This window comes from Faecalibacter macacae, from assembly GCF_003687725.1.
Classification (GTDB): domain Bacteria; phylum Bacteroidota; class Bacteroidia; order Flavobacteriales; family Weeksellaceae; genus Empedobacter; species Empedobacter macacae.
On sequence record NZ_RDOJ01000021.1, the window covers coordinates 1 to 46,446 of the forward strand.

Genomic DNA, 46,446 nt, shown 5'->3' on the forward strand with positions numbered 1-46,446 from the left:
GGAGAAGCCACGGTGTGGCTTAGGTATTCTAAATTTCTTTATCACTTTTTTCTTGATAAAAAAATATTCAAAAAATCAAGGCTACGATTTTCGACGGTCAATTTACATCTCATTTCGGAAATGAATTAAATGTTTCCTTTCAGTCACTAATCATTTTTACCCTTCATTCTATTTAATTTTTTAACGTCATAGATTTAAATGTCGGTTTATTATATATAAGATGCTTCGACAAGTTCAACATGAGAAATTTTTAGATCCCTGAATACTGGAAGGACAGATTATGGATAAAAATAATGATGAGATCCTGAAACAAGTTCAGCAGGACGTGACTTAATATACTCAATACTTTTTTCTTGATAAAAAAGTATTCAAAAAATCAAGGCTACGATTTTCGACGGTCAATTTACATCTCATTTCATGGAAATGATTAAATGATTCGTTTCACTCACTAATCATTTCGAACATTACATTTCGATGAATTGACTCTCGTCTGCTAATCGGAAGGCCAGTTTATTTAAAAAAATACTTCGAAAGACTTTTGAAATTCCTCGATACCTCGGAATGACAGATTACTGATAAAAATAATGATGAGATCCTGAAACAAGTTCAGGAGGACAGTTGAATAAAATACTTCGGAATGACGAACCGGAAAATATTTTATAAAGAAAAAATGGAAGTGACAGCCGAGATTGATTATTTTGTAATAACTGCTTATTAAAAAGCAGGTGTTACGAAATACTTTGGTGAAAGGACTCGGGAAATAGCTTGCGTAAGCAAGATTGGTTTTAAAATTAAAACTTATTCAATCTGATGTTATATATAAATAAAAAAGCACTTACAAAAAATGCAAGTGCTTATATTATTTATAATAGGTAATGAATTAGCTCGCTAAAACAATTACTTTATTATTGTTCATTTCTAAAGTTCCTCCTTTGATATCAAATAATAAAGTTTTTGATTGAGAAGGAGATGTGTAAACTTTCCCAGAGGTGTTGTCGAAATCTTTGAAAGTTGATTCGTGAACAGCAATTTTAATTGTTCCTTCACCTAAAGTTGCAACGATAGGCGCGTGGTTATTTAAGATTTGGAATTCACCATCTTTACCAGGTAAAGTGATTGCATCAATCTCACCGTCAAAAATTACGTGTTCTGGAGTGATAATTTGTAATTGCATATCCGTTTTATTTAAAAAAAAGAGTACTTAGTTGTCTTCAAAAGAAAAGAAACGTAAGCACTCTTTGATATTATAGTTAACTTAATTATTTAACGTCTGCTAACATTTTCTCACCTGCTTCAATCGCTTCTTCGATTGTACCACGTAAGTTGAATGCTGCTTCTGGGTATTGGTCAACTTCACCATCTAAGATCATGTTAAATCCTTTGATTGTGTCTTTGATATCAACTAATACACCTGGGATACCTGTAAACTGCTCTGCAACGTGGAATGGTTGAGATAAGAAACGTTGGATACGACGTGCACGGTGTACAACTAATTTATCCTCTTCTGATAACTCTTCCATACCTAAAATCGCGATGATATCTTGTAACGCGTTGTAACGTTGTAAGATTTCTTTTACGCGTTGTGCTGTTTCGTAATGCTCTTTACCAACGATCTCTGGAGTTAAGATACGAGATGTAGAGTTTAATGGATCTACCGCTGGGTAAATACCTAACGAAGCAATTTTACGATCTAATACTGTCGTAGCATCTAAGTGCGCGAACGTTGTTGCTGGCGCCGGGTCAGTTAAGTCATCCGCAGGAACGTAAACCGCCTGTACAGATGTAATAGATCCGTTTTTAGTAGATGTAATACGCTCTTGCATTGCACCCATCTCTGTTGCTAATGTAGGTTGGTAACCTACCGCAGATGGCATACGTCCTAATAAGGCAGAAACCTCAGAACCTGCTTGTGTAAAACGGAAGATATTATCTACGAAGAATAATACGTCACGTCCTTGACCTTGTCCATCTCCATCACGGAAATACTCAGCTAATGTTAAACCTGTTAAAGCAACACGAGCACGTGCACCAGGAGGTTCATTCATTTGTCCGAATACGAAAGCAGCCTTAGACTCTTTCATTAATTCCATGTTAATTTTAGATAAATCCCATCCACCTTTTTCTGTAGATTCTACGAATTCATCACCGTATTTGATAATACCTGATTCGATCATCTCACGAATTAAGTCATTACCTTCACGAGTACGCTCACCAACACCAGCGAATACAGATAAACCTCCGTGTCCTTTAGCGATGTTGTTAATTAACTCCTGAATTAATACTGTTTTACCTACTCCGGCACCACCGAATAAACCAATTTTACCTCCTTTTGCGTAAGGCTCGATTAAGTCGATTACTTTAATACCAGTAAATAAAACTTCTGTTGCTGTTGATAAATCTTCGAATTTTGGAGCAGAACGGTGAATTGGTAATCCGTTAGCTTTATCTAAATTCCCTAAACCATCAATAGCATCTCCAACTACATTGAATACACGTCCTTTGATTTCTTCACCGATTGGAACCATGATTGGTTTACCAACAGCGATTACTTCTTGTCCTCTTTGTAAACCATCAGAACTATCCATTGCAATACAACGTACAGTATCTTCTCCGATGTGTTGTTCAACCTCAAGGATTAAAGTTTCTTTACCTGCACGTGGAACTTCTAATGCATCATAAATATTTGGAAGGCCTTCAGCGTTATCAAAAATAACATCAATTACAGGTCCGATAACCTGAGCAATTCTACCTTTCTTTTGATTTGCCATTATATGAAATGATTTAGTTTATTTTATTTGGGTGCAAAGGTAAGTGAAAACTATCTTATTATTTGTATACTTTATAAGATTTTTGTCATAATATTTTGATTATTAATCAGAATTTTACAATAATTATGATTTTTTTTATTTTTAGTCTTTATCAATTCCTCCTCCATACATTTCTTGTACATTTTTTTGATAAGCTTTATAAATTTCGCTAAACTCTTGTTGAGTAATCGTTTCATTAGAGATTTTAGAGAAATAAGGTTTTAATTTTGCATCATCTTTTAATATTTCGATATTCTTCAATCTATAAATTGCAGTAATACTATCTTCCGATTTAGGTTTAATAATTACTTCTACGACTAACCCAGGAAAACCTAATATTTTTGATGGACCACATTTTGTTTTGATATCCTTAGCATACCAAACTTCTGTAAAATCATTGATTGATTCTAAGGTTAATTTAGTTGCTAAAATCCCATTAATTGTTTTTGTTTCACGATGATTTTGCCATCTATCACTTAATTTTAATGGTGACTTAACTTTGTAATTTCTGTTTTCAATATTTACATCTTGATAAATATATTTTTCTGTTGGATTAGTTACGATAAAATTTGTAGTATAATTTCCTATAGATTCTATACTACTTGTTTGACCTAATTTTTCTTGTTTTTTATATAAACACAAATCCACTTCATTAATTAATAATTCGTGTGTCTTTGGTTGCTCATAATTTTCAATAATAACTTCTGGAAGATTTTTTTTTGATTTATCTGGCAATAAATAAACTTCATCATATTCCACTTTATAACTTTGTCCTAAAGCAATTGAACCTATTAATAATATAAATAAAATTTTCATGATTAATTATTTTTTTAGTTCTAAATATTCTTGATAAGTAATTGCATTTGAAAAATCGTATTCACTAATATAAGATTGAATTAATTCGCTGGTATTTTCAAATTTTTCAAATTCAAAAAAGACTGTTCTATCTTCATTATACAATTCTAATATAATACCTTTCAATCCATTAATTGCAATTGGTCCATATGGTAATGGTAATTGTTCTGTAAACCATGCAAAATATTTTTTTCCATTAATAATCTTATACGCCTTAAAACATTTGAAATCTTCTATTTGTTTAGTTTCATCTGTCAACATCCATTCGTCATTATTATGAGTTATGGACATTAATATTTCTTGGTTTTTATTGATATTATTTAAGTAAAACTTATTTTTTTTTCTATCATAATAATTAAACAATCTTTTATTAGCAATAGAATCAATTGTATTACTAGGCTGAACAAGTGTTCCATATTCATCTCTGAAAGGCTTTGTTATAGCTTTATCTAATATGGTATAAAAAAATGATTCATCCTCGTCATAAATTAAAATTGAGGTATCTATTTTTCCATCTACATTTATTTTTTTATAAAATATCTTTCCTTGTTTTTGTGAATATGTATAATTAGATATCAAAAAAAATATCAATATTAAAAAACTTAATTTATTCATCTTTTTGATTGTATTATTTCTTGTTAAAATGGCAGACTTTTTGTCTGCCATTAAATATTAATAAATACCTAGTGCAAATTCTTCTTCTGTATTAGGACAAAGTACTTGTACCCATGGAGAACATGTATTTTCTGTGTAAGTATTTCCATCAGGACCTACAGTACTTGTAATTGTACATTCTCTCACAAAACATGCGTCAGGTTTCGATTTAGATTCTACAAATTTCTCTTTGTTAATTTTAACTAAAGATTTGTAGAATTATTAAACTCTGCAATAGAAAAAGAGCTTACCAATAAGGCTCCTAGTAAAATGATTTTCTTCATAATAAATATTTTATATGTTAATAATATTATGAATTTAGTAAATTCAAATTTATTTTAATCTTTATGTTTAAAATCAATCAATTACATTTCACCTTAATAAAAAAGATAACTGAAGTTCGATTTGAATGCCTTAATTTTATGCAAAATTATATGAAGTGGAAGTACATCGATTAATAGAAAATATCAAAACCATCAAAAATCCAGTTTTAACATTGGGAATGTATGATGGTATTCATATTGGTCATCAAACTATTATAAATCAACTAAATCAGATTGCAGAAGAAGTTGATGGAGAAAGTGTTTTATTGACATTTGATCCGCATCCACGTATGGTTTTACAACCAAATTGTGATTTAAAATTTATCTATACGCTTGAAGAAAAAGAACAAGCTTTAGAAAAATTAGGTTTAAATCATTTAATTATTCATCCATTTACAAAGGAATTTTCACAATTAACTTCATTAGAATTTGTTCGAGATTTATTAGTAAACCAAATTAATATTCATACGTTAGTTATCGGTTACGATCATCATTTCGGGAAAAATAGAGAAGGAAACTACGAACAGTTAGAAATATTATCAAAAGAATACGGCTTTAATTTAGTACAAATTGAAGCGATCGATTGTAATGATGTTGCTGTAAGTTCAACCAAAGTTAGAAATGCTTTAGCAGAAGGTAACATAGCGTATGCAAACAAAGCTTTAGGATGTAATTATCCAATGAGTGGAGAAGTGGTACATGGCGATAAAATTGGAAGAACGTTAGGTTTCCCTACAGCCAACTTAAAAGTAGATGATTTAAAAATTATTCCTGCGCACGGCGTTTATAGTGTTAACGTTTTTGTTGATGATCAAAAATATTTAGGACTATTAAGCATTGGTGTTAGAGCTACTGTTACAAATTCTCGCGAACATAGAGTAGAAGTTAATATTTTAGATTTTACTGATGATATCTATGGTAAAACAATTCAGTTAGAATTTTTGGATAAAATTAGAGACGAGAAAAAATTTAATGGTTTAGATGAATTAATCGAAGCCATGAATAAAGATAAAGCACACGCCATTGCAAAATATGGTCAATAAAAAAATCGCCTCATTCGAGGCGATTTTTTTTTATTATTTTATGTCCCGTCCTGAAATAGCGATACAAAAAAGAAATCGTTATTATGGAAGAAAGAAACAATTATGTCAAACGCACTCAGCGAGATTACAGTATGTCTTTTAAGTTGAGTGTTGTAAAAGAAATCGAGTGTGGGGAGTTATCTACTGTGGGTGCTTGCCGTAAGTATGGCATCCAATCTCGAAGCACAGTTGTGAGTTGGCTCAGAAAATTTGGTACCTTTGATTGGGAGAACCAAACACCTTCGAATATGCCAAAGTCACCAGAACAAAAGATCATGGAGCTTGAAGCCCAAGTAAAGCTTTTGCAAAAGCAGAAGGCTTTCCTTGAGAAACAGGCTTATGTGGCTGATAAAAAAGCCATTATTTTCGATATGATGATTAACCTTGCCGAAGAGGAATATCAAATTGATATACGAAAAAACTCACCACCCGAACTATCGAATCTTTCCGAAGGGAACAAAAAGAAACCATAAGTTTCTCCTGTGAATTGTTCGGGGTTGACCGACAGGTTTATTATCGTCATTTGAAACGAAGAGCAAAGCGGCAACAAAATGCACAGCAGGTTGTGGATTGGGTAGCAGAGCTGCGAATGATTCATCCAAAAATGGGTGGAAAGAAACTGTATTTTCTTTTGAAAGAGAAACTTGAAAATTTAAGAATTGGCAGAGACAAATTCTTTGACTTCTTAAGGGCTAACCATTTGTTAATCATTCCCAAAAGAAGTTATCACAAAACTACCAATTCGTATCATCGTTTTAAAAAACATAAAAATTTAATTAAAGATTATCAATGCAGAAAACCAAATAATGTATGGGTGTCGGATATCACCTACTTGGGAAACAGAGAAAATCCTGCCTATCTAAGTTTAATAACCGACGCTTATTCCAAAAAAAATCGTAGGCTTTGATGTGTCGGATTCTTTGGCTACAGCATCTTGTTTAAATGCTCTAAAAATGGCATTGAAAAAAGAAAACCCGAAGAGTCTTATTCATCACTCAGACAGAGGTTTACAATATTGTTCCGATGATTATCAAAAGCTATTGAAAAAGCATAAAATCCGGTGTAGTATGACACAAGAATCAGATCCTTATGAGAATGCCATAGCCGAAAGAATCAATGGAATTTTAAAACAGGAATATGATATTGATAAATTTAATGTAGATTTGAATACAAGAAAGATTTTGGTCAAACAAACCGTAGAGATTTATAATGAGTTCAGACCGCATTTGTCAAACTATTATTTAACACCGATGCAAATGCACCAGCAACAAGATTTAATACCAAAATCGTACAAAAAGAAAAACAGTACAAATACGAATATATGTACTGTTTAAAATAAAATTTTATTGGTCTAATCTTGTATCATTTTTTCAGGACGTTACATTATTTAATAATTAGTTTAGTAGTAGCTTGACTTTCGTCTCCGAAAGTAATCTGAATCAAATAAACTCCTTTTGCAATTCCTTGTACATTCATTTGCTTTTGATTCGATGTTGATTTTAATTTCATACCTGTAACAGATAATAAATCTATTTGTTTAATTTCCTTTTTCGATTCTATTTTAAAAGCTGTAGAAGTAGGATTTGGAAAAATTCTATAATCAGAAAATAAAACCTCGTTTGTTTTTAAAGTTTCTAACAATGAACCAAAATTTGGAACACCATACCCCAATTGAGTATCATAAGTAGGATATAAATGAGAAGACTCTTCTATCGCTTGTTTTAATTGACTAATTGATGTGTTTGGAAAAGCAGATAATAAAGAAGCTACTGCACCTGCTAATACTGGCGATGATAATGAAGTGCCGTGTGAAGCAACTAATTGACCATTTTGACTATAAGTTGGTGTATAAACTCCTAAAGCAGATACATTTGGTTTATTTACATTTAATGCATTAGGACCATGAGAAGAAAATGAAGCTGCATTATAATATTCGTCGATAGCTCCTATCGAAAAAATCTCTTGCGTATCTGCTGGAGCAGAAACATAGAACCAATCATTGTTTCCATCATTTCCCATCGCGTTAACTAGAAAAATTCCGCGAGAAGCTGCAATTTTTGCTCCACGAGAAATAACTGTAGTATTTCCATCCATATCATTATATGTAAAATCGTAACGTGGATCATCAAAAGTTGTATAACCTAAAGAAGTATTTATTACATCTACACCAACACTATCTGCACGTTCGGCTGCCTGAATCCAATGCATCAATTCTTTTGGTGTTTCTACGGCAGCGTCTTCCGATACATATAACGCATATGTAGCATCTGGAGCAGACCCAACATATTCGCTATTTACTTTTGCAGCCATCGTAGCCAAAACCACAGTTCCGTGCGAGTGCATGTCGTAAATTGAATTTGAATTGACAAAATTTTTAGAATCTACAATTCTATTTTCATTACGTAACGCTGCAAATGCATTAATTGTATTTACACCAGGAAAACCAGAATCAATAACTCCAATAAAAATATTTTGGGCTGAGAATCCAGCTTCATGAACAGGTCTTAAATTTAATTGATTAATAAAAGTATCACTATAACCATAATCAAAGTTTAAGTTTCTACTTTGAGATTCTTTAAATTTATTTTGATTGTTAGCTACACGTGGATTGTTTGAACGAACTAAAGATTCTACATTCTGTACAAAAGGTAAACTTTGTAATTCTGTCAAAATAATATCATCATAAACTTCAACCATAACAGCATTTAACCATTTTGATGCACCAACGTACATCAAATCTAAATTTTTAATTTGCTGAAGATTATTTTGATTAAGAGGAACATCTTTATCATCAAGCGCAATATTTCTGTTCGCGCGCCTGTCTTGTGCTCTTTGCGAAAGCATTAATGACGGATTTGAAAGATATGTTTGTGTATTAGATTTAGGTTGTAGATAAACCATGTAATATTCCTGCCCCCATAAAAGAGTAGAAATAATAAAAAAACATAGCGATAAAATGTATTTCATATTCTGTTAATTACAGAATCTAAAATACTACATTAAATTGAATTTTTATCTATTTTTTGACGAATCAAAATTGATGTAATAATTGTAAATCAATTCTTTATTTGATTGTATTTGTGATAAAATTTCAGGTTTAATATTATTCGTGTTTGTCAATATTTTAACTTGTCCTTGATCTCTGACTAAAGTTAATTTGATACCTTCTTTTTGGAATATTAATCGATTATTGTTTTTTCGAATGAATTCGAAACTAACTCGTGTAACTTTATCTTGAATAATGAATCGATTTCTTTGAAATGATAAAGGAGAATTTTCTTGTGGTGCAGATTTAGCGCGTAAAGCTATTGACTCTTTTGCTGCTGCATTATTATTAGCAGCAAGTAAAATTGTATCAATAGGTGCAGAAGCCATAGTTGATGACATTTTTGGCGAATCAGCTTTAACTAATAAAATCGTGTCAATTTTTGCCTCTATAGCTATAGGTTTATTTGAATTATCAGGAGCTAAATCGTTATTTTGAGTTTCTATATTTGTATCAATCTGTTTATTTCTGACAATCAGATTCTCTTCCTTTTTATCTTTTAAAACTACTTTATTCTCGTTTTTAACAATTATTGGTGCTTCAAAAACAATAGTCTCTAATTCTACTTCCGCTTCTTTATTCTCTATTTCTGGTGATAATATTTTCTCCACAGATTGTTTTACAATCTCTATATTTCCTTTTCGGTTATTCATATTTTCTAAAAAGAAATAAAAATATGGTACCGCAATTAAAGCAAATACTGCAGCAGAAAACCATACACTTTGAATAAAGTTTTTAATGGGAGCCTGAGTTTTCGTCTGAAGATTACTTTCAATTTTTTGCCAAACTACTTCGCGAGGTTTATCCTGAAACAAAGTTTCTTCTGCTTCTCTTCGAAATAATTCTTCTATTGGATCTTTTTCGTTCACAACAAATTCGCTTTTAAGTTTGGATATTTTTCTAATAAATCTTTCAATTTTGATTTTGCTAAATTTAATTGAGATTTCGAAGTTCCTTCTGAAATACCTAATTGTTCAGCAATCTCTTTATGTTTAAAACCTTCTATTACATAAAGGATAAAAACAACCTTACAACCTTCTGGCAACAAATCGAGTAGTTTAAGTGCACTTCCGTCTGATTGATTCGGATTAATATCTGATGCTACATCTTTAGGATGATCATCAATATTTAAAAAAATAGCCTTTTTTTTACGGAGTTCCATCAAACATTCATTCACAATAATTCTGTGCATCCAACTTTCAAAGTTTCCTTCATTTGTGTAAGAATTAATATTCTGAAATATTTTCAAAAACCCTTTTACCAAAGCATCTTCAGCTTCATGTATATTCACAAAATATCGTTTACAAACCGCAAAAAAGCGCGAGTCGTATTTTTCGTAAAGCAAACGCTGTGCTTTCGAATCGTTTTTCTTACATGCCTGAATAATCTGGTTTAAGTCCAAGGTCTATTCTTTATACTCTATAATATGCTAATTTAACTGAAAAGGTTGGGTGTGAAGGTCATAAATTTCGTTAAAATTTAAAAATTTGTATAAAAAAAAGCCATCAAACTTAATTGATGGCTTAAAATATTATTTAAAATTGGAAAATTATTTCTTGATGAATTTCTTTACAACTCTTTTATTATCTTGTTTTAATTCGATTAAATAAACACCTTTATTTAAATGACTAACATTTAGTTTTTGATCTTTATTAATTCCTGATTCAACATTTTGTCCTAAAATAGTAGAAATTGTATAAGTAATTTCTGATTTAGATGCTGAAGCAATATTTAAAACATCAGAAGTTGGGTTAGGATAAACTAAGAAATCTACTTTGTTTACGTCTCCAATTGATAAATCTCGTTGGAAAACAGCAATAACATTTGTATTCTCTTCAGGATTAATTGTAATTTCTGATTCTGTAGAGTCTACATCACCAGTCCAATGTGAAAAAGTATAACCAGGTAAGGCAATTGCTTGTAATTTTACAGGAACTCCTTTAAAATAATCTCCTGACCAAGTTGAATAATCACCATCAATACCAACTGTAGAGTTATTGATTTCAATTGTATTAACCTTTACAAATCCTTCTTCTACGTTAGCTACATTTGTAGTTAACTCATATGTACCTTCTAAATTAAAGAATTCTGTAATATGAATACGTTGAAAATAAGGTCTTTCATTAGCAAATTCTCTTATTCTTTCAACATTATCTTCCCATTTTTCTAATGAAGGGATTAAATTCCATCGCTCAATGTGTTGTGGCATTTCCTCACTAATCTTACCTTGTGTAGAGTTAATTAAACTAACAACTCTCTCTGGTTTATAAGTCGTATTAATTAAATCCGCAAAACGATTAATAAAATTCTGTTTAAAAATTTCGTTTTGTAATATACTTGAGAAGAATACATTATTAAACTCATTTCCAAAAATACTATTATACATTGCATGTTCTAATGCATTAAATGATGATGAATAAGGTAAAAAACTCAAATCTAAATCTTTAAATAAAAATCTGAATCTTCCATCGTGTCCATAAGGAGCTTCGGGAGTATAATTTACTCGTTTTCTAAAGTAATTATAGTTATTTTGAGGCCAATCTATATTTGCTGCATAAATTTCCGCAATAGAATAATCTATGAAATTAACTTCATCAAAATAAGTTATTGCTTGTTGATAATTATCATCAATAGATAAGTCATTTAATGAAAAATATGTCATCATCTCATTATAAAAATTAGCATCTCCTAAATCTACAATTCCATCATTTTCTAAATAATCAATTTCTTCTTCATTTAAATTATAAATTGTTTCAAAATATTTTTCATCAAATCTTTCACGAAGATTAAAAATCCCATAATACTCTCCATTAATGAATGTAGATACTGGTTGATAATTTTGTGTGTCGAAATTTAAATGTTCATTTAATTTATGAACAAAAGCATCTTTAAATAAAGTAGATTCAGTATCTTGACCTGAATTTCTTAAAATTAACCTTTTAAAAATATCATTTTCATAATTCTCAAAAAAGTTATGTGAAAAAGTATTTTTACCATAATCATTTTTTGCATAAATACGAAAAGGTCTATTACTTAAATATCTTGTACCATTTCCATTATTTCTTAATCCTGCATCTTGATTAATTTTAACCTCATTATTTTCAATATATATAAAATTAATTCGAATCTCTGAATCTGATCCACTCGCCCAATAATTTGCAGAACTATAAGAATTTGGTATTTCATTTGGGTATAAAACTCTCCAATTATCAAAATCTTTACCTGCTGTAAATAATCCTTTTTCATAACCAAATAATTTCTCATCATCTGTCGATAAATTTATAATAGGTAATGTTGAAGTTTGACTATTTACAAAATATACATGTGTAGTTGTCGTTGAACTTTCATTTTCAAGATATGCTTTTGCACGAACAACAAAAGATTTATCAATCGGTTCTGAAGGAAAATACTGTTCATATTGAAAAGAAGTTGAAATATTCGCAATTTTATTCGGTTCAGAACTTCTATTGTAAACTAATATTGGAGATGCGAAATTGTACGAGATTAAAGAATTTTCATAAAATTCAAAAGGTACCTGACCTGGTAATTCAGGATATTGTTTTTTATACTGATAAGTTCGTCCTTCTAAATTATTGATATCTGGCTCCGATCCATCTAACGTGTAAATAATAGTAGCATTTGGATCATCATGAGTAAGTGTTAGGTTAAATTCATCTTCATAAAATCCACTTTCGTGAGAAAAATTTGGAGTTTGAAGAGATTGACCAAACAATGGAGTTATAAAAATTAAAGGTAAAAAATAGAGTTGTTTCATGTAAAATAGTTTAATATTTTGACTAAAATAACTCCAAAAATAAAAAAAATAGCTAACAATGAGATATGTCAGCTATTTTAACATTTTTATATTATTGTATTTATACTATCCTACCAATTTATTTGCTACTAAATATTCAGCAATTTGTACGGCATTAGTAGCAGCACCTTTACGTAAGTTATCAGCAACAATCCAACAATTTAAGGCGTTTGGTTGAGATAAATCACGACGAATACGACCTACAAAGACATCATCTTTACCTTCTGAATAAAATGCCATAGGATACGTATTAGTATCTGGATTATCTTGTAATGTAACACCTTCTTGCTCTGCTAAAAGTTTACGAACATCAGCTAATTCAAAATCATTATCAAATTCAATATTTACTGACTCAGAATGTCCACCTTGTACAGGAACACGAACTGCAGTAGCTGTAATATTCATTTCATCTACTCGCATAATTTTGCGTGGTTCTTTTGTCAATTTTAATTCTTCTTTTGTATATCCAGTTTCTTCATCAAAAACATCACAATGTGGTAATGCATTTTTAAAGATTTGATAAGGATAAACTTTAGCAACATCACGACCTTCAATTTCTCCGTTTAATTGCTCAACAGCATCTTTCCCAGTTCCTGTAACCGATTGATAAGTAGAAACAACCACACGTTTTACACCATATTTTTTATGTAATGGATTTAATACCATTACTAATTGGATTGTTGAACAGTTAGGATTTGCAATAATTTTATCTTCTGTTGTTAAAATATCAGCATTAATTTCTGGAACAACCAAAGGAATATTTGGCTCCATTCTCCATGCTGACGAATTATCAATAACAGTAGTTCCTACTTCCGCAAACTTCGGCGCCCACTGTTTGGAAGTTTCTCCACCTGCTGAAAAAATTGCGATATCTGCACGCATGTTCACAGCATCTTGCATTGATACAATCTTGTATTCTTCACCTTTATAAACAATAGTTTTACCTATTGATCTTTCTGATGCTACTGGGATAATTTCAGTGATTGGAAAATTTCTTTCTTCCAAAACTTGGAGCATAACTCTGCCGACCATTCCGGTAGCGCCTACGACTGCTATTCTCATTCGTTTATTAATTATGAATTATTAAAATTTGAACTGCAAAATTAAACAATTATTGAAGATAAATCCTTTTATAATACCGATTTATATGGTATTGATAAAATGTTTGATGTTAATTCACTGAATCTATAAAAAGTTTGAATTATTATTCTAAAAAGTAGTTTTTATTAGAATTTTATAATTTGATAAAAATAAAAAAGTGGAGCATTTTGCTCCACTTTTAATATAATAAATCTTAAATTTTTCTTAGAATGTATTATTTTTTGATGAATTTTTGGATACGAGTAACTCCTTTATCATCTTTAACTCTTAAGAAGTAAACTCCTTGAGCTAATTTAGAAACGTTAACTTTTCCTGATCTTAAAGATTGAGAAGAAACTACACGTCCTGTAACATCAGTAATTTCTACCCCAACAACATTAGCACCATCAACAGAAACGTTTAATTCTGATGTTGCAGGATTTGGATAAGCTTTTAAAGCTGCTCCTCCTAACTCTACAGTTCCTAAATTTTCAACAGTCCCTGTAACCTTCATTTGGAATGTTCCTACATTACTAAACAAAGGTTTTGGATTTATCCAATTTCCTGAATCATCGATAGAACATGTAGCATATGGTCCACCAAAATATGCTGGATGAGTTTCTGTAGCTTCTACATTTTGCCATGGAATAAATGAATTAGCCCAGTTATTATCAGAACCAGAAATAATCATTACTAATGATGTAGCAAATTTAGTCCCTGCTGGAATTTCAACAGTATCATACATTTCTACTTGAACCCATTGCGCTGCTTGATTAGTTGATGAAGTATAACTACCGTAAGCTGGTAATTCTTCAAAATCAGCACCTGCTAAAGTATCTCCTCCAAAGTTAGAACCTGTATACTTGTATAAATAACCTTCAACTGAAGCACCCGCTTGAGGTCTACCTGAAACATCAATATGTGTTGGAGTAAATGCTTCATTTAATCCAAATTCAGCTTGTAAATCATAAACACGACTTAATTGAACTGGTAAAGTTAAAGAAGAACAAGATAATACACCTGTACTTGCTGCTAAATCATCAGTAGATATTTGGCTGTAAGTAACCGTTTCTGCTGTTGCTCCATTAGAATTAATTGGTTGTATAACTTCAGAAACCAAAGTTTCATTTGTATTGATTAATTGTGTTTGTGCAAAAGTTGCTGAAAAAGCCGCAACTGATAATAAAGTAAAAATTTTCTTCATAAATAATGTTTTTAGTGTTTATCCATTTAATGTTAACACTAAGTTACAATTATTTTTTTAATAACAAAATATTATAAAAATTTAACATAAATCAATTGAAAACTTTATTTGTTAAGTTATTAGCATAAATTTATTAATATATTAAAAACAGCCAAAAACACATTTCGAAAATTAGCTTGAATAAAAAAGCGATTCCTTTCAGAATCGCTCTATAATTATATTTTCTTAAAAATTAAGCAAACTCGTTGTATGCTTGTTTTAAGTTTTCAGCAATCATTGCTGCAGAGTGACCTTCGATGTGGTGACGCTCTAACATATGAACTAATTCTCCGTCTTTAAATAAAGCTACTGCTGGAGAACTTGGTGGGAATGGTGCAAAAAACTCACGTGCTTTTGCTACTGCATCTTTATCAAAGCCTGCGAAAACTGTAGTCAAGTTTGTTGGTACTTTATCATTATCTAAAGATAATACTACACCTGGTCTTGCAGCTCCTGCAGCACAACCACAAACACTGTTTACAACTACTAAAGTTGTTCCTGATTTTGCAATTGCAGCTTCAACTTGTTCTGGAGTTGTTAAATCTTCGAAACCGTTAGAAGTTAATTGCTCCTTCATCGGCATAACTATTTCTGCTGGATACATATTTGTAAATTTTTATATTTAATTTTATTAAAAGTCAAAGTTACATATAATCTAAAACTTTTAGAATACTTACCTTTGAATTCTCAAATTTACGAAGAAGTTTATACACATGAAATTGACATTTGGTAAGAACGAAAAATTAAAAAGTAAGAAAGCAATAGAAAATTTGTTTTCGGAAGGTCAGTCTTATGTGTCACATCCAATCCGAATTGTTTACACAACTAAAGAAAAAAAGGATTACGATGTTAGAGTTGGTGTTAGTGTTGCCAAAAAACGTTTTAAACATGCTGTAGATCGAAATTTATTAAAACGTAGAATTCGTGAAGCATATCGTTTAAACAAATCTTTAATTGAAACACCAGACAACTCTATTGATGCTTTATTTATCTATACATCATCTAAGATTAAAGATTTTGATGCAATCAATAAATCGATGCAAGAAGTATTACAGAAATTAAATTCTAAAATCAATAAAAAAGAGCAACAATAATTTGTTGCTCTTTTTTTATGTCGATTGATTAAATCTTACGCTACTTTATTTACGTTTTTCTGTAGTTTAAAGAAACTGAAGAAAACGAAAGCTAAAATTAAACCACAAACAGAAGCACCTAAACCAACAATCATTGGAAAATTTTCTTCTGCTAAAAATCCTGCTTGGTAATCCATCATGTATAGGTTATAACCCAAAGCTCCAACTAAAACAGCAGTGATAATATAAATATATGTTTTCATTTTAAATGACTTTTACAAATTAATTTCTTGCATAAACAAGGCTCCGATATTCGAAGTAAAAAGCTTGATTGCAATTGATAACAAAATTACACCAAAAACTTTCTTTAAAACTGATAAAACACCAGGTCCCATCCATTTTTCTAACTTTCCTGCAAATTTTAACACTAAATAAACAATTAACATATTTAAGATAATTGCTACTACGATATTAATATCAGCATATTGCGATCGTAAAGATAGTACTGTTGTTAACGATCCAGCTCCGGCTACTAAAGGAAAGGCAATAGGTACAATAGATGCAGAATTAGCTTCGACACCTTTTTGAATCTCGATTCCTAAAATCATTTCTAAAGCGATGATAAAGATAACAAATGCTCCGGCTACTGCGAAAGATTGTACATCTACACCGACAAGATTTAAGATTTTAGTTCCGAAAAATAGAAACGAAATCATTAAAATTCCGGCTGCTAAAGATGCTTTTTCTGACTGAATATGACCTACTTTACTTCTGATTCCCACAATGATAGGAATACTTCCAAGGATATCAATTACGGCAAAAAGAACCGCAAAAGTTGTCCCAATTTCATTAATGTTTAATTTAGAGAAAAAATCCATTGATTGGTTGATATATAAATTTTAACGTTGCAAAGTTAGAGCAAATCAGCAGAGTATACAATTTTATTTAACAACCAACTAATTAAGAATCAAAACCTAAGTTTTATTTCTAATCTTCTAACCAATTCCGAAAATCATTCACTTTTTCGCGACTAACAACGCATTCTTCTTCGGAAAATTTATTTAAAATGATTTTTAAGCGAGAGTTAGAATACACAGAAATATCTTTTATCGCATTAATTTGGATGATTTGTCCACGATTTATTCTAAAAAAATATTTTGGATTAATTGATTCTTCTATTTTATCTAAGGTATAATCCAATAAATAATTTTTTCCTTCCTTCGTAAACGCATACGTTGCTTTGTTTTCACTGTAAAAACATTCGACTTCATCTGTAGAAAACATTTTAATTGAAGTTCCTATTTTCGTTGTAAATCGTTCTTTGTAGGTTTTATTCAGATCAAAAAGATTTCTGATCTGAGAAAAATTCATTTTTACCTCGCTCTGTTTCTCAAATTTTTCTATCGCAAAAGCTAATTCTTCTTCATCCACAGGTTTCAATAAATAATCGATTGAATTTAATTTGAACGCTTTCAACGCATATTCATCATAAGCTGTCGTAAAAATAATGGAAGAAGAAACTTCAACTTCATCAAATATTTGGAATGATAAACCATCCGACAATTGAATATCTAAAAAAATTAAGTCAGGATGCGGATGATTTATCAACCAATGGATACTATCTTCTACAGAATGCAACATAACATCTACGTTATATCCTAATTTTTCTATACGACGTTGGAGTAGGCGTGCAGCAGGTTTTTCGTCTTCTATGATTATAATTTTCATCGCTATTTCCACTTTTTAAGCTGATTCTTTTTCATTAAAATTTCTTGGGTTTTTCGATTTTCCCATTTTTCAACTAAACCATTTACTTTAATATATTGATAAATTACATTACCTATCAAATAGGCTGAAATGATAAGAACATACCTCAAATCATCTATGAAATAAAATGTAAGAATTATGAAAATAATACTATATAATAAATTTTTATAAAATTTCTTTAAAGCTTCAACTTTTAGTTTCGCCTTTTTAGAATCAAGTCTATCTTCATTATCAAGAATCATCAATTTATTTGTTAGAATAGGTAATTCTACTTTGAACACATTATTTTCATTTGAAATTTTTAATTCTTGATCAGAAATCAATTCGTATCGTTTTTTAATATTATTTAAACCAACGCCTGTCGAATCTTTAATGGAATCTTTCGGTTGAAAAGTATTCTCTACTACCAAGAAATTATTTTCTTTATAAATTCTAATTTTTATAGGTTTAGATTCGGATGTAATATTATGTTTGATTGTATTTTCTAATAAAATCTGCAACGAAAGCGGTACAATAAATTCATCTTCATTAAAATCCATCAAATTCATGTGGAAATGAATACTATTTTCAAATCTCAGCTTTAATAAATTGATATACGTTTTAGCAAATTTTATTTCTTCCTCTAACGGAACAACTTCTTTGTCTTTTTGCTCCAATAAATAGCGATAAATTTTAGAAAGTGACGTTGTAAAATCAACCGCTTTTACTGGATTCTCTTCAATCAAACCTGTTAAAACATTTAAACTATTAAATAAAAAATGTGGATCTAATTGGTTTTTTAACGTTTCGAAATTTGCCGTTGCAGTTTCTGCTTTGGTTGTTTCTTTTTTAATTTCTTTCTCGAAACTATTTCTTCGTTTTTCAAGAAAATAAAATATCGAAAGAAAAATTAAAGTGATAATTCCGACTAAAACATAATTCGCAAAATTGTTGTAAAAAATATCTATTGGAAATAATCGATTCACAAAAACTGTAAACACATAATATAGAAATTGAATTACGAATATTGATTGAATAAAATATCGCCAAATAACATACGAATGAAAGCCATTTTTTTCGATTTCTTTTTTGTACTCATAAAATATACTTGATCCTATAAATGAGGCGCATAAACTGAAAAGAAAATATCCGATAAAATAATTGAAAGCTGTACTGTTAAAGAAATATGCGAGTTGTGTATTGGGGTTTGTAAAAAACATGATAGAATAAATCATAAGATTTATAAAACACATAATCAATATATTTCTACCTAAAGTCGTTTTATCAACTACAACAACTCCTTTTAGTGTTTGATAGGTCAATAAACCTAATAAAACATAAGCGATAACAATTTTAAAAACATCACTTGCATCATAAATTTCAAACGCAAAACCTTTCTCAAAAAGCATCGTCAATAGCATAATTACAACAACCAAAACGATTGAAAGTACATATAAAATAGAATCTTTAAAATTGTTCATTAAGCAATCAATTCAATAATTAAACGGATAAATTTTTCAAGCCAAACAAGAAGCAGTAAAATCATTTTATTGATTTTTACAGTCGTTATTTAGCAAATTCTCTGCTCGATCTTTTCCCCAACTTGGTTCAAATTTCGCAGGCTTATCAGTTTCAAATAAAGCTAAAGCTTTTTTAACAGCTTTACAATCATTCGTAATATCACCGCCAACAAATTTTGAAGCATTGATATTGAATTCTGCTTTTCCTAAAATAGAACGCGGATTTGTCGGATTTAAAAGTAGTGCTTTAGAATAAATAGAATTAATATCTTCCATCAAAACCATTCCGTTTGCCATCGGATTTAGCGCTATTTCTGAAGTTAAATTCAATGCTTTTAAATTTAAAATTTCTGGATTATTCGGTTTTGATTTTTCTAATTGATTAATTAAAACTTGAGCTTCGTCGATTAAAGTTTGTCTTGAATTAAAATCTGATCCTTCAAAAGATTGTAAAGTTTGCGTAAAAGCAACATAATATTTCGGAATCCAATTGTCTTGATTATTTTTTAAAACTTTTTGAAAAGATTCTGCTGCTGCTTGATTTCCTATTTGCCAAGCTAAAAAAGCTTGATTCATTTCTTGATCAAAATTAGTTTGAGCAAATGTTACACTTGAAATGATTGTAGCGATTGTGATATATAATGATTTCATTTGAATTGGTTTTTAATTTGTTGATGTAAAATTGATTCAAAATAAAATCGAAAGAAAAAGAAACTAGACGAACTGTAGATTTAAGTAGATGAATTGCATAAAACAAATTTTTAAGTTAAAATGATTTATTATATTTAATTTTTTAAAAACAGTGATTAAAATCTAAAGAATGAATCCTAAAATAACCTTTTTTACACCCACTTATAATAGAGCTCATACTTTACACAGAGTTTATAATGCTCTATTAAAACAAAGTTTTAAAGATTTTGAATGGATTATAATTGATGATGGATCTACAGATAATACAAGGGAAATTGTTGATAATTTTATACATCAATCAACTTTAAATATTAGATATATTAAACAAGAGAATAACCATAAATTTTTGACCATTTTTAAAGCAATCAATTTAGCAAAAGGGGAATTTTTTATTTTAGGGGATTCTGACGATTATTTTGATGATGATTCTTTTATTAAACTTATTGAATATTGGAATAATGCGCCCGAAAATACATCTTTTTTATCAGTACTAGCTAAAGATATAAATGGGAAAATTGATGGAGATAAATTTCCAGAATCTGGTATGTCAATGAGTATTTTTGACATGAGATATAAATATAATATTAAAGGAGATAAATGGGGTATAACTAAAACAGAGTTCTATAGAAAAATTCCGATTGATTTAAACAAATATAAAAATAAAGGTTTCATTCCTGAAAGTGTATATCAATATCATTTTGATAAGTTAGGTAATCATTATTGCATAAATGATCCACTTAGAAATTACATTAAAGATGAAAATGATACTATATCTCTTTCCAACAGTTTTTATTCAGATAAAAATGCATTTGGTTTATCTGAAAATTTCAAAACTTTTATAAATATTTATTCTAGTAAAAAATGGCAATATCCTAAGATTATATTTAGAAATTTAATGGGTTATTTGATCTATTCTTCTAAAGACAATAAAACGTACTATAATACTTTAAAAGATATTGATGATTCTATATTAAAATTTTCAGCTTCATTTATATACGTATTTAAACCTGTTTTAAAAAGAATTTCTATATAATAAAAAAGAGAAACCAACCGAAATTGATTCCTCTAGAGTAAGATCTATTTAATGTTAAATAGTTATTTTATAAATTGATTGACTAATTTTTCTGTTTTGAAATAAACATCTGTTAAATCTTCATTTGAAGATGAAATTGCTGAATATTTTGCTTGTCTCGCTTTATTTAATAACAATTTCCATTCTTCAACTAATTCTTGATTCCATCCACATTGCACTAATTTTTCGCCTACGCTATAATCAGAGAAATTAGCTAAATCTGTACCTGAATATTTCATTCCAATTTCGCATAATAAATCTTCTTGTAATTGGAAAAATGTTTTAAAATCTGGGTGATGTATATTTTGTTGTAATGTATCTAATTTTGATTTTATAATTCTTTTTCCATCTGTAGAAACATTAATTGCTGATGCAACTATTGATTCTTTAACAATAAGAGAATTAACTTTTCTCACAAATTTACTTTCATTAGAAACGGTTTGTTCAACTTCTTCTAATTCATTAGATTCATCTTTTTTACGACGTAATAAAAATAAACCTAAAACACTTGCAGCTATTAAACCTCCTGCAGTCCAAAGCCATTTCCCATTTCCATTTTTTACATCTTCCGCTAATTCTGATACAGTAGTTTTAATATTATTTTGCGTCGATTCACCGTGATTACCAAGATCTAAATCATCTGTCGTATTTTTAACTTCATTAGCAGTTAATCCATCTACAGATAAATCTATCGCATCACTTTTTAACGTAATATATTTTTCTTTTTCTGGATCAAAATAAGAAAACTCTACAGCTGCAATAGTATAATCTCCGCCGTACTCTGGCACCATCACCATTTCTGTAGAAACTGAACCTTGCATTCCGTCTTCGTACGCTTTAAAATCATTTTTCTTTTTAGGAGGGTATTTTTCAATATTTTTAGGTGTATTTACTTCAGGAACAATTATCGTATTAAAATTTCCTTTTCCTGAAATTTCAACATTTAAATTTGCACTTTCGTTTACCGCTAATTCTTTTTTATTAATCGAAGTTTTTAATTTAAAATCACCAACAGCTCCTGTAAAATTAACCGGTTTACCTTCTTCAGGTAAAGCTTTTGCGTTAATTACAACTGGATTACTTTTTATCTCATACGCTTCAGTTCCGTAAATACCAGAAACTAGTATATCCATAGAAAATGGATCAATTTCTATACGACCTTCGCGCTGTGGAAATAAATTATATTTCGCAATTTCTTCAGAAAAGTATGGCTTTCCAGATACCATTTCTTGTTTGATAGTCTCTGGACGACTTGTTACCATTTTTGGACTTAACCCTTCTAATTTTCCTTGACGAAAATTTCGTTTACGATTTAATAATCCTAAATCGCGAGAATACATTTTTACTGTTAATCCAACTTGTTCATTAATATAAGGATTAGTATTGGATACATTTGTTTGTAAAAAAACAGGTTGATTTGTATTGGCCCGATTAGATAGGGCAGAAGTAGAAGATTTAGAAACTTCTATGTCGATTGGTTTCGTAGTATATGCTTTACCGTCAATTACAATTCTGGCAGAACCTATTCGTAATTTTCCTTCGCGCTCTGGAGTAAAAATTAAAATAATTCCGTCCTGAATTAATCCTTTACCATTAACATATTCTACATGTTGCGTTTTATTTTCACCAACTAATCTAAAACCGTTATGTTCTGGATATTTCATTGGCGAATCAATACTATAATCTGTTCCTTCAGCTTGAATAAAAAATCCAACTTGTAAGCTTTCTCCAACTGCTAAGGATTTTCTATTCGCTTCTGATTTAAACGACACGTGTTGTCCTAATGCCCAAGCTGATGCAAAGACTAAAACAAATAATGTATTAATAAACCTAAACGCTTTCATTACCAATCTTTCGATGTATTTGTTCGTTGTTTATCCGCTTTTTGCTGAATAATACGACGTTGTGTTCTCATTTCTTGTTCTTGTAAAGCTTTCAACATTCCTTCACCTAAACCAACAGGAGCATTTTCTTGCTCATCTCCTTTACCTTTAGAACCTTGCGAAATCTGAGGGTTTTGTTGATTTCCATCTCCTTTTTGGTTTCCATTTTGTCCACCACTTTTAGGATTTCCACCATCTTTTTCTCGTTGATTTTTATCAGCCTGATTTTCTTGATTTTGATCATTCTGATTATTGTTCTGTTCTTGGTTTTCTTGGTTCTGATCTTTTTGTTGATCTTGCTTTTGCTGATCGTTTTTATCCTTCTTTTGCTCTTCTTTATTTGAAGAATCTTTTGATTGATTTTGATCTTTTTGTTTTTGCTTTTCAAGCATTTTTTTAGCGTAAGCTAAATTATATCGAGTTGATTCGTCATACGGATCGTTTCTTAAGGCATTCTTAAAACTTTCTACCGCTTTACCATAATCTTGTTCTTCTAAATAAGCATTTCCAGCATTATGAAAAGCTGAATGTTTGTCTGTTTTAGAAGTTGCTATTTCTGCCGATCGATTATAATGGGATATACTTTCCTTATAACGCTTTTGTTTGTACAAGGCATTACCTAAATTATAATTTGCCTTAACAGATGTCGGATCTTCTAACGCTGCACGCTTATACGCATACTCAGCGTTATCAAATTTTCCATCTTCATAATAGTTGTTTCCTTCGATGATATAATCTTTTGCTTTACTCTGTGCAAAAGCTATCGTCGATAAAACGAAAGCAACTAAAAAACCATAATGTTTAAAAAAGTAAATCATCTCTCATACAAATCTACTTAATTCTCTTCTTAAAAATCTTATATTCAGATGTTAATAATTCTATAAAAAGTAACAATAATGCAAATCCTAAAAACCATTGATAGATATGATTCATATCTTTTGTTGTAGAAGTTGCTATCTCATTCTTATTCAATCTTGTTTTGTAAAAAGCTAAATTTGAGATTGCTTCCTGAATAGAATTTAATTGAATATAAGTTCCGTTTGTTTGTTCTGCTAACTTGCGAAGATTATTAGATTCTAACTTAGAAATCACGGTATTACCGCTTCGATCTCTTTTAAAATCATCTTGATATCCATTGTAATACATCGGAATTGGACCACCTTTTTCGGTTCCAACACTAACTGTAACGATATGAATATTTTGTTCTTTTGCTAATTTGGCAGCATTTCCAGTACTATTTTCGTTATCCTCTCCATCAGAGATAATCACAATCATTTTACTTTGATTTGCTGATTTACTCAATAACTTTGATGCTTCTTGTACCGCGTTCTGGAAATCTGTTCCTTGGCTCGAAATTAACTCTGTATTTACACTTTGTAAATAACTTTCAATTGCCGCATAATCATTTGTTAAAGGTGAAATTGTGTAAGCATTTGCTGCAAAAACAACCAATCCTGCACGATCTCCGCCTAACTGATGCATCATGTCAGCAATAAATTTCGTTGATTTTTCTATACGTGACGGAGCGACATCTTGCGCATTCATACTTGAAGATAAATCTAAAACGAAAACCATATCGATTCCTTCACGTTTTACTTCAACTTCTTTTTGTCCAAATAACGGATCCATCAACGCAACAATAATCAAAAAAATTGCAGCACATGACAAGAACAATTTTAATAAAAATCGTCTCGATGAAATCATCGGAAAAATAAAAGGAAGTAAATGTTTATCGGCAAAAGTTGTTTTTACACGTTCTCTCCATCGGTAAACATTTACCGATAAAATGATGATTACGAATAAAGCCAATAACCATATTATTTGTCCAAAATCACCCCACTGCATTAGATTAATTCTTTAAATACGGTTCTTCTTAACACAATTTCTAACAACAATAAAATTAAAGCTGGTAATAAGAATTTTGTGTAAAGTTCTGTATAGTTATAAAATTTGATTTCGTTGATTTCTGATTTTTCTAATCGATCAATCTCCGAATAAATATTTTTTAGTGTTTCGTTACTTGTAGCACGAAAATATAAACCTCCGGTTTTATCTGCAATTTCTTCTAATAAAATTTCATCAATTTCTACTGGACGCATTTTGAAAATCAATCCTCCATAAATATCATATCCAGTAGGAAATGGCGCTTGACCATTTGTACCAATACCAATTGTATAAACTTTTATACCTTTAGACGCTGCAATTTCTGCTGCTTGTCTTGGAGAAACATACATTAAATCGGCAGAAGGATTTATACTTTCTACACCATCTGTAATTAAGATAATAACTTTAGAAACAGCTTTACTATCTTTTAAATGATTAATCGCTGTTGCTAAACCAACACCTATTGCTGTTCCGTCTTCTAAATTACCAGATTGTAAACGATCAATTTCAGAAATTAACATATCTCTATCCGTTGTTAACGGAACTCGAGTTAATGCTTCACCAGAATATTCAACCAAACCAATACGGTCAGTTGGTCGCTGATTTGCAAATTCCTTCGCTACTTCTTTTAGGGCATTTAAACGATCTGGTTTTAAATCTTGTGCCATCATACTTAAAGAAGTATCAACAGTTACCAAGATATCAACACCTTCGTCTGCCTTTATTTGTGTTGTAACATCTACGATTCTTGGTCGTGCCAAGGCTATAATGCATAAAGCCATAGCTAACATTCGCATCACAAAAAGTAAAGGTTTATAACTAGATAAATTACTTTTTGTAGCACCAAATGGTTTTAGCGAACTAATTTTTAGAGACGCTTTTTTCTGTGTTGATTTTTTTATTTCTCGGTAAATGAAAAATGGTAAAATCAATAACAAAAGTAATAACCACGGCGTCTGAAATTCAAAGTTAAACATTAGCTATTATCCCACTTTTTGTATTTCTCACCTGTAACTTTATCTTCTGTTTCTGAATCATTTTCCGGAAGATCAAGCGGTTTTATACGTTCTACAAATTCACCAACCCACGTTCTGTACGTCGTGTTTTTTTCTTCATTTAATTCTTGCTTCGCAAATTTTACTAAATCTGAATCGAATAAGAATTTTCTAAAAGTTTGTTTATCCTCAGTAATTACATCTTCACGATTTTCAATCGTTTTTGCTAAATCATCTGATAAAATTTCTAATGCTGAAAAATGATAAACTTTTCCAATATATCTTCGCAAAATAAAAGATAACTGCGTATAATATTCTCTTTGTTCTCCTCGATTTAAATATTTTTTTGCATCTAAAGATTTCAAACCTAAAACCATTTCTTCATAAGGCGTTTTTGGTTCATTATTCTTTAAATTTCTAGATTTTGATCGAATAAATAAAACGATTAAAACAAGAGCTATAATAAAAAGAACTAAAGCAACGATTCCGTAAATCCAATATTTATTCCAATAATCACGCATTGTATATTCTACAGACATGATTGGTTTTATTGGATGAACTTTAGCTTGAGCCGTATCTACTTCAACATCTTGTACATCAATTTGGAAAGATGGTGTTCTGAAAATTTCTCCATTTTTTTCAACTGGAATAGTCGGAATAAAATATTCGCCAGCATCATATGAAGTCAAATCCAATTGATGCACAATTTTCTTTTTTTCACCTTCCATTACTGTATCAATTTTTTGATCAATAATTTCGATGTGATAAGAAAGTGTATCTTTTAATGATTGAAATTGAATTTTATCTCCTTTATTAAAATCAATTGAATAAGTTAACCGAACAGGTTCTCCGATTTTAATTTTTGTCGTATCAATTTTTGCATCTAATTCTTGAGCAAAACCAATAGACGATACAAATAAACTTCCTAAAAGTAATAGCTTCTTCATATTAAAAACGATGACTTTTAAAATAGTTTAACAAAGGATGAACATAATCTTGATCAGAACGAATAGATAAACTTCCTGCATTATTTTTTTTGAAAATTGCATGGTATCTTTTATCTAATTCGTGGTAATATGCCGCGTACATTTTTCTGGTTTCGGCAGAAGAAGTATCAATTAACCGAATTTCTCCAGTTTCTTGATCTTGTACATTTACCAATCCGATATTTGGAAAAGCAGTCTCTTTTTCATCATAAATACGAAGTCCCGTAATGTCGTGCTTTTTTGAAGCAACGCGCAACGGTTTATCATAATCTGATGAATCAATAAAATCTGAAATAATAAACACATTCGATTTTCGACGCGCATATTTCATAAATTGTTCTAAGGTTACGGCTAAATCAGTTTTCTTACTTTTTGGTTCGAACGAAATAATTTCTCGTACAATTCGTAAGACATGTTGTTTTCCTTTTTTAGGAGGAATAAATTTTTCGATTTGATCTGTGTATAAAACCAAACCTACTTTATCATTGTAAGTAGTTGCTGAAAAAGCTAACGAAGCAGCGATCTCAGCAATAGTTTCCATTTTAATTTGTTTGCGCGTTCCGAAGTTTCCAGATTCAGAAACATCAATCAACAAATACATGGTTAATTCTCTTTCTTCCTCAAAAACTTTTACATAAGGTTCGCTGTAACGCGCAGTTTTGTTCCAATCAATATTTCTAACATCGTCTCCGTATTGATAAGGACGAACTTCACTAAAAATCATACCGCGTCCTTTGAACGAACTATGGTATTCGCCCATGAATAAATTGCTCGCTTTACGCTTACTTTTTAATTCAATACGTTTTACACGTTTTAAAATTTCTTTAGTATCCAAAATAAATTGAAAGATTAAGGAACTGGAACCACATTAAGAATGTTATCAATAATTTCTTCTGTTGTTACATTTTCTGCTTCTGCTTCGTAACTAACTCCGATACGATGACGTAAAACATCTTTTGCCATTGCACGAACATCATCGGGAATTACGTAAGCTCTTTTGCGTAAAAATGCATAAACTTTTGAAGCTTGAGCTAAGTTGATAGATCCACGAGGAGATGATCCAAAAGAAATCATCGGAACTAATTTTTCTAAACCAACTTTTTCTGGAAAACGTGTTGCGTTGATAATATCAAGAATGTATTTCTCGATTTTCTCATCCATATAAACCTGTTTTACCATTTCTCTTGCTTCTAATAACTCTTGGATAGAAATTACTTTGTTAATTTTTGGAAATGATTGATTAATGGAATGACGTAAAATCATTCGCTCCGCTTCTAATTCTGGATACGTAATAACAGTTTTCAACATAAAACGATCGACCTGCGCTTCAGGAAGTGGATAAGTTCCTTCTTGTTCTACTGGATTCTGAGTTGCTAATACTAAGAAAGGTGTATCCAATTTGTACGTTTCGTCACCAATTGTTACTTGCTTTTCTTGCATCGCTTCTAATAATGCAGATTGGACTTTTGCAGGAGAACGGTTAATCTCATCAGCTAATACGAAGTTAGCGAAGATTGGACCTTTCTTAATTCTGAAATCATTCTCTTTTACATTATAAATCATTGTACCAACCACATCGGCAGGTAACAAATCAGGAGTAAATTGTATACGAGAAAAACTACCATCTACAGCTTCTGAAAGCGTTTTGATTGCTAAAGTTTTAGCCAATCCAGGAACACCTTCTAATAAAACGTGTCCGTTACCTAATAATCCAATCAATAAACTTTCGACCATTTTCTCTTGTCCAATAATCGTTTTATTGATTTCAGAAGTTAAGCGAGTGATAGATTCGCTTTTAGCTTCAATCTGTTCGTTAAGTTGTTGTATATCCAAAATTCCGATGAAATTTATTTAATTCGGTTTAATCATTCAAATTTCATTAAAAATAAGAACAATGTGTAAGTTTTGTATTTAAAAGTTTATTGTAAATAAGTTAAACTTTGTTAAAACGAAGATACAATAGAAACTATTGAGGATTAGTAGTGATATGTTTAAAAGTTATTGAGAAGTTTTAAACACTATTCTATAGTAAAATTTAGCACTAAAAATTTGACATTTTTGTTAAATTATTTAAGAAGTCCCTTTGTTTACCGACACTTAAATCCAGTTTACCTCAATATTTTTTCGGTAAAAAATATGTGTCGCACCTTTGACTTAAGAAAATAAACAAGATCATATCTATATGATTTTATTAATTAAGTAAAACATTCAAAAAACATACAATTATGAAACAATTTTTAGCATTAGCAAGTTTATTCGCAGTATTAAGCGTATCAGCTCAACAAAGACCAGAACAACCATTTAAAGATGGAAAAGAAAAAGTAGAAGTGAAGGATGGAAGACGTCAAGTAAAACCAGATTTTAAAGATAAAAAGCGACCATCTGCAGAGCAACAAATGAAGCGTTACGAAAAATATGATTTATCATCTGTTCAAAAACAAAAAATAAAAGATCTACACCAAGAACGTGATCGTGATATGAGAAAAGGTTTTGACAAACAACAAAAAGAATTTGCAAAACAAAAAGAACAGGATCGTAAACAATTTGATAAAAAACTGGAGCAAATTATGGGTAAAAAACAATTTGCACAGTATAAACAAGATCGAGAATTAAAAATGAAAGATAGAGGTCAAATGAAAAAACGTGGAGATTTTAGAGAATTTGATAAAAGTAAAAGAGGATAATCTTTAAAAATCATTTTTTAACAAAAAAAGTATATGTTATTTTTAAAATTTTAAACAATTAATAATTAAACCATTACTTCTTTTATGAAGTTTAAATTTTAATTTTTCATCAACTTTTTCTCTGGAAAAAGTTGATGAAAGATTTTTTTCTTATTGTTTTGGTACGAATTATGCATTTAGGAACGTAACCCTAACCATTTTCCGAAACCAGGAAAAAGAAATGTTATTAGCCTTTTTTGTGTTTCAGTTTTATGACTGAAACATAAGGTTGATACAAATTACATTTACTACAGTTTTAAAAAATCGAAAAAAACACTCATTACATATTTGATAATAAAAGAGGATCAATCCCTTTTTACTAACCGAAATTCAATCAAAAAAAGCGAGTAATAATACTCGCTTTTTTTGATTTATTCTTCTGGCATTGCTTGCCATTTTTTGTACCAATTAATGACGAAATAAAAGAATATAATGAATACAATTGGTAGATAAAATAAATAATACAATTGTAAATCATCTAAAAATTTGATTTCTGGATGATTGTAAGTTTCATATGTTTCAACTTTTAATTTTTTTGCCAATTGATCAATTTTTACTTCTTTATAAAAGCTTAAAATCAATAAACCGATAAATGTTGTTGTTATAACAAACCAATTTAAAGCAACTCCAGTGATTATTTTATTTTTATGATTGTATAATCCGTAAATAATAAATGCTAAAAACAAAATATAGAATAATATTGCTATGATATATTCTTGATAAAAGTCGATTCCGACAGCATTTAAAACTAATTGTATACAGGAAAAAATAATTCCTAAAATTAAGAATCCAACCAAACTGATTAACCAAACTTTGAAAGAAGAGAACCTAAATGTTATAATTAAAATTGTTACACCTAATGCGAATAACATAAAAAACTGAAAGTCTGCAAAAATCGAAGAATTATACTTTGCTTTTTCTACATTTTTATACAATTGGTTTAAAGAAATTACATTCACATGATCCTTATAAATTGTTACTTTATTCTGGATTTTTGTACTATTCTGTAATTCATCTTTCACGAAAAAATATGGTGCATTTGGAATGTAATCTATCCACTTTTTAGTTTTAAATTCATACCCAATTTTATGCTGATCTAACAATTTTTGATAAGCTGTTAATAACCTTTCAATTTCCTTACGGTCATTATTTTGTAAGGTTTTTATTAATTGTTCATCGTAATATTTGTGCGTAAATTCTGGATGATTTGGAACCTCAAAAGTATAGTTGCTAAAATTATATAAACTGTAAATAATTTTAATAGAATTGTCTGCTTCATCTTCTGTTGATGAAATAACTTCTTCAACTACATCAGGTTCATAATAAGTAGTATAATCAGGCTGAGATTTGTCCTTATCATATTCATAATAGGTTTCTTGAAAATTGACATTATGTTTCGGATATTGTGCCTTTAATTTATCATACAATAACTCATTAAATTCCTCATTTCTAAAATAAGGCTCTATTAAATCTGTATAACTTCCTAAAGGATATTGTAAATAATGCTCCTTTTCTTTTTTCGCATGTAATTCTAAAACTTCTTGATTGGTAACCAACGAATCGAAAACCGGAACGGATAAATTTCTTGAATAGTTAGAATATCCTGTATTTTTTTGAAGTGTAAATGGAGAAGTACGATTAATTAAATCGACATCTTTTTCGAATTGTTCGTCCGAAATATAATTTGCAACTCGTGTTGTTAATCCTAATTTAAACATATTCGGAATTGTTAGGAACAACAATAGAATTGAAAAAACTCCTAAAAACTCTTTGAATAAATAATTTCGACTGGTTGGATATTTAGATTTGAATCGATTGTTTTTGATATAGAAATACAACCAAATAATCAGAATAATTAAACAAGTGATAAAATAAAAAATGAAATAATTATTGTTATAAAAAATATCGAAAAGATTATACTCTAAAAGCTGAGTTTTGGAATTAAAACTAAAAAATCCGTTGACAAAAGCAATTAGATTCGCTAAAATTCCGATGGCTAAAATCCAAACTAATTTTAGATTCCAAACCAAAGGATAATTGGTAATTAAATATTGATTTATTTTTTTGAACATAGTAGCAAGATTAATTAACGAAGAAACGACGGCTTGAGGCTGAAATATCTCTTACATATTTAACATCTAAATCTGAATTTCCTAATTGAGTTAAAACATTTTTAATCGAAACTCCTGAATCGAAATAAGCGATATACGAACCTCCATTGAATTTGATTTCTTTTAAATTTAATGGATTTAATACTGTTAATAACTCTTCTTTTGAATTAGTAACATCAATTTCTATGATCGTAAAATTTACATCAGATTCAACTTCATTTGTCTGATTTTTAAGCTTTCCTTGTTCTAAAAATATAACTTCTGTTGATACTTTTTCAACTTCATACAATTGTTGAGAACTCAGAATAACACCGAACGGATTACGAACAGATTGTGATAAAAATTTTAAATCTTCTAAGATTATTTGTTGCGCCATAATATCCAAATTTGCCAACGGTTCGTCCAGCAATAAAACTTTTGGGCGACGCAATAAAGTTCTTGCCAATTCGAAGCGCATCTTATAACCTGATGAGAGTTGACTCCATTCTAAATTACGATATTGCCATAATCCCAAACGCGCTAACATAACTTGTGCCAACAAAAAATTTTCTTCGCCTTTGATGTTATACGAACTTAAAGTGAATTGTAAATTGTTCATTAAATTTCCGTACAATTCTTCAATTCGCTGCGGAACATAAACTAATTGCGACTTCAATTCGAAGCTAAATAAATCCGCTTTCGAAAAATTATAATCAATTGATCCGGCAGTTGGTTTTAATTCGCCACCAATAATTCGGAGTAAAGTTGTTTTACCGTTTCCATTTTCACCAACTAATCCAACAACTTCTCTCGATTTTAAATCGAATGTAATCGGATGAAGCTTAAAATTTCTGCGGGCATAAGATTTTTCAACCTGATTTGTTTTTAATAAAACAACTTCTTCTTGAAAAATAGGAGAGGGAAGAAGTTTTAATTCTCCTATAATTTGTAGCGCTTGTTCTTTTCGGAAATTATCTTGGTTTGATTCTTCGTAAAATAAATCTGCGTAAGCTAAAATTTTTCGGTAATAAGAGATATCACCCAAATCAAGAATCAAATCAATTAAACGACGAAATCCTAAACTTAAATCATTCTGCAAAAAATGATTTTCTACTTCGTTAATTCTTAATTTATATATATCCATAAATAGATTGTTATAAGAATAAAACGGAAAAACAAAAGATATGTTTTAGAACATTATAAATCAATGATATAATTAACATTAAATCATTATCAACAGTTATTAATAAAGACTATTAATAACCTTTTAATTTATTGATTATCAGTATTAAGTTTTTAACAATCTTAAATTTAACCAATAAAAAAGTCGGACTAATCGCCCGACTTCAAATCAAATATATGAGAGATTTTTTTATTTTAAAATTGCTGCAACTCCTGGTAATTCTTTTCCTTCTAAAGATTCTAACATTGCTCCACCACCAGTAGAAACGTAGCTAACTTTAGTATCGTAACCAAATTGTTTTGCAAATGCAACAGAATCACCACCGCCAACTAACGAAAATGCTCCGTTTGCTGTAGCTTCTGCAATAGCATCACCTAAAGCAACAGTTCCGGCTGCGAAGTTTGACATTTCAAAAACTCCTAATGGACCATTCCAAAGAATTGTTTTCGAATTTTTAATTACTTCAGCATTTTGTTTAATTGTTTCTTCAGCAACATCCATTCCCATCCATCCGTCTGGAATTTCACCAACTGCAGATATTTGACGATTAGCTTCATTGTTAAAATCATCTGCAATTACATTATCAATTGGTAAATAAACTTTTACATTATGAGTTTCACAAGCAGTTAAAATTTCTTTGGCTAAATCTAATTTATCGTCTTCTACTAACGATTTTCCGATTTGTCCTCCTTTTGCTTTCACGAAAGTATATGTCATACCACCACCAATAATCAAGTTATCAATAACTGGTAAAATGTTGTTAATAATAGTAATCTTAGAAGATACTTTTGCACCTCCAAGTATTGCTGTTACAGGATTTTCACCATCTTCTAACACTTTTTTAATAGCTGTTAATTCTTGTTCCATTAACAACCCAAAACATTTATTTTCTGGAAAAAATTCAGCAACAATTGCAGTAGAAGCGTGTGCACGGTGTGCAGTTCCAAAAGCATCGTTTACATAGATATCTCCAAAAGCAGCTAAAGCTTTTGCAAAATCAGTATCACCTTTTTCTTCCTCTGCGTGGAAACGAACATTTTCTAATAATAAAACTTGGCCTGGTTTTAGATTACTTACTTTTTGTTTCGCATCGTCGCCAATAACATCTTCAGCAACAATTACATCTACACCAAGAATTTCAGAAACTTTATATGCAATATGTTTTAAAGCATATTTATCATTGAATTCGCCTTTAGGACGTCCCAGATGGCTCATTAACACAACTGCACCACCATCCTTTAAAATTTTAGCGATCGTTGGTTCAGCGGCTTTAATTCTTGTGTCATCGGTAACTTTTAAGTTTTCGTCTTGCGGAACATTAAAATCAACACGGATTAAGGCTTTCTTGTTTTCAAAGTTGAAGTCGTTAATTGTTTTCATTTTGTTTGGAATAATTTGTTGTACAAATGTAATTAATCTTTGATTCTTAATTGAATTTTGATTTCAACCTTTTTCAACTATCAACATTTATAAACATATATAATAATTAACTTAGTTTTTAATTTTTTAAAAAAAGAAAAATATATACCTACTATTAGCACTGTTAATATGTGAATAACTAAAGTGAGATAAATTTTGTTTCACTTCTATTAACAGGTTATTATTTGTAATTTTGCTTTATAATTAGAGGTTTAGAATCTGTATCAACATTTTATTAAATCTGTTCATAAACAACTTTTGTGAAAAAGTTAAACTGTGAAAAGTATTAATAAACGTGTGTAAATTTTTCATGCCAAGATGAAAAGTTTTACTTGACTTGTATTGAAATAAATTTGATTCGAATTTTTAAGCACATTTCCAAATTTTTGTGCTCTAAACTTATTAGAATTATTAATCTAAATCTTAACAAGTTGTTACTTCATCTTAACCTTTGATTTACAGTAATTTAAAACAAAAACATAAAAAACAGTTGTTAATAGTATGAAAATTGTAATTGGATCAGACCACGCTGGGTATGAATATAAGGCTAAATTAGTAGCCTTTTTAACAGGTAAAGGATTTGATATTGAGGATATTGGCCCTTTTTCAACAGATAGTGTTGATTACCCTGATTTTGCACACGCAGTGGCGACTAAAGTAGAGGAAGGAAATGCTGAGTTTGGAATTTTACTTTGTGGAAGTGCACAAGGAGTAACAATGACAGCAAATAAACACCAAAAAGTACGTGCAGCTTTATGTTGGATGACAGATATTGCGGCTTTAGCTCGTCAGCACAATAATGCAAACGTGTTAACATTACCAGCTCGTTTCATTGCTTATGAATATGCAGAGCAAATTGTAGATACTTTCTTATCTACAGATTTTGAAGGTGGTCGTCATGAAGCACGTGTGAACAAGATTGCTTGTTCTTGTTAAGAAGAAAATAGTTAATCTATATATAAGAGGTTATTTCTAATGAAATAACCTCTTTTTTGTTTTTTAAGATTTAAACTTAAATTGAATTATATGTTTAATTATTAAATTATAATGAAGTAATATAGTTATTAAATTTCTTTATTAAAGCAATTTTTGTTTACATTTGTTTGTGTAATGTTAGTTATTCTACTTTTACGGCTAAATAAAAAATATTTAGTTAAAATTTAATTGAAATGAGCAGAGCACTACTACTACGCGAACAAGCTATATCATTTGTGAAAGACGAATTTGCAAAAGGTTTACAGCAAAACCTTAACCTTATTCCGGTTTCAGGGCCGTTAGTTGTTTTAGACGGAACTGGAATTAATGATGATTTAAATAGCATTGAGCGTCCTGTAAAATTTCCGATTAAATCTTTAGCTGATCAACAAGCTGTTGTGGTTCATTCTTTGGCGAAATGGAAACGTATTCGTTTAAAAGAGTTAGAATTAGAAGTAGATGAAGGGATCATTACTGATATGAAAGCTTTACGTCCTGATGAAGATTATTCACCTATTCATTCCATTTATGTTGATCAATGGGATTGGGAAAAAGTAATTAAAGCTGAAGATCGAAAATTATCATATTTAAAAGAAACTGTGGTTTCTATTTATGAAGCGATTCGTGAAACGGAATTGAAAGTGGAACAAAAATATCCATCTTCAAAAGCTGTTTTACCACAAGAAATTACTTTTATTTCTTCGGAAGAATTATTACAGAAATTTCCTACGTATACAGCAAAAGAGCGTGAAAATGCTATAGCTAAAGAATATGGGGCTGTCTTTATTTATGGAATTGGAGGTTTGTTAACAAATGGTGAATTACATGATTCTCGTGCTGCTGATTATGATGATTGGAGTACTGATAATGATGCTGGTTATCAAGGTTTAAACGGAGATATATTAGTTTGGAACCCTGTGTTAGAACAAGCATTTGAATTGTCATCAATGGGAATTCGTGTGGATAAAGCTGCTTTATTAAAGCAATTAGAATTAAGAGATTCATTAGAAAGAAAAGACTTATTGTTCCATTCACTTTTATTGGATGGAAAATTAACCGAATCAATAGGTGGTGGTATTGGACAATCTCGTTTATGTATGTTTATGTTAAAACTAAAACATATTGGTGAAGTCCAAGCAAGTATTTGGGATGAGGATACCAAAGAAAAACTAAAACAAGAAGGGATTGAATTATTATAATATTTATCGTTAGAAAAGCCGCTATTAGCGGCTTTTTTTAGTTAATAATATAGTTGTTTATAACTGTTTATTAATATAGTTAATTCGTTGTATTTCAGAAGTATTTAGTTGTTTATAAACATCGTTTATATTACTATAAAGTTATTATTGAGAGTTGTTAATTTTTGGCTTAGTTTTGGTATAATAGAGTAACGTATAACAATTATTTACTAGAGTTATAAATAGATACTTCCTCGCCAGCTCGTTATACTCCGCAAAAGTTATCTTACCTTTGCAACGGTTATGTTATAAAGATTATTAACATCTTATATTAATATGTTATTATTTAATTGAATTCTAATTTGTTAAGATGTTGATAGAGATATTAATTTAGAGTGATATCGAGCGGATATCACATAGGATAAACAAATTATGCCAAAAAAGAATTTTAAAAATAATAAAGCTTCAAAGAAAGAAAAGAACATTACCAAATATACCAAATCAATTATAGAGGTATTATTTCAGAATCCAAAGAAAGCTTTAAACTATAAACAAATTGCAGCTGCATTACGTATTGAAAATCGTATTGAAGTTGAATTATTAATAAAGAATATCAACGTTTTATTAGCCGATAAAAAAATCGAAGAAGTAGAACGTGGAAAATATAAAGTTAACGCAACTAAAGATTACTATGTTGGTACAGTTGACTTAACTTCATCAGGATCTGCTTATATTATTGTAGAAGATTTTGAACAAGATATTTTTGTTCAAAAAGGACGTACAAAAAATGCCTTACAAGGAGATGAAGTCCGTGTATATTTATATCCGCGTAAAAAACAAGGAGCCAAATTAGAAGGTGAAATTGTTGAAATCATAAAACGTAATAAAACAGATTTTACCGGTATTTTTCAATTAGGTAAAAATGGAAATTTCGGGTTTGTTGTAATGCAAAACGGTAACCACGATTTCTTTATTCCCAAAGAGCGTTTTAATAATGCAAAACCAGGAGAAAAAGTTGTTGTACGATTATCAAATTGGCCAGAAGGATCTAATTCACCATTCGGTGAAATTATTCGTGTTTTAGGAGATCCAAATGAAACAGAAGTAGAGATTCATGCAATTTTATTAGAACATGATTTACCTGCAGAATTTCCTGCAGAAGTTGAAGAGGAAGCAAATAATATAGACACTTCGATTACAGAGGAAGAAGTTGCTCGCAGACGTGATATGCGTAATATAACAACATTTACGATTGACCCGAAAGATGCAAAAGATTTTGATGATGCTTTATCAATTCGTCTTTTAGAAAATGGGAATTGGGAAATTGGAGTTCATATTGCAGATGTTTCGCATTATGTTCGTCCAGGATCTTTATTAGAAAAAGAAGCCTATGCTCGTGCGACTTCTGTTTATTTAGTTGATCGTGTGGTTCCTATGTTACCAGAAGTTTTATCAAATGTTGCTTGTTCATTACGTCCTAACGAAGATAAATACACTTTTTCTGGTGTGTTTGAAATGGACGATAAAGCCAATATTGTAAACACTTGGTTTGGTCGTACAGCGATTCATTCAGATCGTAGATTTACTTACGAAGAAGCACAAGATATTATTGAAGGAGCTGATGGAGATTTTAAGGATGAAATTTTAAAATTAGATGAATTAGCTAAAATTATGCGTGCAAAACGTATGCAATTTGGGGCAGTTAATTTTGATAAAGTTGAAGTGAAATTCGACTTAAACGAAGATCATAATCCAGAAGGAATTTTCTTTAAAATATCTAAAGATTCAAATAAATTAATCGAAGAATTTATGTTACTATGTAACAAAAAAGTTTCAGAATTTGTTAGTTTAGATAAGAAAGGAAAAGAAAACGGAAACACTTATATTTATCGTATTCACGATGATCCTAATCCAGATAAATTATTGGATTTAAAGAAATTCATTCGTCAATTTGATTATCAATTAGAGGTAGGAGATCGTAAAACAACGATTCAATCATTAAACAAATTATTGGCTGACGTAAAAGGAAAACCTGAAGAAAATATGATTGAAACTTTAGCAATGCGTTGTATGGCTAAAGCGGTTTATTCGACAGAAAATGTAGGTCACTACGGATTAGCTTTTGATTATTATACCCATTTTACATCACCAATTCGTCGTTATCCAGATGTTATGGCGCACCGTTTATTACAAGATTATTTAGACGGTAAAAAATCGCCAGCATCAGACATTTACGAGCAAAAATGTAAGCATAGTTCTGCGCGCGAAAAAGTTGCAGCAACTGCAGAGCGTGATTCTATTAAATACATGCAAGTGAAGTATATGGAACAATTTGTTGGTCAGACTTTCGATGCATTTATTACAGGAGTTCAGGAGTACGGAATTTTCGTTGAAATCCCAGAAACACGTTGTGAAGGCTTAGTTCGATCTCGTAATATGGAAGGAGATCATTTCTTCTTTGATGAGAAGAATCATGCCTTAGTCGGGCGTCGTACAGGAATCAAATATCAATTAGGAGCTCCAGTTAAAATAAAGGTTATAAGTGCCGATTTAATTAAGAAGCAGTTAGACTTCGAAATAGTAGAAAACTAATATATCGAGATAAAGTGTTATCTTGCAGCCCTTAAATCAAGTTATGGAATTAATTTTATCAGCCATACTGATCGGTTTTGTTTTGAGTACAATTTTAATCGGACCAGTCTTCTTTCTATTGATAGAGACTAGCATAAGAAAGAGTTGGAAATCGGCTGTTACATTAAATTTAGGAGTGATTGCAGCAGATATTTTATGTATCGCAGCAGCGTATTTTGGGAGTAAAGATTTCGCAGATTACGTAACAACACATCCAAAATTTTATCGTATTTATATCATTGCAGGTTTTTTTGTATTGATTTACGGTTTGTTCATGTACTTTTCGAGACCGAAATTGCATATAGAAAACGAAGAACAAGTTGTTGGAAATAACTACTTACGTACTTTTTTTAATGGATTTGTGATGAATCTATTAAACATTGGAGTCATTGTTTTTTGGTTCGTAATTGTGTCATCAATTATGATTCAATACCCAGAACCAAAAGATTTTGTACTGTACATGGGAGTTGTTCTATTAACTTATTTCTGTATAGATTTAGTGAAGATTTTCTTAGCCGGAAAATTACAAAAACGAATCACCGATGATATGGTTTATAAAATCAGAAAAGGTGTCGGAATTTGTTTATTAGTCTTCGGGATAATCATCACTCTAAAAGGATTTGGGTTCTTTAAAGAAATCGATCGGGAGATAGAGAATCAACTGATTCATCAAAAAGGATAATACATTACTTATATAAAAGCCACTCAAAGCATTGAGTGGCTTTTTTTTATAAAGTTGTGATTAAAAATAAATGAAATACTACTACAAAATTGAAGTCTATTTTATTTGAGTATAAAGGAAGATATTTACTCAAAAGAAATAAAATTTTATAGGTAAACCCAATGTTAATTGAGGTAAATAAAAAAGCACCTCGTAAAAGGTGCTTTCAAATATTATTTATTTTCGATTTTATGCTTTATTTGTTGATAAACGTATTCTGCGTCCAAATTCTGGAAATAATCAAAATTTTCAAATCCTTTTGGGTCTTTTCCAAAGATAGAAGTTGGTCTACATTCTAAAGAATCATCTTGGATTACATCATCGTTAGATTGTCCATAACCAAGGAATCCCGCATAAGGATGCGTTCCGCCCCAAATAGAAATCACTCGTGTACCCTTTAATGAAGCTAAATGCATATTTGCACTATCCATAGAAACCATGACTTGTAGTTTTGCAATTGCTTCTAGTTCTTCTTCAAATTTTAAAACTCCAGCTAATGATTTAATATTCGGATTTAAATTTTCCCATGTTTTTAACTCGTCAACTTCCTTTTTTCCACCACCAAATAAGTAAATTTTATATCCATCTTCGGCTAATTTAGTTGCCACGATTTTCATCTTTTCCAACGGATACATTTTACTTGTAAAAGCAGCAAAAGGAGCAATACCAATTGCATTTTCTTCTTTGATATTTTCTGAAGAAATTTGATGAGATAATTTTAAGCTAAAATCTAAAGAACGTAATACATCTGCATAGCGTTCAGTTGTTAACTTTAATTGTTGAAAAACCCTATTTTCTTGAGAAACTAATGCTTTTTTATCAGCTCTTCCTTTATCTAAAGTTGCTGTTTTTGTACCAGTTAAACCAAATAATGCGGTAACAACTTTAGTTCTGATTACATTGTGCATATCTGCTACGTAATCAAAATTATGCACCTTTAATTCATTGAATAATTTAATCAAACCAAAGAAACCTTTGTAGTTATTATTCAAGTCAATTGGAATAAATTTAATTCGTGGATTCGATTTAAAAATCGTACCCATAAACGGACGAGAAGCAACATAAACTTCAACATCAGGATTTTGATCCATAAACTCTTCCAAAACAGGAGCAATCATGGTTACATCGCCTAAAGCCGAAAATCGTAAAGCTAAAAGTTTCTTTTTTGACATAAAGTGATTATGAATTCAATTTTGATTGGAATGCAATAGCATAAAACTTAAATTGTTTTACCATTGCTAATAAACCGTTGGCACGTGTTGGTGATAAGAATTCTGATAAACCAATTTCGTTGATGAAATCAGTATCTGATTCTAAAATATCCTTTGGTGCTTGGTTGTTGTACATACGCACTAATAAAGCAGCAATTCCTTTTGGTAAAATAGCATTAGAATCGGCTGTAAAATTGATTTTTTCACCGTCTAATTCTGCATCTAACCAAACAGAAGATTGACAACCTTTGATAATTTTATCATCTGTTTTTGCTTCTTCTGGTAAGGCTTTTAAGCTTTTTCCTAATTCGATTAAATATTCATAACGCTCTTCCCAATCTTCGAAGTATGAGAATTCGTCTACTATTTCGTTTTGAATTTCTTTAATTGTCATGCTGCAAATTTAGGAAGAAAAACGCTATTAACAGACTTTGTGAATAACGTATTTTATCAGTTCATTTTCAAATCATTCACTTCTTGATAAACCTATGTTTAATCTTTAGAAAGTCAAATTTTATTTCATTAAATAGGGATAGATTTTCATCCTACCGATCATGTAATTATCGAGATATTATTAAATCAAAAACAGATCATAAAAGAATATATTAATTTACCTTATTCACAATTATAAACAATTTTTTACACTGAAAATCAATAATTTAAAATGTTTTAAACATAGTTATGAATACTTTGTGAATAGCTGTTTTATATCAAAATCTATTGTAAATTTGAAAGAAAAATAAAGCATGTCATCTGCCTACAAAATATTAGCTATAGATTCTAATCACGACTGTTTAAATAACGGATTACGTGAAGCTGGTTTTATTGTTGATGAAGATTATAATTCATCAAAAGAGGAAATAGAAAAAGTAATCGATCAATACGACGGAATGATTGTTCGTTCTCGATTTCCGATTGATCGATCGATTTTAGAAAAAGCAAAAAATTTAAAATTTATTGGTCGAGTAGGAGCTGGTTTAGAGAATATTGACGAAGATTATGCTGCTGAAAGAGGGATTATTTTGTTTAATTCTCCTGAAGGTAATCGTGATTCGGTTGGTGAACATGCAGTTGGAATGTTGTTGATGTTGATGCATCATTTACGTCGTGCAGATAGTGAAGTACGTAATGGAATTTGGAAACGTGAAGAAAATCGCGGTGATGAATTAATGGGAAAAACGGTTGGAATTATCGGTTACGGAAATATGGGAAATGCTTTTGCGAAAAGATTACAAGGTTTTGGAGTTGATGTAATTTGCTACGATATTCTTGCAAATAAAGGAAATGAGTTTGCAAAACAAGTTTCATTAGAAGAATTCTTTAATTGTGCACAAGTTGTTAGTTTACATACTCCACAAACGGCAGAAACAATGCAAATGATTAATGCAGAGTTTATTAATAATTTTAAGAATCCGTTCTATTTTGTTAATACAGCAAGGGGAAAGAGCGTTGTAACTAAAGATTTGGTCGAAGCAATGAAAACAGGAAAGGTTTTGGGAGCTGCTTTAGATGTTTTAGAATTTGAAAAATCGAGTTTTGAAAGATTAGTTGCTTCAGAATTACCAGAAGAGTTTCAATATTTAATTGAAGCAGATAATGTTGTACTTGCACCACATATCGCAGGATGGACACATCAATCAAAAATTAAATTAGCCGAGTTTATCCGAGATAAAATCATTGCTTGGCAAACAAATAACAACTAATATTAACACTGTTAATAACAATATAAGCATCTCATTTAGAGGTGCTTTTTTTATTTAGTTAAAGCTCTATACACTTTCCAAACCATATAAGTAGCACCAATTATTGCAATAAAGCATAAAAATGTCCATATAATTAATTTCCATCCGATAAATGTTACTTCCATATGCCTTTATTAGTGTTATTCACAATTGTGAATATCTAACTATTCACATCTACTTTTTATACATTTCAACAACTTATTTATAACTTATAAATAGTTAATTTATTGTAAATTATGATAAAATTTGATTAATTAACAAATTTTTCAAATTGTTAATTTTAATAACTTAAATGTTAGAATAACACATTATAAAACATTAATTAACACATATCAAGATTTTCAATTTTAGTTTGTGGTAACTTTGAATTAAAGAAATAAAATCATGAAATACCAAATATTTAAAGCAGACGAAAGAGGAGGAGCAAACCATGGATGGTTAAATACTAAACATTCTTATTCTTGTGCAAATTATTTTGATCAGGAAAGAATTCATTTCGGTGCATTACGTGTAATGAATGATGATATTGTAACTGGTGGAATGGGTTTTGGAAAACACCCGCATGATAATATGGAAATTATTACAATTCCTACGAAAGGTGGTTTAAAACATAGTGATTCTATGGGAACTGGTTCTGTTATCGAGACTGGAGATATCCAGGTGATGAGTGCCGGAACAGGTGTTTTTCATGCTGAAATGAATGCTTTTGAAGATGTAACTTCTGAATTTTTTCAGATTTGGATTTTTCCAAATGCTCAGAATGTAGAGCCAAGATATCAACAATTATCTATTCGTGATTTTGAGATAGAAAATGAAATGTATCAAATCCTTTCTCCAAATGCTGATGATCAAGGAGTTTGGATTCATCAAAACGCATGGATTTACCAAGGTAAATTTAATGTTGAGAAAGAGGTAAATTATAAAATTCACGATAAGAATCAAGGTGTTTTTTTAATGGTTGTTGAAGGTGAAATAGAGTTTGATGGGAAATTGATTGGAAGAAGAGATACAATTGAAATTACTCCAGAAAATCAAATTCAATTTAAAGCATTAACAAATTCAGAAGTTTTATTAATAGAAGTGCCTTTAGTTTTTTAACTTTGAGAATCAACTCGAATTAAAAAATGGAAACAGCTAACGAAAAGAAAACAAATGAATTAAAAGTAAAGGAAGTAACCAAAAAAAGATTTGAATCTACTGCTTTTATTTTTCAAAATATTCCACTTTGGATTGCATCATGTGTGATTGGTTTATTAGCTGTTTTATATGCAGAAATTTTACATTTTGGTGAATCAACTTTTTTAAAAATATATGCACAAAATAAAGCATGGGTGTTTGTATTAGCTCCCGTGTTTTTCTTTTTATCCTATATTTCTGTTCAGAAATATGCGAAATACTCCAACGCAAGTGGAATTCCACAAGTTATTGCTTCACTATCATTACCTAAGAAAAAATCAAAGAAATTAATCGATCAACTTTTAAGTGTTCGCATCATTTTTATAAAAATTCTGAGTAGTTTTTTTATGTCGCTTGGAGGTGGAGTAGTGGGGAGAGAAGGACCAACAATTCAGATTGCAGCATCTGTTTTACATGTTGTAAATAGAACAATACCGGATTCATGGCCAAAAATTTCTCAGAAATTAATGATTATAACGGGTGGAGCAGCAGGTTTAGCTGCTGCTTTCAATACACCGTTAGGTGGAATAGTTTTTGCAATAGAAGAGTTATCAAAAAATCATATTAAGTATTTAAGGACTACAGTTTTTTCAGCTGTTATTATTGCTGGTTTTACAGCTCAAACAATTTTAGGCCCTTATTTGGTTTTTGGATTTCCAAAGGTTGATCCAGATGGTTGGCAATTCTTTTTAATCCTTTTATTGGTTACATTAGTATGTGGAGTGTTTGGAGCATACTTTGGAAAAATAGCTTTTAATGTCAATAAATTCAAAAAGAAATTATCAAAGAAGAAACAATTTATTTTTGGTTTTATCGCAGTAATGGCTTTTGCAACTGTGGTTTTTTATACAGATAAAGATAGTGTTGGTGCAGGGAATTTATTATTAGATCGCTTATTGTTTGAAGCTGATAAGAAGGTAGAATGGTACACAATTCCAGCTCGTTTGTTTAACGGAATTATATCGTTTACCAATGGAGGTGCTGGAGGAATTTTTGCACCAGCTTTAAGCTTTGGAGGATCAATTGGCGCGTTTATTGGAGACTTATTTACATTAAAATCAAGACAAATCAATATGTTGGTTTTGATAGGCATGGTAGCGTTTTTAACAGCCTTTACAAGATCACCGTTTACATGTGCAATTTTAGTATTAGAAATGACGGATAGACATTCGGTGATTTTTTATATGCTTGTTGCTGCATGGGGAGCTAATTTAATTGCGAATCGTATTGATCAAAAATCGTTTTATGAGAAAACAGCTGAATTAATTACAAAAGATCTTTTATCGCAATTGGATCCAAGAGATAAAAATAAAAGTAAAAAAGTAGAAGAAAATTTAGTCTAATGTGTTTAGAATAAGTTAATTCGATTACTTTTGAAAAAAATAAGCTGAATATATTCTAATCAATTAAAAATTAATTGATTAGCTTAATTTATAAAAATTGAAGAGTTTTTACCTATGAAAAGAATATTACTAATTGCTTCGTTGTTATTCGTTTTTAGTTGTACAAAAGATAATATTAAAATCGATGGTCGTGATCAAGTTGTTTTTAATGAAACAATTGATCAAATTGCCAAAGAATTACCTTTACTACAACAAGACAAGTTTAAAGAGGCTTTAGACATTGTATTTCATTATAAGACAAGTGTAACGAATAATGATGAGCAAAGATGGGCAGCTGTTCGTAATTTAGTTGATAATAAAACTGCTGATGAAGTTTTTGAACTAGCTGAAAAAATTGCTGTAGAGAATAATTTTTCATGGAATAGAAATCAAGTTCCATTAGTAAATGGGATTCCATTGCCAGGGACTACTACGGTTAATGAAGTTATAGAAGTTTCAGATGAGCCTGCAATTAAAATTCAACGTTTTGATTTTAGAGTTAAAACAGAAGATGAAGGTATTCGTGTAGATCCTTTTTTCTTTGATGTTGAAGGTCAGGAAATTCAGTTAGAAAAAGCTGTTACTGCAACTTTGGAAGTGTTTAGTGGTAATCAAATTATCTATACACAGCGCACTAAAATTGATCCAAATTCTATGGATGCATTATATCGTAATAATGGCATATTATTAAAATATTCAAGTTTAGATCAATCAAAAATTAAATCTAACACAATTGATATCTTAATTAGAATTCCTCATCCAGAAAGATATTTAACTCAAAGGAAAACAGTTTCAATTCCGACTGATTTAGTAGGTGGAGCAGTAGAGGCTAAAGTAGATTCTGTGTCTAAAGTTATTAGTAAAGATATTGCTATGGTTACAACTTTAAGTAATCGTTTTATGCAAAATGTATCTAAAAAGAATTATTCTGCTGCTTTTGCTTTAACAAGAAATAGTGATTGGGCAACTTACCAAAAATTTTCTCAAGATAATTTTGTGTCTAATTTAGAGAATGCAAAAGTGAAAGAGACTAAAGTAGTTGATGGAGATGAAAAAATTGTTATTATTGAATCAAATGTTGTTTTAAACGATGATTCAAACAAGAAATATATTTTAACATTAGAGCACTTAAATGGTAAATGGTTTATCGTTAATGTAAAATAATACAATCCTTATTTAACATAAAAAAAAGCGTCCAATTTTAGACTGCACCCAAAAGTTTGGACAGATTAAAAATTAATAATTATAAAAATGAGTTCGAT

Annotated in this window: 43 protein-coding genes; 14 read left to right on the forward strand and 29 right to left on the reverse strand. The window is 30.1% G+C overall.

Annotation, left to right across the window (positions count from 1 at the left end):
- Positions 1-880: 880 nt before the first annotated feature.
- The 5 genes from EAH69_RS12275 to EAH69_RS14070 all read right to left on the reverse strand — a co-directional run bounded on the left by EAH69_RS12275 (position 881) and on the right by EAH69_RS14070 (position 4,463).
- Entirely contained in the window at positions 881-1,174 is a 294-nt protein-coding gene (locus tag EAH69_RS12275; protein WP_121935503.1) for a FoF1 ATP synthase subunit delta/epsilon, read from the reverse strand.
- Positions 1,175-1,259: 85 nt separating this feature from the next.
- Positions 1,260-2,768 (reverse strand): F0F1 ATP synthase subunit beta, encoded by a 1,509-nt coding sequence (gene atpD, locus EAH69_RS12280; RefSeq protein ID WP_121935504.1) that lies wholly within the window; start codon positions 2,766-2,768, stop codon positions 1,260-1,262.
- Between the two features lie 141 nt (positions 2,769-2,909).
- Complete coding sequence (locus EAH69_RS12285) at positions 2,910-3,623, reverse strand: GLPGLI family protein (protein WP_121935505.1); 714 nt, start codon at positions 3,621-3,623, stop codon at positions 2,910-2,912.
- A 6-nt stretch (positions 3,624-3,629) separates the two neighbouring features.
- Positions 3,630-4,277 carry a GLPGLI family protein gene (locus tag EAH69_RS12290; RefSeq protein ID WP_230466815.1) on the reverse strand — a complete coding sequence of 216 codons (648 nt, stop codon included), beginning with the start codon at positions 4,275-4,277 and terminating at the stop codon, positions 3,630-3,632.
- A 57-nt stretch (positions 4,278-4,334) separates the two neighbouring features.
- Positions 4,335-4,463 carry a hypothetical protein gene (locus EAH69_RS14070; RefSeq protein WP_262602368.1) on the reverse strand — a complete coding sequence of 43 codons (129 nt, stop codon included), beginning with the start codon at positions 4,461-4,463 and terminating at the stop codon, positions 4,335-4,337.
- A 292-nt stretch (positions 4,464-4,755) separates the two neighbouring features.
- Here EAH69_RS14070 and EAH69_RS12295 point away from each other — a divergent pair, with 292 nt between their 5' ends.
- The 3 genes from EAH69_RS12295 (at position 4,756) to EAH69_RS14075 (ending at position 7,055) form a co-directional block, all read left to right on the forward strand.
- On the forward strand, positions 4,756-5,682 hold the full coding sequence (locus EAH69_RS12295) for a bifunctional riboflavin kinase/FAD synthetase (protein ID WP_121935507.1): 927 nt from the start codon (positions 4,756-4,758) through the stop codon (positions 5,680-5,682).
- An 83-nt stretch (positions 5,683-5,765) separates the two neighbouring features.
- Positions 5,766-6,194 carry a hypothetical protein gene (locus tag EAH69_RS14000; RefSeq protein WP_230466816.1) on the forward strand — a complete coding sequence of 143 codons (429 nt, stop codon included), beginning with the start codon at positions 5,766-5,768 and terminating at the stop codon, positions 6,192-6,194.
- Positions 6,195-6,614: 420 nt separating this feature from the next.
- Entirely contained in the window at positions 6,615-7,055 is a 441-nt protein-coding gene (locus EAH69_RS14075) for an integrase core domain-containing protein (RefSeq protein ID WP_262602375.1), read from the forward strand.
- 49 nt (positions 7,056-7,104) lie between these two features.
- Here EAH69_RS14075 and EAH69_RS12305 read toward each other — a convergent pair whose 3' ends face one another.
- The 7 genes from EAH69_RS12305 to EAH69_RS12335 all read right to left on the reverse strand — a co-directional run bounded on the left by EAH69_RS12305 (position 7,105) and on the right by EAH69_RS12335 (position 15,508).
- Positions 7,105-8,688 (reverse strand): S8 family peptidase, encoded by a 1,584-nt coding sequence (locus EAH69_RS12305; RefSeq protein WP_121935508.1) that lies wholly within the window; start codon positions 8,686-8,688, stop codon positions 7,105-7,107.
- Positions 8,689-8,733: 45 nt separating this feature from the next.
- Positions 8,734-9,636, reverse strand: a complete 903-nt coding sequence (locus tag EAH69_RS12310; RefSeq protein ID WP_121935509.1) for a hypothetical protein — start codon at positions 9,634-9,636, stop codon at positions 8,734-8,736.
- A complete protein-coding gene (locus tag EAH69_RS12315; RefSeq protein WP_121935510.1) occupies positions 9,633-10,169 on the reverse strand; it encodes an RNA polymerase sigma factor in 537 nt (178 codons plus the stop codon). The genes EAH69_RS12310 and EAH69_RS12315 overlap by 4 nt, the downstream gene beginning before the upstream one ends.
- A 147-nt stretch (positions 10,170-10,316) precedes the next feature.
- Positions 10,317-12,542, reverse strand: a complete 2,226-nt coding sequence (locus tag EAH69_RS12320) for a CotH kinase family protein (RefSeq protein WP_121935511.1) — start codon at positions 12,540-12,542, stop codon at positions 10,317-10,319.
- A gap of 105 nt (positions 12,543-12,647) precedes the next feature.
- Entirely contained in the window at positions 12,648-13,643 is a 996-nt protein-coding gene (locus EAH69_RS12325) for an aspartate-semialdehyde dehydrogenase (protein WP_121935512.1), read from the reverse strand.
- A 253-nt stretch (positions 13,644-13,896) separates the two neighbouring features.
- Positions 13,897-14,865: a T9SS type A sorting domain-containing protein gene (locus EAH69_RS12330; RefSeq protein ID WP_121935513.1), complete on the reverse strand. Its 969-nt coding sequence runs from the start codon at positions 14,863-14,865 to the stop codon at positions 13,897-13,899.
- 232 nt (positions 14,866-15,097) lie between these two features.
- Positions 15,098-15,508 (reverse strand): BrxA/BrxB family bacilliredoxin, encoded by a 411-nt coding sequence (locus tag EAH69_RS12335; RefSeq protein WP_121935514.1) that lies wholly within the window; start codon positions 15,506-15,508, stop codon positions 15,098-15,100.
- 109 nt (positions 15,509-15,617) lie between these two features.
- Between EAH69_RS12335 and rnpA the strand changes: the two genes are divergently transcribed.
- On the forward strand, positions 15,618-15,998 hold the full coding sequence (gene rnpA / locus EAH69_RS12340) for a ribonuclease P protein component (protein ID WP_121935515.1): 381 nt from the start codon (positions 15,618-15,620) through the stop codon (positions 15,996-15,998).
- 35 nt (positions 15,999-16,033) lie between these two features.
- On the opposite strand, the gene EAH69_RS12345 is transcribed toward rnpA, so the two are convergent.
- The 5 genes from EAH69_RS12345 to EAH69_RS12365 form a co-directional block, all read right to left on the reverse strand.
- Positions 16,034-16,240 (reverse strand): hypothetical protein, encoded by a 207-nt coding sequence (locus EAH69_RS12345; RefSeq protein WP_121935516.1) that lies wholly within the window; start codon positions 16,238-16,240, stop codon positions 16,034-16,036.
- Positions 16,241-16,252: 12 nt separating this feature from the next.
- On the reverse strand, positions 16,253-16,855 hold the full coding sequence (locus tag EAH69_RS12350) for a MarC family protein (RefSeq protein ID WP_121935517.1): 603 nt from the start codon (positions 16,853-16,855) through the stop codon (positions 16,253-16,255).
- 109 nt (positions 16,856-16,964) lie between these two features.
- Positions 16,965-17,705, reverse strand: a complete 741-nt coding sequence (locus EAH69_RS12355) for a LytR/AlgR family response regulator transcription factor (protein ID WP_121935518.1) — start codon at positions 17,703-17,705, stop codon at positions 16,965-16,967.
- Positions 17,706-17,707: 2 nt separating this feature from the next.
- Entirely contained in the window at positions 17,708-19,204 is a 1,497-nt protein-coding gene (locus tag EAH69_RS12360; protein ID WP_121935519.1) for a sensor histidine kinase, read from the reverse strand.
- A 66-nt stretch (positions 19,205-19,270) separates the two neighbouring features.
- Positions 19,271-19,894 (reverse strand): tetratricopeptide repeat protein, encoded by a 624-nt coding sequence (locus tag EAH69_RS12365; protein ID WP_121935520.1) that lies wholly within the window; start codon positions 19,892-19,894, stop codon positions 19,271-19,273.
- A 169-nt stretch (positions 19,895-20,063) separates the two neighbouring features.
- Here EAH69_RS12365 and EAH69_RS12370 point away from each other — a divergent pair, with 169 nt between their 5' ends.
- A complete protein-coding gene (locus tag EAH69_RS12370) occupies positions 20,064-20,966 on the forward strand; it encodes a glycosyltransferase family A protein (RefSeq protein ID WP_121935521.1) in 903 nt (300 codons plus the stop codon).
- A 62-nt stretch (positions 20,967-21,028) separates the two neighbouring features.
- On the opposite strand, the gene EAH69_RS12375 is transcribed toward EAH69_RS12370, so the two are convergent.
- Genes EAH69_RS12375 through EAH69_RS12405 form a run of 7 tightly spaced genes read right to left on the reverse strand, consistent with a single transcriptional unit; the run spans position 21,029 to position 28,586 of the window.
- Positions 21,029-22,849 carry a BatD family protein gene (locus EAH69_RS12375; RefSeq protein WP_121935522.1) on the reverse strand — a complete coding sequence of 607 codons (1,821 nt, stop codon included), beginning with the start codon at positions 22,847-22,849 and terminating at the stop codon, positions 21,029-21,031.
- Complete coding sequence (locus EAH69_RS12380; protein ID WP_121935523.1) at positions 22,849-23,706, reverse strand: tetratricopeptide repeat protein; 858 nt, start codon at positions 23,704-23,706, stop codon at positions 22,849-22,851. Before EAH69_RS12380 ends, EAH69_RS12375 begins: the two co-directional genes overlap by 1 nt.
- Before the next feature lie 13 nt (positions 23,707-23,719).
- Positions 23,720-24,733: a vWA domain-containing protein gene (locus EAH69_RS12385; protein WP_121935524.1), complete on the reverse strand. Its 1,014-nt coding sequence runs from the start codon at positions 24,731-24,733 to the stop codon at positions 23,720-23,722.
- On the reverse strand, positions 24,733-25,749 hold the full coding sequence (locus tag EAH69_RS12390; RefSeq protein WP_121935525.1) for a vWA domain-containing protein: 1,017 nt from the start codon (positions 25,747-25,749) through the stop codon (positions 24,733-24,735). Before EAH69_RS12390 ends, EAH69_RS12385 begins: the two co-directional genes overlap by 1 nt.
- Entirely contained in the window at positions 25,749-26,714 is a 966-nt protein-coding gene (locus EAH69_RS12395; RefSeq protein WP_121935526.1) for a BatD family protein, read from the reverse strand. The genes EAH69_RS12390 and EAH69_RS12395 overlap by 1 nt, the downstream gene beginning before the upstream one ends.
- Position 26,715: 1 nt before the next feature.
- On the reverse strand, positions 26,716-27,588 hold the full coding sequence (locus tag EAH69_RS12400; protein ID WP_121935527.1) for a DUF58 domain-containing protein: 873 nt from the start codon (positions 27,586-27,588) through the stop codon (positions 26,716-26,718).
- Positions 27,589-27,602: 14 nt separating this feature from the next.
- Entirely contained in the window at positions 27,603-28,586 is a 984-nt protein-coding gene (locus tag EAH69_RS12405) for an AAA family ATPase (RefSeq protein ID WP_121935528.1), read from the reverse strand.
- Positions 28,587-28,978: 392 nt separating this feature from the next.
- On the opposite strand from EAH69_RS12405, the gene EAH69_RS12410 reads away from it, so the two are divergent.
- The gene (locus EAH69_RS12410) at positions 28,979-29,437 is read left to right on the forward strand and encodes a hypothetical protein (protein ID WP_121935529.1); all 459 of its coding nucleotides are present in this window, start codon (positions 28,979-28,981) and stop codon (positions 29,435-29,437) included.
- 410 nt (positions 29,438-29,847) lie between these two features.
- Here EAH69_RS12410 and EAH69_RS12415 read toward each other — a convergent pair whose 3' ends face one another.
- The 3 genes from EAH69_RS12415 to EAH69_RS12425 all read right to left on the reverse strand — a co-directional run bounded on the left by EAH69_RS12415 (position 29,848) and on the right by EAH69_RS12425 (position 34,129).
- Positions 29,848-31,548 (reverse strand): hypothetical protein, encoded by a 1,701-nt coding sequence (locus EAH69_RS12415; protein ID WP_121935530.1) that lies wholly within the window; start codon positions 31,546-31,548, stop codon positions 29,848-29,850.
- A 10-nt stretch (positions 31,549-31,558) separates the two neighbouring features.
- A complete protein-coding gene (locus EAH69_RS12420; RefSeq protein ID WP_121935531.1) occupies positions 31,559-32,710 on the reverse strand; it encodes an ABC transporter ATP-binding protein in 1,152 nt (383 codons plus the stop codon).
- A gap of 228 nt (positions 32,711-32,938) precedes the next feature.
- Entirely contained in the window at positions 32,939-34,129 is a 1,191-nt protein-coding gene (locus tag EAH69_RS12425) for a phosphoglycerate kinase (protein WP_121935532.1), read from the reverse strand.
- A gap of 540 nt (positions 34,130-34,669) precedes the next feature.
- Between EAH69_RS12425 and rpiB the strand changes: the two genes are divergently transcribed.
- The 4 genes from rpiB (at position 34,670) to EAH69_RS12445 (ending at position 39,634) form a co-directional block, all read left to right on the forward strand.
- The gene (gene rpiB / locus EAH69_RS12430) at positions 34,670-35,104 is read left to right on the forward strand and encodes a ribose 5-phosphate isomerase B (RefSeq protein WP_121935533.1); all 435 of its coding nucleotides are present in this window, start codon (positions 34,670-34,672) and stop codon (positions 35,102-35,104) included.
- Positions 35,105-35,337: 233 nt separating this feature from the next.
- Positions 35,338-36,342, forward strand: coding sequence for an aspartate--ammonia ligase (gene asnA, locus EAH69_RS12435; RefSeq protein WP_121935534.1), 1,005 nt, complete (start codon positions 35,338-35,340; stop codon positions 36,340-36,342).
- 411 nt (positions 36,343-36,753) lie between these two features.
- Positions 36,754-38,913 carry a ribonuclease R gene (rnr, locus tag EAH69_RS12440; RefSeq protein ID WP_121935535.1) on the forward strand — a complete coding sequence of 720 codons (2,160 nt, stop codon included), beginning with the start codon at positions 36,754-36,756 and terminating at the stop codon, positions 38,911-38,913.
- Between the two features lie 43 nt (positions 38,914-38,956).
- On the forward strand, positions 38,957-39,634 hold the full coding sequence (locus EAH69_RS12445; RefSeq protein WP_121935536.1) for a LysE family translocator: 678 nt from the start codon (positions 38,957-38,959) through the stop codon (positions 39,632-39,634).
- Between the two features lie 212 nt (positions 39,635-39,846).
- Here EAH69_RS12445 and EAH69_RS12450 read toward each other — a convergent pair whose 3' ends face one another.
- The gene (locus EAH69_RS12450; protein WP_121935537.1) at positions 39,847-40,845 is read right to left on the reverse strand and encodes a glycosyltransferase family 9 protein; all 999 of its coding nucleotides are present in this window, start codon (positions 40,843-40,845) and stop codon (positions 39,847-39,849) included.
- Positions 40,846-40,852: 7 nt separating this feature from the next.
- Complete coding sequence (locus EAH69_RS12455; protein ID WP_121935538.1) at positions 40,853-41,278, reverse strand: SufE family protein; 426 nt, start codon at positions 41,276-41,278, stop codon at positions 40,853-40,855.
- Between the two features lie 352 nt (positions 41,279-41,630).
- On the opposite strand from EAH69_RS12455, the gene EAH69_RS12460 reads away from it, so the two are divergent.
- The 4 genes from EAH69_RS12460 to EAH69_RS12475 all read left to right on the forward strand — a co-directional run bounded on the left by EAH69_RS12460 (position 41,631) and on the right by EAH69_RS12475 (position 46,348).
- The gene (locus EAH69_RS12460) at positions 41,631-42,587 is read left to right on the forward strand and encodes a 2-hydroxyacid dehydrogenase (protein WP_121935539.1); all 957 of its coding nucleotides are present in this window, start codon (positions 41,631-41,633) and stop codon (positions 42,585-42,587) included.
- A gap of 423 nt (positions 42,588-43,010) precedes the next feature.
- Positions 43,011-43,724 (forward strand): pirin family protein, encoded by a 714-nt coding sequence (locus tag EAH69_RS12465; RefSeq protein WP_121935540.1) that lies wholly within the window; start codon positions 43,011-43,013, stop codon positions 43,722-43,724.
- A gap of 26 nt (positions 43,725-43,750) precedes the next feature.
- Positions 43,751-45,145, forward strand: a complete 1,395-nt coding sequence (locus EAH69_RS12470; RefSeq protein ID WP_121935541.1) for a chloride channel protein — start codon at positions 43,751-43,753, stop codon at positions 45,143-45,145.
- 114 nt (positions 45,146-45,259) lie between these two features.
- Positions 45,260-46,348 carry a hypothetical protein gene (locus tag EAH69_RS12475; RefSeq protein ID WP_121935542.1) on the forward strand — a complete coding sequence of 363 codons (1,089 nt, stop codon included), beginning with the start codon at positions 45,260-45,262 and terminating at the stop codon, positions 46,346-46,348.
- Positions 46,349-46,446 lie beyond the last annotated feature (98 nt).

Bases quoted from the DNA above. Each gene is read 5' to 3' on its own strand.
- EAH69_RS12275 (WP_121935503.1), bottom strand. From the start codon at position 1,174: ATGCAATTACAAATTATCACTCCAGAACACGTAATTTTTGACGGTGAG.
- atpD (WP_121935504.1), bottom strand. From the start codon at position 2,768: ATGGCAAATCAAAAGAAAGGTAGAATTGCTCAGGTTATCGGACCTGTA.
- EAH69_RS12285 (WP_121935505.1), bottom strand. From the start codon at position 3,623: ATGAAAATTTTATTTATATTATTAATAGGTTCAATTGCTTTAGGACAA.
- EAH69_RS12290 (WP_230466815.1), bottom strand. From the start codon at position 4,277: ATGAATAAATTAAGTTTTTTAATATTGATATTTTTTTTGATATCTAAT.
- EAH69_RS14000 (WP_230466816.1), top strand. From the start codon at position 5,766: ATGGAAGAAAGAAACAATTATGTCAAACGCACTCAGCGAGATTACAGT.
- EAH69_RS12305 (WP_121935508.1), bottom strand. From the start codon at position 8,688: ATGAAATACATTTTATCGCTATGTTTTTTTATTATTTCTACTCTTTTA.
- EAH69_RS12320 (WP_121935511.1), bottom strand. From the start codon at position 12,542: ATGAAACAACTCTATTTTTTACCTTTAATTTTTATAACTCCATTGTTT.
- EAH69_RS12325 (WP_121935512.1), bottom strand. From the start codon at position 13,643: ATGAGAATAGCAGTCGTAGGCGCTACCGGAATGGTCGGCAGAGTTATG.
- EAH69_RS12330 (WP_121935513.1), bottom strand. From the start codon at position 14,865: ATGAAGAAAATTTTTACTTTATTATCAGTTGCGGCTTTTTCAGCAACT.
- EAH69_RS12335 (WP_121935514.1), bottom strand. From the start codon at position 15,508: ATGTATCCAGCAGAAATAGTTATGCCGATGAAGGAGCAATTAACTTCT.
- rnpA (WP_121935515.1), top strand. From the start codon at position 15,618: ATGAAATTGACATTTGGTAAGAACGAAAAATTAAAAAGTAAGAAAGCA.
- EAH69_RS12345 (WP_121935516.1), bottom strand. From the start codon at position 16,240: ATGAAAACATATATTTATATTATCACTGCTGTTTTAGTTGGAGCTTTG.
- EAH69_RS12350 (WP_121935517.1), bottom strand. From the start codon at position 16,855: ATGGATTTTTTCTCTAAATTAAACATTAATGAAATTGGGACAACTTTT.
- EAH69_RS12355 (WP_121935518.1), bottom strand. From the start codon at position 17,705: ATGAAAATTATAATCATAGAAGACGAAAAACCTGCTGCACGCCTACTC.
- EAH69_RS12360 (WP_121935519.1), bottom strand. From the start codon at position 19,204: ATGAACAATTTTAAAGATTCTATTTTATATGTACTTTCAATCGTTTTG.
- EAH69_RS12365 (WP_121935520.1), bottom strand. From the start codon at position 19,894: ATGAAATCATTATATATCACAATCGCTACAATCATTTCAAGTGTAACA.
- EAH69_RS12370 (WP_121935521.1), top strand. From the start codon at position 20,064: ATGAATCCTAAAATAACCTTTTTTACACCCACTTATAATAGAGCTCAT.
- EAH69_RS12375 (WP_121935522.1), bottom strand. From the start codon at position 22,849: ATGAAAGCGTTTAGGTTTATTAATACATTATTTGTTTTAGTCTTTGCA.
- EAH69_RS12380 (WP_121935523.1), bottom strand. From the start codon at position 23,706: ATGATTTACTTTTTTAAACATTATGGTTTTTTAGTTGCTTTCGTTTTA.
- EAH69_RS12385 (WP_121935524.1), bottom strand. From the start codon at position 24,733: ATGCAGTGGGGTGATTTTGGACAAATAATATGGTTATTGGCTTTATTC.
- EAH69_RS12390 (WP_121935525.1), bottom strand. From the start codon at position 25,749: ATGTTTAACTTTGAATTTCAGACGCCGTGGTTATTACTTTTGTTATTG.
- EAH69_RS12395 (WP_121935526.1), bottom strand. From the start codon at position 26,714: ATGAAGAAGCTATTACTTTTAGGAAGTTTATTTGTATCGTCTATTGGT.
- EAH69_RS12410 (WP_121935529.1), top strand. From the start codon at position 28,979: ATGAAACAATTTTTAGCATTAGCAAGTTTATTCGCAGTATTAAGCGTA.
- EAH69_RS12415 (WP_121935530.1), bottom strand. From the start codon at position 31,548: ATGTTCAAAAAAATAAATCAATATTTAATTACCAATTATCCTTTGGTT.
- EAH69_RS12420 (WP_121935531.1), bottom strand. From the start codon at position 32,710: ATGGATATATATAAATTAAGAATTAACGAAGTAGAAAATCATTTTTTG.
- EAH69_RS12425 (WP_121935532.1), bottom strand. From the start codon at position 34,129: ATGAAAACAATTAACGACTTCAACTTTGAAAACAAGAAAGCCTTAATC.
- rpiB (WP_121935533.1), top strand. From the start codon at position 34,670: ATGAAAATTGTAATTGGATCAGACCACGCTGGGTATGAATATAAGGCT.
- asnA (WP_121935534.1), top strand. From the start codon at position 35,338: ATGAGCAGAGCACTACTACTACGCGAACAAGCTATATCATTTGTGAAA.
- rnr (WP_121935535.1), top strand. From the start codon at position 36,754: ATGCCAAAAAAGAATTTTAAAAATAATAAAGCTTCAAAGAAAGAAAAG.
- EAH69_RS12445 (WP_121935536.1), top strand. From the start codon at position 38,957: ATGGAATTAATTTTATCAGCCATACTGATCGGTTTTGTTTTGAGTACA.
- EAH69_RS12450 (WP_121935537.1), bottom strand. From the start codon at position 40,845: ATGTCAAAAAAGAAACTTTTAGCTTTACGATTTTCGGCTTTAGGCGAT.
- EAH69_RS12455 (WP_121935538.1), bottom strand. From the start codon at position 41,278: ATGACAATTAAAGAAATTCAAAACGAAATAGTAGACGAATTCTCATAC.
- EAH69_RS12460 (WP_121935539.1), top strand. From the start codon at position 41,631: ATGTCATCTGCCTACAAAATATTAGCTATAGATTCTAATCACGACTGT.
- EAH69_RS12465 (WP_121935540.1), top strand. From the start codon at position 43,011: ATGAAATACCAAATATTTAAAGCAGACGAAAGAGGAGGAGCAAACCAT.
- EAH69_RS12470 (WP_121935541.1), top strand. From the start codon at position 43,751: ATGGAAACAGCTAACGAAAAGAAAACAAATGAATTAAAAGTAAAGGAA.
- EAH69_RS12475 (WP_121935542.1), top strand. From the start codon at position 45,260: ATGAAAAGAATATTACTAATTGCTTCGTTGTTATTCGTTTTTAGTTGT.